This window comes from Streptomyces sp. Ru72, assembly GCF_002920635.1.
GTDB lineage: Bacteria > Actinomycetota > Actinomycetes > Streptomycetales > Streptomycetaceae > Streptomyces.
The window spans coordinates 1-47,616 of the sequence record NZ_PQSR01000061.1; the positions used below are offsets into that span (position 1 = coordinate 1).

Here is a 47,616-nt window from a genome sequence, read left to right on the forward strand (position 1 = left end):
GGCTCGGCGATCGCGCTCACCGTCAGCAAGGGCAGCCCGGTCGACGTGCCCGACGTCAGGGGCGACTCCATCGACGACGCCACGTCACAGCTCCAGGACGCGGGCCTGCGGGTGAGGATCGCCGACACGCAGGTCACCTCGGAGTACGACGCCGGAAAGGTCGCCCGGCAGTCGCCGGACGCGGGCCGGCAGGCCGGTCAGGGCGACACCGTGACGCTGACGCTGTCCAAGGGTCCCGAGATGGTCCAGGTGCCCGACGTGACGGGGCAGAACGTCGACGACGCCAAGCAGGCGCTCGAGGCCGCGGGTTTCCAGGTCGAGGAGGACCGGGGTCTGCTGGGCCTGTTCGGCGACACGGTGAAGAGCCAGTCGGTCAAGGGCGGGGACAAGGCTCCGAAGGGCTCGACGATCACGATCAAGATCCGCTAGCACGCCGAGGACCGGGCGCCCGGGACGACATGACACCCTTGGGGCGTGAGCACAGAGCAGTCCCGTGGCGCCCTCGGAACCTTCGGCCCCTCCCGCAACCCGATCGGCAGTCACGTCCCGGTGGCCGGCGGGCTGAACTCCGTCGGGCTGGCCTACGCCCGCGACATCGGGGCCGAGACGGTACAGGTCTTCGTCGCCAACCCTCGCGGCTGGGCGACGCCCGCCGGCAGTCCGCGTCAGGACGAGGAGTTCCGGGCCGCGTGCGCCGCCGAGTCGATCCCGGTGTACGTCCATGCTCCGTACCTGATCAACTTCGGCTCGCACACCGAGGCGACCGTGGACAGGTCGGTGGAGTCGCTGAGGCACTCGCTGCGCCGGGGCCGGGAGATCGGGGCGCGGGGCGTGGTCGTGCACACCGGCAGCGCGACCGGCGGCCGGGACCGCTCGGTGGCGCTGAAGCAGGTACGGGAGCGCGTGCTGCCGCTGCTGGAGGAGCTGACGCACGACGACCCGTGGCTGCTGCTGGAGTCGACCGCGGGCCAGGGCGCCTCACTGTGCTCCCGCACCTGGGACTTCGGGCCGTACTTCGAGGCCCTGGACGCCCACCCCAAGCTGGGTGTCTGCCTGGACACCTGCCACATCTTCGCGGCCGGGCACGACCTGACCGGGCCGGACGGGGCGCATCGGACACTGGACCTGCTCGTGGACACCGTCGGCGAGGGCCGGCTGAAGCTGATCCACGCCAACGACTCCCAGGAGGCGGTCGGCGCCCACCGGGACCGTCACGCGAACATAGGCGCCGGCCACATCGGCGAGGACCCGTTCCGCGCGCTGATGACGCACCCGGCCACCGAGGGCGTGCCGCTGATCATCGAGACGCCCGGCCGCAAGGAAGGCCATGCGGCCGACGTGGAGCGGCTGCAGAAGCTGCGCGACGGCTGACCTCCAGCCGCCCCGGGCTCAGAGCTCGGGGCCGTCCCCGGGCCCCTCCTGGTAGGAGTAGCGCTGCTCCTTCCACGGGTCACCGATGTTGTGGTACCCGCGCTCCTCCCAGAAGCCGCGCCGGTCGGTGGTCATGTACTCGACGCCGCGGACCCACTTGGGGCCCTTCCAGGCGTACAGGTGCGGCACGATCAGGCGCAGCGGGAAGCCGTGTTCCGCGGTGAGCAGCTCGCCGTCCTTGTGCGTGGCGAAGATCGTGCTGTCGGAGGCGAAGTCGGACAGGCGCAGATTGGAGCTGAACCCGTACTCCGCCCAGACCATCACGTGGGTGACCGTGGGCGCGGGCGGGGCGATCTCCAGGATCGTCCGGGCCGGGATGCCGCCCCATTCGGCGCCGACCATGCTGAACTTCGTCACACAGTGCAGATCGGCCATGACGGTCGCGTACGGCAGTGACGTGAACTGCTCGTGGTTCCAGCAGTGCTTCTCGCCGTCCGCGGTGGCGCCGAAGACCCGGAACTCCCAGCGCTCGGGGCGGAACTTGGGCACGGGACCGTAATGCGTGACCGGCCATCCCCGCTGGAGTCGCTGTCCCGGCGGAAGCTGTGACCGTGCCGTTTCTCCAGATTCGCGCTCCACCGGATGACCCATGACTCCATCCTGACAGACCGCGGAGGGTGCACATGACCAGCCCGGGTTCAATTCGGACAACTCAGACTAAGCGTGAACTTACTGGACGCTCTTCGGTGCCGGTGCCATGATGCGGCGCAGCCCGCTGTCCCCGGCCCGGAAGGATCCCCGTCATGCAGGGCGACCCAGAGGTCATCGAATTCCTCAACGAACAGCTCACCGGCGAGCTGACCGCGATCAACCAGTACTTCCTGCACGCGAAGATGCAGGAGAACCTCGGGTGGTACAAGCTCGCCAGGTACACGCGGCGGGAGTCGTTCGACGAGATGAAGCACGCGGAGGTGCTCACCGACCGCATCCTCTTCCTGGAGGGTCTGCCGAACTACCAGCGACTCTTCCATGTACGGGTGGGGCAGACCGTCAGGGAGATGTTCGAGGCCGACCGGCAGATCGAGGTGGAGGCGATCGACCGGCTCAGGCGCGGGATCAAGGTGATGCGGGAGAAGGGCGACATCACGTCCGCGAACATCTTCGAGTCGATCCTGGCGGACGAGGAGCACCACATCGACTACCTGGACACCCAGCTGGACCTGCTGGAGAAGCTGGGCGACGCGCTGTACATCTCCCAGGTCATCGAACAGCCGGAGAGCTAGGCGGCGCTAGGCGGCTTCCTCCAGGCCGGACAGCACCGGCTCGGCGATCTCGGGGCGAGGGTACGCGCCGCGTCCCAGGAGCGCCTGGATCCTGCGCACACACGACCCGCAGTCCGTGCCCGCCTTGCACGCGGAGGCGATCTGCCGCGGAGTGCAGGCGCCGTTCTCCGCGTGCTGCCTCACCTGCTGCTCGGTGATGCCGAAGCAACTGCAGACATACACGCGGTACACCTCCCGCCGAGATCAATAAGGCAAACCTAACCTTACCTGCCCCACCGGGGGTGCGACAGCAGAGTGGGGCGCGGATCGTGTGATCCGCGCCCCACTCGCGTCGGTCAGCGCCCGCGGGCTACTGGTCCCGGTACATCTCCGCGACGAGGAACGCCAGGTCCAGCGACTGGCTGCGGTTCAGCCGCGGGTCGCACGCCGTCTCGTAGCGCTGGTGCAGGTCGTCGACGAAGATCTCGTCGCCGCCACCCACGCACTCGGTGACGTCGTCGCCGGTCAGCTCCACGTGGATGCCGCCCGGGTGCGTACCGAGCCCCTTGTGGACCTCGAAGAAGCCCTTGACCTCGTCGAGCACGTCGTCGAAGCGGCGGGTCTTGTGGCCGGAGGCCGCCTCGAACGTGTTGCCGTGCATCGGGTCGGTCACCCAGGCCACCACCGCGCCGGACGCCGTGACCTTCTCCACCAGCTCGGGGAGCCGGTCGCGGATCTTGTCCGCGCCCATGCGGACGATGAAGGTCAGCCGGCCCGGCTCACGGTCCGGGTCGAGGCGGTCGATGTAGCGCAGCGCCTCCTCGGCCGTCGTGGTGGGGCCGAGCTTGATGCCGATCGGGTTGCGGATCCTCGAGGCGAACTCGATGTGCGCGCCGTCCAGCTGCCGGGTGCGCTCACCGATCCAGACCATGTGCGCCGAGACGTCGTACAGCTGCCCGGTGCGGGAGTCGGTGCGGGTCAGCGCCGACTCGTAGTCGAGCAGCAGCGCCTCGTGCGAGGAGTAGAACTCGACGGTCTTGAACTCCTCCGGGTCGGCCCCGCAGGCGTGCATGAAGTTCAGCGCGTTGTCGATCTCGCGCGCCAGCTGCTCGTAGCGCTGACCAGACGGCGAGGACTTCACGAAGTCCTGGTTCCAGGCGTGCACCTGGCGCAGGTCGGCGTAGCCGCCGGTGGTGAAGGCGCGCACCAGGTTCAGCGTGGAGGCGGAGGCGTGGTACATCCGCTTCAGTCGCTCGGGGTCCGGGACGCGGGCGGCCTCGGTGAAGTCGAAGCCGTTGACGGAGTCGCCGCGGTAGGTCGGCAGCGTCACCCCGTCACGGGTCTCGGTCGGCTTGGAGCGCGGCTTGGAGTACTGGCCGGCGATACGGCCGACCTTCACCACCGGCACCGAGGCGGCGTACGTGAGTACGGCGCCCATCTGGAGCAGCGTCTTGAGCTTGTTGCGGATGTGATCGGCGGACACCGCGTCGAAGGCCTCGGCGCAGTCGCCGCCCTGGAGGAGGAACGCCTCTCCCTTGGCGACGGCCGCCATCCGGGCGCGCAGCTGGTCACACTCGCCCGCGAAGACGAGCGGCGGATACGACTCGAGGTCCGCGATCACTGCGCGCAGAGCCTCGGGGTCGGGGTACTCGGGCTGCTGCGCCGCGGGCAGGTCTCGCCAGGTGTTGCCAGCGCCAGGGCTGGTCTTAGCGTTCACGGTCACCCCCTAAACATTACGGGGTCGTGTCCGCCGCTTATCGATGCGCTCGACTGATGAGACGGCTCGTCCCGCCCGGGGCGGGGGTTCGTGTAGGGTGCGGGGCATGTTCGCGCACTCGACCCAGAACCAGAACTGGTGGTGGACCGCTCGTCCGGCGGCCCACTGACTGCGCGTACGCACGACTTCGCGAAGGCCGCCCGAGGGGCGGCCTTCGGCGTTTTCGGGACCGGGCCGTTCCCTCTCACCTCACCGAGAAGGACACCGCCCATGAACCTGTCCGACCTGCTGCACGACCCCCGCCCGTTCGCCCTGCTGCGCCGCCGCACCCCGGGGCGCGACCACGACACCGTGGAGGTGCTGATCGGCCCGGTCGGCCGCTGTGAGCGCCTGGCCGACCTGCCCGACGAGGCCCTCGCCCTCGTTCCGTACCGCCAGATCCGCGAGCGCGGCTTCGACGTCCGCGACGACGGCACACCGCTGCTGGCGCTCACGCCCGAGGAGTCGTACGAGATCCCCCTGGACCAGGCGCTGGCGCAACTGCCACGGCACGACGTCCGCGTCGAGGACGGCGGCTTCGACGTCACGGACGAGGAGTACGCCGGGATCGTCGGGCGGGTGCTGGAGGAGGAGATCGGGCGGGGCGAGGGCGCCAACTTCGTGATCCGGCGGACGTACGAGGGGCGCATCCCGGGGTTCGGCCGGGCCGACGCCCTCGCACTCTTCCGGCGGCTGCTGGTCGGGGAGCGGGGTGCGTACTGGACCTTCGTCGTGGACACCGGTGACCGGACTCTGGTGGGGGCCAGCCCCGAGGTGCACGTGCGGATGTCCGGCGGGACGGTCGTCATGAACCCGATCAGCGGCACCTACCGCTATCCGGCGGACGGTCCGACCCCCGAGGACCTGCTCCGCTTCCTCGCCGACGGCAAGGAGATCGAGGAGCTGTCGATGGTCGTCGACGAGGAGCTGAAGATGATGTGCACGGTCGGCGACATGGGCGGGGTCGTCGTCGGGCCGCGCCTGAAGGAGATGGCCCACCTCGCGCACACCGAGTACGAGCTGCGCGGGAAGTCCACGCTGGACGTGCGCGAGGTGCTGAAGGAGACGATGTTCGCGGCGACCGTCACCGGGTCGCCGGTGCAGAACGCCTGCCGGGTGATCGAGCGGCACGAGGCCGGGGGCCGGGGCTACTACGCGGGCGCGCTGGCGCTGCTCGGCCGGGACGCCGGAGGCGCGCAGACCCTCGACTCCCCCATCCTCATCCGCACCGCCGACATCGACGGTGGACGACTGAGGGTGCCCGTCGGGGCCACGCTCGTGCGCGGCTCCGACCCGGCGAACGAGGTCGCGGAGACCCATGCCAAGGCGGCCGGGGTGCTGGCGGCGCTGGGGGTACGGCCCGGGCGGCCGCGCGAGGAGCACGTACGGCCGAACCTGGCGGAGGACCCGCGGGTGCGGGCGGCGCTGGACGGGCGGCGGGAGATGCTCGCCCCGTTCTGGCTGCGCATGCAGGAGCGGGCCTCGGAGCTGACCGGGCACGCGTTCGTCGTGGACGGCGAGGACACGTTCACCGCGATGCTCGCGCACGTCCTGCGCTCGACCGGTCTGGAGGTGACCGTGCGGCGGTACGACGAGCCGGGGCTGCGGGAGGCGGTGCTCGCCCACTCCGGTCCCGTGGTGCTCGGGCCCGGCCCGGGCGACCCCTCGGACCTGGCCGATCCGAAGATGCGGTTCCTGCGGGAGCTGACGGCCCAGGTCGTCAGGGGCCACCGGCACGGGGTGCTGGGCGTCTGCCTGGGCCATGAGCTGATCGCGGCCGAGCTGGGCCTGGAGATCGTCCGCAAGGAGGTTCCGTACCAGGGCGCCCAGACGGAGATCGACCTGTTCGGGCGGCGCGAGACCGTCGGCTTCTACAACAGCTTCGTGGCGCGCTGCGACGACGACGCGGCGGCCGAGCTGGTGGCGCACGGCGTCGAGGTCAGCCGCAGCGCGACCGGGGAGGTCCATGCGCTGCGCGGGCCCGGGTTCGCCGGGGTGCAGTTCCACCCGGAGTCGGTGCTGTCGGTGGGCGGCGCCGGCGTCGTACGGGAGCTGCTGCGCGGGCTGGCTGCCGCGGGCACGGGCCCGTTCGCGGAGCGGCGGCCTGCGCTGTAGCGGGGCGACCCGCTCTGTAGCGGGCGGGGAGGGCGCGGCCGGGGTGGGAACGCCCCGGCCGGGTTCCTCGAGGTGCGGCGTCAGCCGAAGAAGACGCCGACCTCCTGGTAGAGCTTCAGGTCGACCGTCTTCAGCTTGGCGGTGGCCTCGGAGAGGGGGACACGGACGATGTCCGTGCCGCGCAGGGCGACCATCTTCCCGAAGTCGCCGTCGCGGACACAGTCGATGGCGTGCAGGCCGAAGCGGGTGGCGAGCCAGCGGTCGAAGGCGCTGGGCGTGCCGCCGCGCTGGACGTGCCCGAGCACGGTGGTCCGGGCCTCCTTGCCGGTGCGCCTCTCGATCTCCTTCGCCAGCCACTCGCCGACGCCGGAGAGGCGGACGTGCCCGAAGGAGTCCAGCGACCCGTCCTTGAGCACCATGTCGCCGTCCTTCGGCATCGCTCCCTCGGCCACGACCACGATCGGCGCGTACGACGCCTTGAACCGGGACGTCACCCAGGCGCACACCTGGTCGACATCGAAGCGCTGCTCGGGGATGAGGATGGCGTTGGCGCCGCCGGCCAGCCCGGAGTGCAGGGCGATCCAGCCGGCGTGACGGCCCATCACCTCCACCACCAGCACCCGCATGTGGGACTCGGCCGTGGTGTGCAGGCGGTCGATCGCCTCCGTCGCGATGTTGACGGCGGTGTCGAAGCCGAAGGTGTAGTCCGTGGCGGACAGGTCGTTGTCAATGGTCTTGGGCACGCCGACGACGTGGACGCCGTACTCGTCGGACAGGCGGGCCGCGACCCCGAGGGTGTCCTCGCCGCCGATCGCGACGAGCGCGTCGACCTCCTCCTTGGCGAGGTTGTCCTTGATGCGGCGGATGCCGTTCTCCTGCTTGAGGGGATTGGTGCGCGAGGAGCCGAGGATGGTGCCGCCGCGGGGCAGGATGCCGCGCACGGCGGGGATGTCCAGCCGGACGGTGTCGCCTTCGAGGGGGCCCCGCCAGCCGTCCCGGAAGCCGACGAAGTCGTAGCCGTACTCCTGCACGCCCTTGCGCACGATGCCCCGGATGACGGCGTTGAGCCCGGGGCAGTCGCCGCCTCCGGTCAGTACTCCGACCCGCATGGAAATGTCCCTTCGCCGCGGTTGCCTGGTGCAGGTCACGCTAATAGTGACCCAGGTCACTTCGGCATGGGCGGGAAGGTCAATTCCGGTGAATTGTCCGGCAGTTGATCACCATCAATGCACTCGAAAGCGGGACAGCCCTCCGGGAGTTGACCGGTCGGGGTCCGTTCCGGCCTACTCGCCGTCGAGTCCGCGCTCGATCGCGTACCGGACCAGCTCCACCCGGTTGTGCAGCTGGAGCTTGCCCAGGGTGTTCTGGACGTGGTTCTGCACGGTGCGGTGGGAGATCACCAGGCGTTCGGCGATCTGCTTGTAGCTCAGGCCCTTGGCGACCAGACGCAGCACCTCGGTCTCACGGTCGGTCAGCCGCGGTGCCTTCGGCTCGTCGGCGCCTGCGGCGGGGGCCGGTTCGGAGGCGAGGCGGCGGTACTCGCCGAGGACGAGCCCCGCCAGGCCGGGTGTGAACACCGGGTCGCCGACCGCCGTGCGGCGCACCGCGTCGATCAGCTCATGAGTGGACGCGGACTTCAGCAGGTAGCCGGTCGCACCCGACTTCACGGCCTCCAGCACGTCCGCGTGCTCGCCACTGGCCGACAGCACCAGCACGCGCAGCGCCGGGTTGGCGCCGACGAGTTCCTTGCAGACCTGGACGCCGGGCTTGGCCGGCAGGTTGAGGTCCAGGACGAGCACATCCGGAGAGGCGGCCCGGGCCCGGCGCACGGCCTGCTCACCGTCCCCCGCGGTGGCGACGACCTCGAACCCCGACTCGGCGAGGTCACGTGCGACGGCGTCCCGCCACATGGGGTGATCGTCGACCACCATGACCCTGACCGGGCCCTGCCCCCGCTCGTCCGTCGTCGTGCTGCTCTCCGTCACGGCTGCTCCGCCTTCCCCCGTGCGTCCCTGAGGTCCTGCCCGTCCCCCACGGCCTTCGGTAGCTTCAGTTCCACTTCCGTGCCCTGACCCGGGACCGAGATCCACTCGGCCGTACCGCCGATGTCGCGCAGACGGCCGCGGATCGACTGGGCCACTCCGAGGCGTCCCTCCTCCTCGGCCCGGGCGAGGCGTCCCTCCGGGATCCCGGGCCCGTCGTCCCGCACACTCACCACGATCCCCTCCGGCTCGTCCTCGACCAGGATCCAGGCGCGGGCGCCCTCCCCCGCGTGCCGGCGGACATTGTCCAGGGCGGCACCGACAGCGGCGGCCAGCTCCCGTGCCACGGCCGGGGCGAGCGGCACCGGGCAGCCCGGTTCGGACAGCGTCACCCGGGCGCTCGCGTACCGGGCGAGCAGGGTGCGCAGATCGACCGGACCCTCCTCGGCGTCCGGTTCGTCGACCGCTCGGACGACCGCGCCGAGCGCCGCGTCCTCCGACACCCTCGACGGCGGCACCAGGCCCCCGGAGACCAAGGTGCGCAGCGCCACCTCCTGCTCCCCGGCCAGCCGGCCCAGCTCGGCGGCCTCACCGCCGAGCGCTGTGCCGCGCCGCTGCACCATGGCGAGCACCTGGAGCACGCTGTCGTGGATGTCCCGGGCCAGCCGCTCCCGCTCCCGGGTCGCCGCCTCGATCTCCAGCGCACGGGCGAGGGTGCGCTCGGAGGCGCGGGCGACCTCGACGACATAGCCGATCGCGATGGAGGCGACCCAGACGAGGACCACGTTGTGCACGGTGTCCCGGGCCGGGGAGCCGCGCTCGATCAGGTTCGCGACGGCCACCGGTGTGGAGGCGAAGGCCGCCCAGCGCCAGCCGCCCTTGAGCGCGTACGCCAGGACCGACCCGGCGGTCCATATCGACGGCAGGGTCGGGCCGCCGGAGGCGATCCGCTCGTGCGAGTCGGCGACGGGGGTGAGGAGGATGCCGGTCAGGGCGATGCCGAGGTCGACGGCCAGGAACCACCTGGTACAGCTCGCCGCGTTCGCCACCCGCGGGAGCGTGGCCAGGGTCCACACGCACAGCACGATGTAGTACGCGATCGCCGGCCAGGGCCGGGTGAACGTGTCGTAGGCGGTCGCGAAGAACCCGATCGCGTACAGCATCGTCAGGACCCGGTACCCGGCAAGGGCACGCCACAGCGGCTGCTCGACGGACATCCTGATGACACGCTCGCGCTTGGCCATGTCCCCCCTCTTCTTCGGCCCTTCCCCGCCACCCCAGCCGTACGGGCCGTGTCCTAGGAGCCCGCCGGTCCCTTCGCGTCCTTCTGCGCGTCCTTCTGTGCCTGCTTCTCCGCCTTGGCCGCCTCCGCGATCTGCCGTTTGGCGGCGGTCGCGTAGATGTCGACGTACTCCTGGCCGGAGAGCTTCATGATCTCGTACATGACCTCGTCGGTGATCGCGCGCAGCACGAACCGGTCGTGCTCCATGCCCTGGTAGCGGCTGAAGTCCAGCGGCTTGCCGATCCGGATCCCCGGCCGCATCAGCTTCGGGACGACCTTCCCCGGCGGCTGGATCTTCTCCGTGTCGATCATGGCGACCGGGATGACGGGCGCCCCGGTCGCGAGCGCCACGCGCGCGAGGCCGCCGGGCTTGCCCCGGTAGAGACGGCCGTCGGGCGAGCGGGTGCCTTCCGGGTAGATGCCGAACAGTTCGCCGCGCTCGAGCACCTCGATGCCGCTCTTGATGGCGGCCTCGCCCGCGCCGCGCGCTCCCGAGCGGTCGACGGGAAGCTGGCCGACGCCCTTGAAGAAGGCGGCGGTCAGCCGGCCCTTCACACCGGGCGTGGTGAAGTACTCGGCCTTCGCGATGAAGGTCACCTTGCGGTCGAGGACCGCGGGCAGGAAGAACGAGTCCGAGAAGGACAGGTGATTGCTCGCCAGGATCGCGGGGCCCTCGGCGGGAACGTTCTCCAGGCCCTCCACCCACGGCCTGAAGGCGAGCTTCAGCGGCCCCCCGATGGATACCTTCATCGCGCCGTACAACAACCGAGTGCCTCCTGTGTCTGTAGATCAGACCTTAACGCGGCCCGCCGACAAAGGATCCGACGACCCTGGTCGGTGTCAGTGCCGTCGCGTACGGTGAAGTACCTGCATTCGACGTGCCCAGCCCCTTTTCATGAACAGGAGACCGACGTGCCGGTCCTCCCCGGAGCCGAGCCGTACCGCCACGAGGGCGGGGAGATCGGCGTCCTCCTCTGCCACGGCTTCACCGGTTCCCCGCAGTCGCTGCGCCCCTGGGCGGAGCATCTGGCCGAGCGCGGCCTCACCGTCTCGCTGCCGCTGCTGCCCGGGCACGGCACACGCTGGGAGGACATGCAGCTCACCGGCTGGCAGGACTGGTACGGGGAGGTGGACCGCGAGCTGCGCGCCCTGCGCCGAAGCTGCGCACAGGTGTTCGTGGCCGGCCTGTCCATGGGGGGCGCCCTGGCCCTCCGGCTGGCCGCCAAGCACGGGGACGCGGTCAGCGGCGTCATCGTGGTCAATCCGGCGAACAAGGTGCACGGCCTGTCCGCGTACGCCCTGCCGGTCGCCCGCCACCTCGTGCGGACGACCAAGGGGATCGCAAGCGACATCGCCAAGCCGGGCAGCGTGGAGCTGGGGTACGACCGGGTGCCGCTGCACGCGGCGCACTCGTTGCGGAACTTCTTCCGGGTCGTCGACGGCGAGCTTCCGCAGGTCACCCAGCCGCTGCTGCTCCTGCACAGCCCGCAGGACCACGTCGTGCCACCGGCCGACTCGGCCCGGATCCTGAGCCGGGTCTCCTCCACGGACGTGCGCGAGGTCCTGCTGGAACAGAGCTACCACGTGGCGACGTTGGACCACGACGCGGACCGGATCTTCGAGGAGAGCCACGAGTTCATCGGCCGGCTCGCGCCCAGTGTCGGCAAGGAAGGGACGGCCGCAGGTGGCTGAGCACGACTCCGACCGCGAGGACCGCGAGCCGGACGAGAAGGGTGTGCCCTTCGACGAGGAGGCCGCGTGGGCGGCGATCGTCGCGGGGTACGGCGAGGAGCCGCCGGACCCGCCGGGTTCGAAGCCGTTCAAGCCGGTCGAGGACCTGGCGCTGCCCGACTGGGAGCCGAACAGCGTCACGTTCAAGGACGACGAGACGAAGGACGGCCCGGTGAAGCCGCTGGGCAGCTCGGTGTCCTTCGCCCCGGGGGTGGGCCCCCGGGACTATGCGCCGCCGGAGCCGTCCGAGGACGACTTCGACGAGGACGACGAGGGCCACTTCGTGCCGCCGGAGCCGCCGCCGCTGCCGGCGGCGGACACGACGGCGAAGTTCGCGTGGCTCTCGGTGATCGGCGGGCCGGTGCTGCTTCTGCTGGCGGTGGTGCTGGGCTGGGAGATCAGCTGGTGGCTCACCACGCTCGGCGTCGGCGGCTTCCTGGGCGGCTTCGTGACCCTCGTCGTACGCATGAGGACGGACGACGACGGGGACGACGAACCAGGTCGCGGCGCGGTGGTCTGACGCGGTGGTGCGATCCCCTACGAGGCGGGGACCCTGAGGGCGGCGAGCACCGGTAGGTGGTCCGTGGCCGCGGTGAGGTCCCGCTCCGTCACGCCCGGGTGGCCGAGGGGGACCCCGCAGCCGAGGACCTCGATGCCACGGGTGGCGAAGACGGCGTCGATACGGCGTGGGGGGCCGGAGCGGGTCCAGGTGTGCTCGCCGCCCCAGGGCGCGGTGACCCAGGCGTCCTGAAGGTCGGTGGCGAGGCGCTTGAAGGTGGGCCCGTCCGGGGTCTCGTTGAGATCACCGCCCGTGATCGCGTGCTCGACGCCCATCGTGGCGAGGCGCTCGAGGAGCATGCCGCCCTGTTCGTAGCGCTCGTCGTCCTGCAGGCTCAGATGGCAGCCGATGACACCGAGCCGGGCGCCGCCGAGCCGCACGACCGCCGTTGCGAAGCCGCGGCGGTGCAGGCCGGGGGTGAGGGGCAGCAGGACGTCCTCGGTGCGCTCGACGGTGGCCCGCAGCGAGCAGAGCAGGGCCGGTCCGGCGGCGGTGGCGCCGCCCGAGAGGATCACGAGACCGGAGGCCGCCGCGAGCCGGGCGAGCTTCTTGCGCCACCGGAAGAAACGGGGGGCCTCCTGGACCAGCACGAGGTCCGGGGCGCAGGCGCGGATGACGCGCGCGAGAGCGTCCGTGTCGTCGCGCATCGACCGGATGTTGTAGCTGAGCACCCGGAGGACGGCGGATCCGTCGGCTTCGGTTCGGGAGTCGGGGAGCAGCGGGTCGGAGGTCGCCATGCCGATCAAGATACGCCGCGCCCCGCTGCGGCCGGCAGGGGTTGCTCGCCCCCGCCGCCCCTACCGGTCCCGACCCGGGGCTCCGTCCCCGCACCCCCTGCGGGACTGCGTCCGCCGCACCCCGCCTGCCTGCGCTGGGCACACGTCGACGTACGTCGGCCTGTGAGTTCCGCCCGCCCGCGCGATGACACGGGGCTCCGCCCCAGACCCCGGGAGGACCCGCCGCTTCCGGTAACGCCGGCCGGCACCAGGCACGCCGTTCGCCAGAGACTGCCGTCGGCCCACGCACCGACACGGGGCTCCGCCCCCGACCCCGATGAACCCGCCGCCCCGGGTGCCGCATGGTCGACGCACGCCAGAACGCCGACCGGCACCAGGCAGGTCCGCCAGAGACTGCCCTCGGCCCGCACAACCGACACCGGGAACCCGCCGGCTCCCGCCGGAACGGCTGCGCCCGCCGGGCCCCTGTGGGCGCGGCGGGCGCTTCCGTACGTGGAACGGGCGTCACATGATCGGGTCCGGTTCGCGGGCCAGGTCCGCCGCGCCCACCAGGCCGGCCTTGTTGCCCAGCTGGGCCGCGATCACGTCGGCGACCGGGCGCCAGTTGCCGCCCACCAGCCAGCGCTTGTAGGACTTGCGGATCGGCTCCAGGACCAGTTCGCCCTCGTCGGACAGGCCGCCGCCGACGATGAACGCCGAGGGGTCGAAGAGCGAGGCCAGGTCGGCCAGGCCCGCGCCGGCCCAGCGGGCCAGCTCCCGGTAGGAGTCCACCGCCACCGGGTCGCCCTGGCGCGCGGCCATCGAGATGTGCTTGCCCTCGATGCCGTCCGGGGTGCCGTCGCCCAGTGCCAGCAGCACCTCCGCGTTCTCCGGCGTCGCGTTCGCGCGCTGCTTGGCGTAACGGACCAGCGCGCGGCCCGACGCGTACTGCTCCCAGCAGCCCTGCGAGCCGCAGCCGCACAGCAGCCCGTCCGGGACCATCCGGATGTGGCCGAACTCGGCGGCCACGCCGAAGTGCCCGCGGCGCAGCTTGTTGCCGATGATGATGCCGCCGCCGAGGCCGGTGCCCAGCGTGATGCAGATGACGTTGCGGTGGCCCTTGCCCGCGCCGAACTTGTACTCGCCCCACGCGGCCGCGTTCGCGTCGTTCTCGACGACCACCGGGAGGCCCACGCGGGCCTCGACCTTCTCCTTCAGCGGCTCCTGGCGCCAGTCGATGTTCGGCGCGAAGTAGACCGTCGAGCGCTGACGGTTGACGTAACCGGCAGCACCGATCCCCACGCCGACGATCTCGTGTCCGGCGCGGGCGCCCTCGACGGCAGCGGCGATGGCGTCCACGATGGCCTCGGGCGTGCCCGGAGTCGGCACCTTGTGGGTCGAGAGGATGTTGCCTTCCTCGTCGACCACACCGGCCGCGATCTTCGTGCCGCCGATGTCGACGCCGATGGTGAGTCCCATGAATCCCTCAGTTTCGGTCGAGCCCCGCTACGGCCCACCGTACCCGAGGGGCCGTAAGGGTGTCGGACGGCTCCCTCCCCCGAACCCCGGCCTCTCCGGCCTCTGACGGCTCTCCCTGCCGGCCTAGTCGAGGTCGATGTGCTCGCCGGGGCCTTCGTCCCCGTCCTGTGGGCGGGCGTCCATGTCGCCGGACGGGCGGTTGGTCCAGCGCCGCTCCTGGGCCTCGACCGCCGAGCGGTAGGCCGCGAGCAGCTCCGAGCCGGCCGCCGCGAGGTGGTCGAAGACGTCCGGGTTGCGCTCGATGACCGGCTCCACCGCCGCCTTGGCCTGCTGGACGACCTGGCGGACCATCTGCTGGGCCGTACCGGAGGCCGCCGCACCGAGCAGCGGCGCCTGCAGCCCGGACAGCTTGTCCGCGACGGCGTCGACGAGCTTCTTCAGCTCCTCGGCGGCCGAGCCGGGCGGCGGGCCGTACCGGGCGCGGCGGCGGGCCTTCTCCGCGGCGAGGTCCTCGGCGCATGCTGTCGCCCAGGCGTCGGCGTCGGTCACCCGCACTTCCTCGGCCTCCTCCTGAGCGGCGTCGGAGTAGGGGCGCTCTTCGCTCATGGCGGACTCCTGACTGCGGTTCGTACTATCGACGTTACCCGAACGGGGGTACGTGCTTCATCAGATGAGTCCGGGAGCGCGCACCACCCCTACGGGATGCGCGGCCACAGCTCCGGGTCCGGTGCGAAGCGGATGCGCAGCTCGCCCTCGCGCAGCGCCGCCCCCGCCACGGTGCAGCGGCGCAACGCCGACGGAAGGGGAACGATGCGGCGGAACGGCCCCGCGGTCACCACGATCTCGTCGCCGCGCCGGACGAGGTCCAGTTCCTCCCGTATCGCGCCGGGCAGCGGAATGTGCCACACGAGGACTCCGTCCTCGGCGAGCCGGTCCGTCACGGGCCACTCGGCGGGGGAGGGCGCCGGGTTGACGTCCGGGACCGCGAGTGCGTCGAGGTCGTCGGCGCCACGCGGGTCGTGGCCGAGGTGTGGGACGCCGTGCACGGCGTACGCGCCCTGCCACTCCTGAAAGGTCTTGCGCTGCTGGGCGGCGAGCTGCGCGAGCCAGGCGTCGTGGCCGCTGTCGGGCAGGACTCGGTTCGCGACCAGGATCTCGGGGCGCAGGGTGCGCAGGGCGAGGCCGGTGACGGCGGTACGGACCGCGTCGGCGGCGGCCGGGCCCGGCTCGGCGACCAGCCACACGCTGGTGTCGCGGTCGGCGAGGACCGCCTCGACGGCGGCCAGTTCGACGTCCCAGCGGGCGCTCGTCTCGTACAGCCACTCGGCGGGCATCGGCACGCCCGCGAGCCGGCCGAGGACGGGGCGCAGGGCGCGCGCGGCCTGCCGCTCCGGCGGCAGCAGCCGGCGCAGATAGCGGCGGAGCTCCTCGGGCAGGGCGAGGAGCACGAGCGCCTGGGGAACGGGGGGCAGGTCGACGACGAGGAGGTCGTAGGACTCGGAGAGCGCGGCGTCGCGCAGGGCGCGCAGCAGGGCGAGTTCCTCGGCGCCGGGCAGGGGGGTGACCTCCTCCGCGTCCAGCGGGGCGGCGCCGAGGAGGTCGAGCGCGGTGGCCGCGCGCTCCTGGAAGGACACGAGGCCGTCGCGGAAGCGCGCGGCGGCGTCCGGTCGCCAGGCGGTGAGGCCGGGTGCGGCCTCGACGGGGCGGGCGCCGGTCGGGACGCCGAGTACGGCACCGAGGGTGTCGGCGCGGTCGGCGCTGAGCACGAGGGTGCGGCTGCCCCGGCGGGCGGCGTTCAGCGCGGTGGCCGCGGCGACGGTGGTCCGGCCGGAGCCGCCGGGGCCGGTGATCAGGATGGTGCGCATGACGGTGAACGGTAACGGAGAGGTACCGCCGCGACGCGACGGCACCCGGCGCGCGCCGTGGCCGTCACCTGTCCCCCGGCCGCACGGCGCATCTCCCGCGGCTCGAGGGCCGTTACTTCTCCCCCGACTCCACCCGCTTCTTCAGCCCGGCCAGCGCGCGGTCGATGATGACCTTCTCCGCCTTGCGCTTGATCATGCCGAGCATCGGGATCTTGACGTCGACGGTCAGCCGGTAGGTCACCTCGGTGGCGCCCGCACCGGCCGGCTTGAGCAGGTACGAGCCGTCCAGGGAGCGCAGCATCTGCGACTTGACGAGGGTCCAGGAGACCTCGGTGTCGCCCGTCCAGGTGTACGCGAGCGTCTGGTCGTCCTTGATGGCACCCGCGTCCATGACGAGGCGCACCTGCTCGGCGCGGCCCTGCTCGTCGGTGGAGAGGACCTCCGCCTCCTTCACCTCGCCCGTCCAGTCCGGGTAGCGCGCGAAGTCGGCGATCACCCGCATGACGTCGGCCGGGGCCGCCTCGATCGTGATGCTCGAGCTGGTGTGTTCCGCCATCGCCGTGGCTCCTCCAGATGCGGTCCGGTGAGGGAGGGTGGTGCGCCGTGCGCACGTGTGTGCAGCGTGAAGGCTACCGCGCACGCGCGGCGCCGCTACCACCCCACCGGGGCTCGGGCCGGCGGGGCCGTCCCCGAGCCGGGGCGCCGCCCCCGCGGCCCGCTCACCACTCCAGTACCCAGGGCTTCCCGCTCCCTGCGAAGTGCCCCACGTTCACGCACTCCGTCGCCCCGATCCGCATCCGGCGCACCAGCGGCTGGTGGACGTGGCCGAACAGGGAGTACCGCGGCCGGGTACGGCGGATGGCGTCGAGCAGGGCCCGGCTGCCGCGCTCGAAGCGGCGCGCCACCGTGTCGTAGACCAGCTCCGGGACCTCCGGCGGGATGTGGGTGCACAGCACGTCCACCTCCCCCACCGCCTCGATCTTGGCCGCGTACTCCTCGTCGCTGATCTCGTACGGGGTCCGCATGGGGCTACGCAGGCCGCCGCCGACGAAGCCGAAGGTCCAGCCGCCGATCTCCACGCGTTCGCCGTCCAGCACCCGGGTGCCCTCGCCGGCGTACTCGGGCCACAGGGACGGCATGTCGACATTGCCGTAGGTGGCGTACGTCGGGGTGGGGAACGCGGCGAAGAGCTCGGCGTACTGCCGGCGCACCGCCTTCTCGATCGCGGCGGCTCGGTCCATGCCCACCCCCGCCCACAGCTCGGCGCCGAACGCGCGCGCCTCCTCGTAGCGGCGGGCGGTGCGCAGTGCAACCAGCCGGTCGGCGTTCTCCCTGCCGAACAGGTCGGCGAATATCCCGCGCGAGTGGTCGGCGTAGTCGAGGAAGAGGATCAGGTCACCCAGACAGATCAAGGCGTCCGCACCCTCGCCGGCTTGGGCCAGGTCGCGCACGTTGCCGTGCACGTCGCTGACCACGTGGACACGTGTCCTGGTGTTACCGCCCGATGTGGGTGCCATGACGATCAAGCGTAAGGCTGTGGGGCAAACGTGAACAGTAGCGGTGGGACCTGCGGTTACTGGCTGGTAAGTCAAGGGGTGGACTACTGTGCGTCGAGGAACGCCAACACGTGTGACGCACGGAACATCTCGCCGGGACCCCCTGTCGGAGAAGCCATACCGGCGGGTAACGTCCGGGCAGTCCAGTCGTGCTCAGGGTTTCAACCACTGAATCCCGGAGGAATCCTGAGCACCTGACCGAGCCTTGGACCGCACCGTCGCACCACACAGAGTCGTGGCGTCGGCGCCCTGTGAGGAGCAGCAGTCTTGCGCGAGTTCAGCCTTCCGGCTTTGTACGAGGTCCCTGCGGACGGCAACCTGACCGACATCGTCCGCAGAAACGCCGCGCAGCATCCGGACGTCGCCGTCATCGCCCGCAAGGTGGCGGGCGCCTGGCAGGACGTCACCGCCGCCGCCTTCCTCGCCGAGGTGCAGGCCGCGGCGAAGGGGCTGATCGCCTCCGGAGTGCAGCCGGGCGACCGGGTGGGCCTGATGTCGCGGACCCGCTACGAGTGGACGCTGCTGGACTTCGCGATCTGGAGCGCGGGCGGGGTCACCGTGCCGGTGTACGAGACCAGCTCGCCGGAGCAGGTGCAGTGGATCCTCAGCGACTCGGGCGCGACCGCCTGCATCGTGGAGCAGGACGCGCACGCCGCGGCCGTCGAGTCGGTGCGCGAGAAGCTGCCCGCGCTCAAGCACGTCTGGCAGATCGAGGCCGGGGCCGTGGAGGAGCTGGGCCGCGTCGGCCGGGACGTCAGCGACACGGCGGTCGAGGAGCGCAGCTCCCTCGCCAAGGCCGACGATCCGGCGACGATCGTCTACACCAGCGGCACCACCGGGCGCCCCAAGGGCTGTGTGCTGACCCACCGCAACTTCTTCGCCGAGTGCGGGAACGTCGTGGAGCGGCTGCGCCCCTTGTTCCGCACCGGAGAGTGCTCGGTCCTGCTCTTCCTGCCGCTCGCGCACGTCTTCGGGCGTCTGGTGCAGATCGCGCCGATGATGGCGCCGATCAAGCTGGGCTGTGTCCCGGACATCAAGAACCTCACCGACGAACTGGCCGCGTTCCGGCCCACGTTGGTCCTCGGTGTGCCGCGCGTGTTCGAGAAGGTCTACAACTCGGCGCGCGCCAAGGCACAGGCGGACGGCAAGCAGAAGATCTTCGACAAGGCGGCGGACACGGCGATCTCCTACAGCAAGGCGCTGGACTCGCCGTCCGGCCCGTCCCTCGGTCTGAAGATCAAGCACAAGGCGTTCGACAAGCTCGTCTACAGCAAGCTGCGCGCGGTGCTGGGCGGCCGCGGCGAGTACGCCATCTCGGGCGGCGCCCCGCTGGGCGAGCGCCTGGGCCACTTCTTCCGCGGCATCGGCTTCACGGTCCTGGAGGGCTACGGCCTGACCGAGTCCTGTGCGGCGACCGCGTTCAACCCCTGGGACCGGCAGAAGATCGGTACGGTCGGCCAGCCGCTGCCGGGTTCCGTGATCCGTATCGCGGACGACGGCGAGGTGCTGCTGCACGGCGAGCACCTGTTCAAGGGTTACTGGAACAACGAGGCCGCGACCGCGGAGGCGCTGGCCGACGGCTGGTTCCACACCGGTGACATCGGCACCCTCGACGAGGACGGCTACCTCAGGATCACCGGCCGCAAGAAGGAGCTCATCGTCACCGCGGGCGGCAAGAACGTGGCCCCGGCGGTGATCGAGGACCGCATCCGGGCACACGCCCTGGTCGCGGAGTGCATGGTGGTGGGCGACGGGCGGCCGTTCGTGGGCGCGCTGATCACGATCGACGAGGAGTTCCTCGCCCGCTGGACGGCCGAGCACGGCAAGCCGGCCGGCTCCACCGCGGCGTCGCTGTGCGACGACCCGGATCTGCTCGCCGCGATCCAGGACGCGGTCGACGACGGCAACGCCGCGGTGTCGAAGGCGGAATCGGTGCGGAAGTTCCGCATTCTGCCCTCCCAGTTCACCGAGGAGTCGGGCCACCTCACGCCGTCCCTGAAGCTCAAGCGGAACGTGGTGGCGAAGGACTACGCGGAGGAGATCGAGGCCCTCTACCGGAAGTAGTCGGCCCCCTCTCACTGCTCACGTCATGGCGCGGTGTCCTCGGCGAGGACCCGCGCCATGGTGCGTTCCGCGAGCGCGGTGATGGTGAGGAACGGGTTGACGCCCAGGTTGCCGGGCACCAGGGAGCCGTCGGTGACGTACAGCCTCGAGTAGCCCTTCACCCGGCCGTGGTCGTCGGTCGCCCTGCCCAGCACACAGCCGCCGAGCGGGTGGTACGTGAAGTCGTCGGCGAAGACCTTGCTGCCGGCGCCGAAGAGGTCGTACCGCTAGATGGTCGAGTTGGCGGTGTTGATCCGGTCGAAGAGCTTCTTGGCCATGCTCACGGAGACGGCGCTCTGGGCGGCGTTCCAGCCGAGTTCCACGCCGTCGGTCGAGGGGTCGTACGTGAACGAGGCACGCTGAGGGTTCTTGGTGATCGCCAGATAGAGGCTGACCCAGTGCTCAAGTCCCGTCGGCAGTGGGGCGATCTCGGCGAAGACGGGATTGTCGGCGTTGGCCCAGTCGTCGATGCCCAGCATGGGAATGGTGGACTCGTCGGCACCGACCGTGTCCCAGACGTGGTTGGCGCGGCCGAGCATCACGTTGCCGTTGGTGCCCCAGCCGGTGCCGACGCTCGCGTCGAAGCGCGGGCAGGGTGCCCGTCTCCCGTGCGCGCAGAAGGAGTTCCGTGGTGCCGACGCTGCCGGCCGCGAGGAAGAGGTACGTGCACCCGTACTGCTTGGTCTCGACGACCGCGCCGGTCACGTCGATCCGGTCGGCTGTCAGTACGTAGGTGCCGTCGGCGGCTCTCCGGACCTCCCTGACCCGCTCCAGGGTGTTGATGGTCACGTTGCCGGTGCCGAGTGCGGAGGCGAGGTACGTCTTGTCGAGGCTGCGCTTGCCGTGGTTGTTGCCGTAGATGACCTCGCCGGAGAGCGCGGACCTGGTGGCGGTGCCGTCCGCCTCGCGCCGCATGTGGGCGAAGTCGTAGACGTTGGGCACGAAGGTGGTCCTCAGCCCGGCGTTCGCGGCGGCCTTACGGGAGGTGCGGGCGAAGCGGTACCACTCGGTCGACTCGAACCAGGCGGGGTCGATCGTGTTGACGCCGAGCACGGCGCGGGCACGCGGGAAGAACGTGCCGTACATCTCGGTGGCGTCGACGGTGGGGAACTGCTCGCTGAAGTACGAGCGGACGGGTGTGACCGCCATGCCTCCGTTGACGAGGGAGCCGCCGCCGACACCGCGGCCCACGTACACGGACATGGCGTCGAAGTGCACGCGGTCGAGGACGCCGGGGTAGGGGCTGATGTCCCGGTTGACGACGTCCAGCCAGAGGAAGGTGGCGAGCGGGGCCTCGGTGCGAGTGCGGAACCACATGGACCTGCGGTCCGGGGCACGGGTGGAGCAGAACACCGTGCCGTCGGGGCCGGGGGTGTTCCACAGGCGGCCCATCTCCAGGACGAGGGTGCGGATGCCGGCCTGGCCGAGGCGGAGGGCGGCTACGGCGCCGCCGTAGCCGGAGCCGACGACTATCGCGAGGCGGCCGGCCCCTGCACCTGCTGCGGGTGGTCGACCCGGTCGACGACACCTACCGCCGCCAGATGAACCGGCAGCTCACCGTGCAGGAGTCCCGCCACAAACTCGCCCGGGACATCTGCCACGGCAAACGCGGGCAGATCATGCAGGCGTACCGCGAGGGCCAGGAGGACCAGCTCGGCGCGCTCGGCCTGGTCCTCAACGCCGCCGTGCTGTGGACGACCCGTTACCTGGACGCTGCCGTCGAGCACCTGCGGGGCCTGCCTGCGCACGAGAGGGAGCACGCCGTCCTGGATGAGGACGTGGCCCGCATCTCCCCGCTCAAGCACGCCGACCTCAACTGCCTGGGGCGCTATAGCTTCGCCGCCCGCCTGCCGAGGGAGGGACTGCGGCCTCTGCGCGACCCGGCAACTGTCGACCTCGACGGGGACGACGACTCGGTGTAGCAGCGGGACCGAATAGCTCGCTCGCCCTTTCCGGCCGCCACCCCCGGATGCCGGTGGGCGCCGCGGCTCAGGAACGGGAGGAGGGGAGGGCGGTGCCGGCCTGGGCGCGGTTGGCGCGGATCTCGTCGTGGTGGTCGGTGGCCCAGCCGATCAGCTGCATGACGATCTCGTGCAGGCCGCGGCCGAGCGGGGCGAGCGCGTACTCCACGCGCGGCGGCACCTCGGCGTAGGCGGTGCGCGTGATCAGGCCGTCGTCCTGGAGCTGGCGCAGCGTGTGGGTGAGCATGCGCTGGGAGATGCCGGGGATCTGGCGCTGGAGGTCGGTGTAGCGCAGTGGGCCGTCCTGGAGGACGGCGATGATCAGCATGCTCCACTTGTCGCCGACCCGGTCCAGGACCTGCCGGATGAAGGCCATGTGGTCGGCGGGGATGCTCGCGCACGGCCCCGCCGCGGCCGCCATCTCCATACCTGCGCTGTCCTGCATGGCGCCCATTCCTCTCTGTCGCGCACACCGATGTGCCTTTTGTACCGCCTTCCATACTGGCGCATCATGGCGTTACGAACAAAAGAGAGGAATTGGCAGGGCTATGAAGGTAGAGATCTGGGCCGAGGTCACCTGCCCCTGGTGCGGGCTTGGCAGCCACCGTGTGGACCGGGCCGTGGAGCGGTTCGAGCACAGCGACCAGGTGGACGTGGTCCACCGCTCCTTCCCACTGGCTGGCGGCTTTCCCACCGACCGCACGGTCAGCGTCCGCGAGGCCCTGCTGAGCAAGCACGGCATCAGCGGCACGCAGGCCAAGGCTGCGACCCGGCAGATCGAGACGCTCGCCGGCGCCGAGGGCCTGAGCCCCTACCGGGTGCTGGACAACGTCGTCGGCAACACCGAGCTGGCCCACGAGTTCCTGGCCCACGCCTCCGCCGAGGGCAAGAACCGCGAAGCCTGGGACACGATCTTCCGGACCTACTTCGGCAAGGCCGAGCCCGTCTTCGCCCTGGAGGACCTGCTCCACCTCTCCGACGAGCTGGGCCTCGACCGCGACCTGACGCGCCAGGTCCTCACCGACCGCCGCTACCGCACCCAGGTGAAGGACGACGCCCGCCGCGCTCAGGGCTTGGGCGCCACCGGCGCTCCGTTCATCGTCGTCGACGGCCGCTACGGCGTCCCCGGCGCGCAGGACAGCGACACCCTGCTCGACCTGCTGCAAACGGCCTGGGACGAAACCCACCCCATCATCCTCACCCCCGTGGGCGACGCCCCGGGCTGCGGCCCCGACGGCTGCGCCGTCCCCGCCCGTCCCTGACCCCTCACCATTCCCCCGTCTCGTTGAAAGGCACCACCACCATGTCGTACCTCCTGCACATCGACTCCTCCTCGCTCGGCGAAGCCTCCGTCTCCCGCCAGGTCGCCCAGTCCTTCCGCGACCAGTGGCAGGGCCCGGTCGTCCACCGCGACCTCGCCGTCTCGCCGGTGCCCCACCTGAGCGCCGCGGGCATCACGGCCCGCATCACCGACCCGGCCCAGCACACCCCCGAGCAGGCGAAGGCGGCCGCGGTCCAGGACGAGCTGATCGCGGAGTTCCTCGGCGCCGACGCCTACCTGTTCACGGTGCCGATGTACAACCTGTCGATGCCCTCGGTGTTCAAGGCGTGGCTGGACCAGATCATCGTCACGGACCGCACCCTGAGCCACACCGGCACTTCCCCGGTGGCGGGCCGACCGGCCGTGCTGATCTCCGCCCGTGGCGGCGGCTACGGCCCCGGCACCCCCAAGGAGGGCCTCGACTACGTGGTGCCCGCCCTCGAAGCCGTTCTGGGCCGCGACGACCTCCTCGGCCTGGACGTCACCACCGTGATACCCGAGCTGACCATGGCCCCCATCGCCCCGGCCCTCGCCCCGCTCCTTCCCCTGCACGAAGCATCCATGGCCGCCGCCCACGACCAGGCCCGCCGCCTCGCCACGGCCATCGGCGCACCGCGTGCCGCCTGACTCCCTCTAGGTGATCCCCATGACTGACCTGCTTGTCCTTGGCGGCAGCGGCCGCACCGGAATCCACGTACTCCGGGAGGCCGCCGCCCGCAGCCACCGCGTCCGCGCCCTGGTGCGCAACCCCGACGCGGTCCCGGCCCCGGCCGGCATCGAACTCGTCCAGGGCACGCCCGCGAACATCGACCACCTCCGCAAGGCCGCCCAGGGCACCGAGGCCGTGATCAGCGTGCTGAACAACGCCCGCGCCTCGGACAACCCCTGGGCCAAGCCCGTCAGCCCGCCCGCCTTCATGACCACCGCCGCCCGCGACACCCTGACCGTGATGGACGAGCAGGACGTCCATCGGATCGTCCTGGCCTCCACGCAGGGCGCAGGCGACGACTGGGCCCACCTCAACCCGATGATGAAGGCGTTCATCAAGGCGTCCAACCTCAAGGCCGGCTTCGCCGACCACGACGGAGTCGACCAGGCCGTCCGCACCTCGCACGCCGACTGGACCCTGGCCCGCGCCGTCGCCCTCAGCGACAAACCGGCCAGCGGCCAGGTGAAGGCCGCCGAACGCGGCACCGGCAAGCCGGCCATGCGCATCAGCCGCGCCGACTTCGCCGGCTTCCTGATCGACGCCGTGGAGAAGGGCGCCTGGATCCGCCAAGCCCCACTGGTGTGGAACACCCGGGACTGACAGGCGGACCCTTCGGCGGTGTGGACTGCGCATGCAATCCGCACCGCCGATCCATGCGAAGAATTATCGATACAGCCCCGCGCCCCTATCGCGGCGCAACCACCCTCAAAGAAGTTCCCGGAGCCTCTCCGCCAGCAGGTCCCAGCGCCACTTCTCCTCCACCCACCGCCTGCCCCGCTCCCCCATGCTGCGGCGCAACTCCGGGTCTCCCAGGAGGGTGATGACGCGGTCCGCCGTCTCCTCCTCCGAGCCGCCCCGCACCACCCATCCCGTCTCGCCGTCGAGGACCGCGTCCGGGGCGCCCCCCGAGTCGCCGGCCACCACCGGGAGGCCGGTCGCCGAGGCCTCCAGGTAGACGATGCCGAGGCCCTCCACGTCCAGGCCGCCCCTGCGGGTACGGCACGGCATCGCGAAGACGTCGCCCGCCCCGTAGTGCGCGGGCAGCTGGGACCAGGGCACGGCGCCGGTGAAGCGGACCGCGTCGACGACCCCGGTGTCGTGGGCGAGCCTGCGCAGGTCGCTCTCGTAGGGCCCGCCCCCGACGATCAGCAGGACCGTCTCCGGCTCCTTGGCGAGGATGCGCGGCAGCGCCCGGATCAGGGTGTCCTGGCCCTTGCGCGGGACCAGGCGGGAGACGCAGACCACCACCGGGCGGTCCGTGAGCCCCAGGCGGGCACGGACCTCGTCGCCGCCCGAGCCGGGGTGGAAGGTCTTCTCGTCGACGCCCGGCGGCAGCTGCACCATCCGCCCGGCCGCCTCAGGGGTCAGCGCGGTGGCGATGCGGGAGCGGGTGTACTCGCCGAGGTAGGTGATCGTGTCCGTGGACTCACCGATGCGACGCAACAGGGTACGTGCGGCGGGCAGTTGGGCCCAGCCCGCCTCGTGGCCGTGCGTGGTGGCGACCAGCCGCCGGGCACCGGCGCGCCGCAGCGCCGGGGCCATCAGGCCGAGCGGCGCCGCCGCCCCGAACCACACCGAGGTGCAGCCGTGCTCCCGCAGCAGCCCCACGGCCCTCCGGGTCGCGGCCGGCGTCGGAAGCAGCATCGTCGTCCGGTCCCGTACGACGGTGAAGGGCTGCTCGGCGTCGAAGGCCGCCGTCGCCTCGGCGCCCTCCCGGCCCCGCTTCCAGGTGGAGGCGTAGACGACCAGCCGGTCGGGGTCCAGGCGGAGCGCCATGTTGTGCAGGAACGCCTGGATGCCGCCGGGGCGCGGCGGAAAGTCGTTGGTCACGATGAGGGTCTTGTGCATCGTCGTCGACAGTACCGAACCGGTCGTGCGACCGTACTCACAGCGCCGTACGGCCGCGTTTGCCGCCCCCCGCCCGGCTCGACGCGAGATCATGGCCCCTCGGCGACAGCGATACCGGACGCGTGAGGACGGGGACTGAAGGTGTACATGGCGGGCGCACGGCGCATTCCGGTCTGGCTGCTGCTCGCCACCTGGCTGATGACGAGAGTCGTCCTGCTGCTCTTCGTCCTCAAGGTGTGGGTCTTCCCCGGGCCGGACGTCACCAGCGACGTCTCGGTGATCTACCAGGGCTGGTACGAGACCCTGCGCACCGGCAGGTTCCCCCAGGACGACGTCACCTGGCAGTACCCGCCCGCCGCGGCGCTCGCGATCCTGTCCCCCGCGCTGCTGCCCTTCCTCCAGTACGCGCAGGCGTTCTTCGTGCTCGCCTGCGTCGCCGACCTGGCGGGTTTCGGCCTTCTGCTGTACGCGGGCCTCAGGCGCGGCAAGTCCCTGCGCGGCGCCTGGGTGTGGGTGGTCGGGGTTCCGCTGCTCGGCCCGACGGTGTACGCCCGCTACGACCTGATGGTGACGGCCGTGGCGGTCGGCGCGCTGCTGGCCGGGATGCGCCGCCCGCGGCTGATGGGAGCGCTCGCGGCGTTCGGCGCGCTGCTGAAGGTGTGGCCGGCGCTGCTGCTGGTGGGCGCCGGGAGGCGCCGGGCCTGGGTCTCGGCCGCGGCGACGGCGGGCGCTCTCGCCCTGCTGTTCGCCCTGGCGATGCCCGGCGCCTTCTCCTTCCTGACCGCCCAGCGCGACCGCGGCACCGAGGTGGAGTCGCTGGGCTCGCTGGTGTTCCATGTGGCCCGGCACCACGGCTGGGAGGGCCGGGTGATGCTCAACTACGGCTCGGTGGAGTTCCTCGGCCCCTATGTCGACTGGGTCAGCGCGGCTGCCCTCTTCCTGACCGTGATCGCGTTCGGCTGGCTGCTGCTGTGGCGGGTGAGCGTGCGACACCTGCCGCCCCACGCGCTCGCGGACGCGGCCTTCGTGGCGGTGCTGCTCTTCACGCTCACCAGCCGGGTGATCAGCCCGCAGTACATGGTGTGGCTGGTCGGGCTCGCGGCCGTCTGCCTGTGCTTCCCCGGCAGCCGGATGCTCCTGCCGGCCGGGCTGGTCCTGGCCGCCTGCCTCGCCACGGTGCTGGAGTTCCCGGTGTACTTCGCGAACGTCGTGGCGAGCGACCGGCTGGGCGTCACCCTCCTCGCCACGCGCAACGGCCTGCTGCTGCTCGCCGCACTGACCGCGGCCCGGGCGCTGTGGCGCACCACGGTCTCCCACCCGACCGCGACGGTGCCACCTCAGACCGCCCGCACCGAGGAGACGCTGACGCGCTCCTGAGCGACGTCTCCCGCTCGATGCCGGACCGAACAGGCGGCGGCCTCAGCGGAGTCGGGACCTCAGATACGCCCGCCACTGCTGCGTGAACCTCTCCGGGGTCGTGCCCAGCACCCTTGCGAGGGCCGTCTCGACCGACCCCTCACGCCTCCCGTGGTCGCCGACCGCCCGGTAGAAGTCGTTCAGCCTGGCCTCGCCCCAGCGGTCGGCGATCATCCGGCAGGCCATCCAGCCGCTTTCGTAGGCCTGCGCCAGTTTGTCCGCGTCCCCGGAGAAGGCGAAGTCGGAGTCCCGCGGCAGCGCGGAGGGGGCGGTGCCGAACCCGACGGCGTGCTGGAGTTCGGGTGCCACCTGGGCGGGGGTCCGGCCGGTGCGGCGGTAGCCGACCCAGTCGGCGTACCCCTCGGAGAGCCACAGGGGTGTGGCCGCCGTGGTGTGGCGACGGGTGGCGACATGGGTGGTCTCGTGGGTGAGGACGACCTGTTTGCCGAGGTCGCCGAGGACGGCGTAGGCGTCCGGGTTGACGGTGATCCGGTCCGCGGGCGCCGTCCCGCTGCCGCTCACCTCACCGGTGGTGACCGCGGCTATCCCCCGGTACCCGGACGCCGGTGCGCCGAGCAGCGCCGCCATGCCCTCCAGCGACTTCGGTACGAGCACCACGACCCGGCCCGGCCAGCCGGTCCCCCACGCATCGGTGACGGCGGGCACCGCCCGGTCCGCGAGGCGCGCGTACTCCCGCAGCGTCTCCCGTGGTTGCCCTACGCCGAGGACGAGGCTGTGCGCGCCGCGAACCGCCTCGACGGCACCCTGGTCCCACAGTTGCCAAGCGGCCTTGGGCGCGGGCTCGTCGGAGCTGACGTACCAGCGTCCGCCGGTGCGGGTCAGCCGCAGTGACCGGGCGGCGGTGACCGGCGCACGGTCGTACCCCCTGACGCGGTAGCGCAGTTCGGCGTCGGCGGTGGCCCGGTCACCGGTCAGGTGAACCGCGGTGAGCCGGTACGACCAGGCGGCCAGCGGAACGGCGCGCAGGTTGTCGAACCCGGCGGCGCCTGCGGTGCGGGTCTGGGTCGCGAGGAACGCGGAGCGGTCACCGTCCAGGACCGCCGCCGCCCGCCGGTCGAGCACCTGGCGCACGGCGGCCGTCCCGTTCCCGGCGGGGACGGCGCCGCCGCAGCCGACGAGCCCGGCCAGCAGCAGGAGGCAGCACACCACGATCCCCGACGCGCGCCCACGATCAGCCACCGTCCGATCGTACGCGGCGCTCGCCCGCCACTCGCGCGCCGGTTCCGGCCGCTGACCGGTGCCTTCAGGGTCTGGTGACCGAGGCGATCGGCATCATGCCCACCGGGTCGTAGCGCACCGCCGCCCCCGGGTGGGGTGCGTGGATGACCTGGCCGTTGCCGACGTACATCGCCACATGGCTGGCGTCGGAGCGGTAGACCACCAGGTCTCCGGGCTGGGCCTGGGACAGCGGCACCTGGCGGCCGGCGTACCGCTGCTCCTGCGAGGTGCGCGGCAGCCCGACGCCCGCCCGGGCGTACGCCCACTGCATGAGGCCCGAACAGTCGAAGCCGCCCGGTCCGTTGGCGCCCCACACGTACGGGCGGCCGAGCGCCGAGCGGGCGGCGGCGACGGCGGCCGCCGCGCGGGAGTCGGGCGCCGCGGCCGGGGTGAGGCCTGGCAGCTCGCCTCCGGAGCGGGAGGCCCGCTGGTATGCGGTGCGCTCCTCGGCCGGCAGGGAGTTCAGCAGCCGCTGTGCCGCGAGGAGCTTCCGCTCCACGGCCTTCTTGTGCTGCGCGACCGCCTCGCGGCTCTTCTCCAACTGGGCGAGCTCACCGGCCACCACCGCGCGCTCCCTGTCCAGCCGGCGCAGCGCTCCCTGGAGTTCCTTGAGCTGCCCGGCCTGGCGGGCGCCGATCCGGTCCAGCACGGCCGCCTTGTCGAGGTACTCGCCGGGGTTGTCCGACAGCAGCAGCGCGAGGGAGGAGGCGAGTCCGCCGGAGCGGTACTCGGCCCCGGCGAGCGCGCCGAGCGCGTCCCGCATGGTGTTGACGCGGTCCTGCTGCCGGGCGACGCGGTCCTGTGCCCGGCCGACGTCCCGGCGCAGCGCGTCGGCGCGTTCCCCGGCCTTGTTGTAGGCCTCGGTGGCCTGCTCCGCCTCCCGGTACAGCCGGTCCACCGTGGCCCGGGTGTCGCGTGGCGCGGCGTTCGCCGGTACGGCGCCCAGTGTCGCCGCGGCCGCCGCTGCGGCGGACAGTACGGCGGCTGCCCTCTTCAGGGCTCGGTTGGACTCCGCGGCGCTGGCGCCCTGGCGCATGCCGGACGGTGCAAGGCGGCGATGGGACCCCACGACCGGTCGCTCTCCTTCCGCTGACAAACCACCCGCCGGGCGGCGGGGGAAACGCGGCAGACAGTAGCGGGGTGATCACCGCCGGTCCAAAGACCTCGAGAGGCCGACAGAGCGACGCCCCGCCGCTGACGCAGGTCATCGGCGGGGCGTGGAGTCAGCGGCAGTCGCTGCAATTCGCTCGTTCGGGCGGTGTGGTGTCGTGCGGTTCGAGGAACCGGGTAACCGGGCCGGACTCGGAACCGGGAATCAGACCCGGACGCCGAACATGAACGGTCCGCCGATCGTGGACATCGACTCGTAGCGGACGACGGTGCCGGTGCGCGGGGCGTGCAGGACCTGGCCGTTGCCCGCGTAGAGGGCCACGTGGTGGAGGTCGTTGAAGAAGAACACCAGGTCGCCGACCTTGAGGTCGTTGACCGAGTAGATGCGGGTGCCTATGTTCGCCTGCTCCTGCGAGGTGCGCGGGATGGAGACGCCGGCCTGCGCGTACGCCCAGGAGGTCAGGCCCGAGCAGTCGTAGGCGTTGGGGCCCGTGGCGCCGTAGACGTACGGCTTGCCGACCTGGGTCTGGGCGGCGGAGAAGGCGGCACCGGCCCGGCCGGAACCGACGCCGACGGAGACGCTGAGGGCGGTGCGCTCGCTGGCCCGGCTGGCGCGGTTCTGGTCGTCCTGGAGGGCCGCCCGCTGCTGGGCGGTGAGGCTGTTGAGGAGCTTCTGCGCCGCGGCGAGCTTGCCCTGGACCTCCTGCTTCTTCTTGCCCAGTTCGGCGCGGGTGGCGGCGAGGTCCTTGAGCTTGTCGGTGGCTTCCTGGCGCTCCTGGGCCAGCTCGCGCTGCTTCTCCTGGATCTTCTTCAGCGCCTCGACCTGCTGGCTGCTCAACTGGTCCAGCGTGGACGCCTTGTCGAGGTAGTCGTCCGGGTTCGAGGAGAGGAAGAGCTGGAGGGAGGGGTCGATGCTGCCGGTGCGGTACTGGGCGCTGGCCATGGTGCCGATGCCGTCGCGCAGCTTGTTGAGCTCGTCCTGGCCCCGGGCGACCTTGTCCTGGAGGGTGGATATCTCCTTCTGGAGCTGCTCCTGCTTCTCCTTGGCCCCGTTGTACTGCTCGGTGGCCTTCTCCGCGTCCTCGTAGAGCTTGTCGACCTTGGACTTGACCTCGTCCAGACTCGGCTTCGCACTGGGCGCCGCGTTGGCGGCGTTCGCGCTGAACGCGACAGCGGCGGCGGCCGCGGTGGTCAGCACGGTCACACGTGCACGGCTCGGCTGCTTGGGTCGACGGTGGGACGCCACGGAAGCAGGCTCCTTCTTCTGAGTGATCACCCGCTCGGAGGTTCGAAGCCAGACCCTAGTGACCTCATCGTGATGAATTCAAATCCTCACAGCAAAAAATCCTGTCACGCAAGGCATTCTTTGCACATGAGGCACAGGAAGTGAGGCGGCCCTGACGCTACGTTGCGCGACGGTTCCGTCAATTCGGGCATCGAGCCTGTACGTTACGGTTCGTGGCGTAGGTGACCTCAGGCCCGATTTCAGCCGCGCGAGAGACGCTTCAGCAGCACCGCCGAAGCAACCGGGCGCGCTCCCGCCCTCGCGACCCCGTCGGCCACCTCGCGGTCCGTGGAGGCGACGATGACGGGTCGGCCCGGCGGCTCGGCCCGCACCAGCTGGCGGATCAACTCGTCTGCGGTGACGCCCGGTTTGGAGAACAGCACCCGCACCCCGCGCGGCGGCGCGAGCAGCACCGGTGCGGCCAGTTCGGCCCCGTCGAACACACAGGTGACCTCGGCGCCGGTCTGCGCGGCGAGTTGGGAGAGCTGACCGAGGAGCCTCAGGCGCTGCTTCTCCAGCGGCATCTGCGGATAGCCGGTCTTGGTGACGTTGTAGCCGTCGACGACCAGGTGCACCTGGGGCAGTGCCAGCAACTGGTCGAGGATCGCGGGATCGTTCTCCGACAGCGCACGGGCGGCGATGTCCTTCGGAGTCATTCGTCCCGGTTCGACCGCGTCCACGGTCTCCGCCGGCCGCACGGAGACCGGTGGCAGCGCCAGTTCACGGCGCAGCCCCTGGGCCGCGTCGAGCAGGGTGTCGAGCAACAGCCGTACCCGCATGTCCTCGACGCTGCGCCCCTCGCGCGCCGCCCTGCGGGTGGCCTCCAGGGCGGCCTCCGCCTCGCCGAGGCGAGCCTTGAGCCGCCGGGTCTCGCTCTCGGCGGCGGAGAGCTGGGCCTGCCCTTCGGCGCGCACCGCCTCCATCTCGCCCTGGGCCTTGCGCAGGGCGGCCTCGCCGCGCCTGACGTCACTGAGGGCGGCGCGCAGTTTGCGGTGGAGGGAGTCGGCCTCCTTGCGGGCGGCGTCCAGCTCCGCCCGCAGCCGCTCGGTCTCGGCGCGGGTGTGCTCGCGCGCCGCCGCCAGCTCCGCGCGCAGCCGCTCCAGCTCGGCCCGGCTCTCCTCGTCGGCGCGCTCGGCGTCGACGCGCTGCGCCTCCTCGCCGGCGGCGGTCACCAGCTTCACCCAGCCCGCCGGGCGCAGTACATAGGCCGCGGCCGCCACGTCGAGCGGGTCCGCGGCCGGGGGCGGCGAGCCGGAGTCCAGGGCGCCGGCGAGCTCCGGCTGGGCCTCTCTGAGCTTCTCGGCGATGCGCTGCCGGAACAGTGCGTCCGTCTCCACGGCCGCCGCCATGGCGTTGCCGGCGAACTTGGCCCGGCGGGTCGGGGTGAACCGGGCGTACTGCCGCAGCTGTGCGGGCAGTTCGGCGAGGGTCAGCCCGCCGAAGCCGTCGGACACGATCTGCACGACCCGGCGGCGCACGCCGTCGGGCAGCGGACGGTCGAGCACCTCAGCGGTGCCGTCGACCGGCTCCCCGCCTGTGGTCTCAGCCATCCCTCACCCCATACGCCCTGCGGGGCCGCCTCCCTCAGGAGCCGGCGCCCGGCCTGTCCACGAGCTCCACCTGGTCGACCGCGTTGCACCAGCGGCAACGGACCGACTCGATGGTCTCACTGACCACCTCGCGCTCCTCGACCTTCGGCTCCCCGGCCAGATCGAGGTGCACGTACTCGACGACCTTCGACGAGCGGGTCACGTCGAAACGGGTGAGGTTTCCGCAGAGCGTGCAGCGCCAGCGGGTCGTCTCCGTCGGCAGGGGAACCGTCATCGTGAGTGCTCTTCCTTCTTCCAGTCTCCGTGATGCGCCAGTTTCCCTGGAGCGTGTGGCTCGTAACCCTACGGCCTGGCGAGTACCCGCCGCCCGCCCGTTCCACGGCGGCGAGGCACTCTGTGCGGATCGGTCCGGTTACGCCATGCTCTGTACCATGATCAGCACCTGGAGCAGGACGGCCGTGGGAGCGCTGCGCGGACAGCCCGCGCCGGTGACGTACGGGCTGATCGTCCTGTGCTGCGCGCTCTTCGTCGTGGGACCGGCAGCGGGACTGAGTCCGGCCTACGGGACCGGGGACGCGCTGCTCGCCGCGCAGCGGGCCTACTTCGCCCGCTGGGGCGTGGTCCCGGCGGAGCTGTTCAGCGGGGCGCCACGAGCGGTGCTCACGCCCGCGACCGCGCTGTTCGTGCACGGCAGCTGGGTGCATCTGCTGGGCAACATGCTCTTCCTCTACGTCTTCGGGGCCATGGCCGAGGAGCGGATGGGGCATGTGGAGTTCGCCCTGTTCTACCTGGGCTGCGGCTGTCTGGCGCTGCTGGGGTACGCGGCGGCCAACGCCGCGTCGGCGCAGACGCTGGTCGGAGCGTCCGGAGCGATCTCCGCGGTCCTGGGTGCGTTCCTGTTCCTCTTCCCCAAGGCGCGGGTGACCAGTCTCTTCCCGTTCCTGTTCTTCCTCCCGCTGAGGTTCCCGGCCTGGGTGGTGCTGCCGTTCTGGGCGTCCCTGCAGTGGATGGCGGCGGGCCGGGCCGCCGAGGGGCCCGGGGTGGCCTACCTGGCCCACCTGGTGGGGTTCTCGCTGGGGTTCCTCTACGCGTCGGTGCGCTACGTGCGTACGAGTAGGGTGAAACCACCAGCCGAGGCCCCCGAGGGAGAACAGCAGCCGTGATCACCGCGATCGTGCTCATCAAGACCAGCGTGGACCGGATCCCCGAGATCGCGGAGCGGATCGCCTCGCTGGATTCCGTCAGCGAGGTCTTCTCCGTCACGGGGACGTACGACCTGATCGCCATGGTGCGGGTGAGGGAGCACGAGGAGCTGGCGGACGTCATCCCCGGGCGGATCAGCAAGATCCCGGGAGTCGAGGCGACGGACACCCACGTGGCGTTCCGTACGTACTCCCAGCACGACCTGGAGGCGGCGTTCGCGATCGGGCTGGACTCCTGATCCGCCCGATCCGCTGAACGCCGCCTCACCGGCCCTGCGCGATCTCAGACCGCCGGGACGCAGCGGCCGTTCTCCGTGCGGTACTGCCACCGGGCGCCGTCGCTCACCAGTTCCTTCACCGCGTTGACGAAGCGCTCCACATGCTCGTCGGGGGTGCCGGCGCCGAAGCTCACCCGGATCGCGTTGAGGGACCTCTCCCCGGGCGCCGCCTCGGGGGCACCGCACTCGCCCTGGGTCTGGGGGTCGCTGCCGAGCAGGGTGCGCACCAGCGGGTGGGCGCAGAACAGGCCGTCGCGGACGCCGATGCCGTACTCGGCGGAGAGCGCGGCGGCGAAGTGGGAGCTGTTCCAGCCCTCGACGACGAAGGAGATCACGCCGACGCGGGGGGCGTCGTCGCCGAAGAGGGAGAGGACCCTGACCTCGGGGACCTCGGCGAGGCCCTCCCTGACCTTGCGGATCAGGTGCTGCTCGCGGGCGACCAGGGTGTTGAAGCCGGCCTCGGTGAGGGCCTTGCAGGCGGAGGCGATGGCGTAGGCGCCGATCACGTTCGGGGAGCCGGCCTCGTGGCGGGCGGCCGTGTCGTGCCACTCCACGTCCACTCCCCCGTCCGTCCTGCGCGTGACCTTGCGGCTGGCGCCGCCGCCAGCGAGGTACGGCTCGGCCTGGCGCAGCCAGTCGGCGCGGCCGGCCAGGACGCCGGAGCCGAAGGGGGCGTAGAGCTTGTGGCCAGAGAAGGCGACCCAGTCCACGTCGAGGTCCTTGACGGACACCGGGTGGTGCGGGGCGAGCTGGGCCGCGTCCAGCACGATACGGGCGCCGTGCGCGTGGGCCGTCGCCGCCAGCTCCTGTACCGGCCACAGCTCGCCGGTGACGTTGGAGGCGCCGGTGACGCAGACCAGGGCCGGGCCGTGGCCCCCTTCGATGGACACGGTGCGGTCGGCGAGCGCGCGCTCCAGGGTCTCGACGGCCTGCTGCGGGCTGCTCGGGGCGTCGAGGTAGGTGACCCGGGCGTCCCGCCACGGCAGCAGGGAGGCGTGGTGCTCGGTCTCGAAGACGAAGACCTGGCAGTCGGCCGGGAGGGCGGCGGCGAGGAGGTTGAGCGAGTCGGTGGTGGAGCGGGTGAAGACCACCTGGTCGGTGTCGCGGCAGTCGAGGAACTCGGCGACCGTGCGGCGGGCGTTCTCGAACAGGTCGGTGGACAGCTGGGAGAGGTAGCCGGCGCCGCGGTGCACGCTGCCGTAGTAGGGGGCGTACGCGGCGACGTCGTCCCAGACGCGCTGCAGCGCGGGGGCACTGGCCGCGTAGTCGAGCGCGGCGTAGGTGACGTCGCCGCCGGTGACGAGCGGGACGGTGACATCACGCCCCAGAACGGGCAGCGGGGCACAGACGGACTGGTCGGCGGCAAGGGTGGAGACGGACATGGGTGTACTCCCGTGGGCAGGCGAGACTCACCGGTGCCGGAGGCGCGCAGAAGCGCGGCGGTGTCCACGGCACGGAGAAGGTGAAAGGAAAAGGGGGTGCGGAGGCGGGGCTCTGCGGCCCTAACGCATTCGCTTGCTCACGGAAGGCTCCCTCGAACGACCAGGACCCCTGGAAGACACGAGGGGTCCGCGCTTGCCGCAGACCTCGCTGCCTGCGACCTGGTCTTCACCCGGGGCACCCCGCCACGGACGGAGGGTTGCCGGACAGCCGGCCGGGGCCGAATGGCTGTCACTCATGACCTGATGTGGAAATTACGGCAGGTGATCACCTGCTCGCAACTTCTGTCCGTATACCGGGACGGCGGACCCGTCCCGGTGCGTCACCGAAGCAGGTGGTGCTTCGAGCGCCGTCCCCAGCGCATTCCGCCCAGAACGAGGCTGGCCAGGAACACCACTATGCCGATGATCAGGAGGTAGAACAGTCCCTTCGCGACCGCGCCGATGATGCCCAGAGCGACCGCCGCGAGGATCAGGAACAGGAACAACGCCATGATGACCACTTCCTCGGGTTCGGGAGGTCAGCGGCGCGCGAGACGGCGTCCGCGGTCGGCACCGGGCTCGTAGGCCCTGTCGTAGTGATGGAAGATCTCTTCTTCCCGCTCGACCGGCAGCACGTCGTCCACGCCGATGGACGGCGCCTTGCGCACCTGCCCCTTGGAGTGGACCACCTGGACGTATCCGGGTCCCACGGTCGCCTCGTCGATGGGAACGAAGACGAGCCTCTGCCGGGTCGGCATCCCGGTGCGGACGGTGGCCATGGCGGGCGTGTCGGTGGTGGTGTCGACGTACACCGCCTCAAGGGACCCGATCTTGCGGCCCTTGGCGTCGATCACGTCCCGGTTGCGCCACTCGCGGATATCGGCTGAATGGATCATGCCCAGCCTCCTTGCGGCCCGCGGGGAGAGCTGCCTTTGTCTCACTGTACTCCAGCCAGCCTGACCTGGCCTTTTCCGCGGGCGCGCTCGGCGTCAGGCGTTACTGGCGGCCACCCACCGCTCCAGGGCACGCTTGGCCGCGCCCGAGTCGATCGACTCGGCGGCCTTGGCCATGCCGGCGCGGATCTGGTCCGCCAGCGGGCCGTCGCCCGGCTCCAGAGCCACCAGCGCGGCTGCCGAGTTCAGCAGTACGGCGTCCCGTACCGGACCCTTCTCCCCGTCGAGGAGGCGGCGGGCGACCTCGGCGTTGTGGGACGGGTCGCCGCCGCGCAGGGCCTGGACCGGCACCAGTTCGATACCGGCGTCCCGCGGGTCGAAGGTCTCCTCGGTGACCTTGCCGTCGCGGACGATCCAGACGTGGGAGGTGGCGGTCGTCGTCAGCTCGTCGAGGCCGTCGTCGCCGCGGAACACCAGGGAGGAGTTGCCGCGCTCGGCGAGCACGCCCGCGATCATCGGCGCCAGGCGCGGGTCTGCGACGCCGACCGCCTGGGCCTTCACCTTCGCCGGGTTGGTCAGCGGACCTAGGGCGTTGAAGACGGTCCGGATACCCAGCTGACCGCGCGCGGCGGCGACATGGCGCAGCGCGGGGTGGAACTTCACCGCGAAACAGAAGGTGATGCCCGCCTCCTCCGCGACCTGAGCCACCCGCTGGGGCGTGAGGTCGAGGTTGACGCCCAGCTTCTCCAGGACGTCCGACGAGCCCGACGCCGACGAGGCCGCGCGGTTGCCGTGCTTGACGACCTTCGCGCCCGTGCCGGCCACCACCAGCGCCGACATCGTGGAGATGTTCACCGTCTTGGCGCCGTCGCCGCCCGTGCCGACGATGTCGACCGTGCGGCCCGACACCTCGATCACATTGGCGTGCTCGTACATCGCCCGGACCACACCGGTGATCTCCTCGACGGTCTCCCCCTTGGCCCGCAGCGCCACCACGAACCCGGCGATCTGCGCGTCCGTCGCCTCGCCGCGCATGATGCGGTCCATCGCCCAGGCCGTGTCGTCCGCGCTCTGGTCGCGGCCCTCGAGGAGCCCGTTCAGCACCTGGGGCCAGGAACGGCCCGCCGCGGTGTCGCCTCCAGCGGGGTGCACAGCGCTCATAAGCCGCTCCTGGGTCGGTGTCCCGGACTACGGGACGCGAGTCTCGAACGGGTCCACCCTATCCAGCCGGGGGCATGGCGAAGGGCCCCGTCCGAACACCGGACGGGGCCCTTCGCCGTGGCGTGGCGTGCAGCGATCAGTGGTGGCCGTGGCCGCTCGTGATCTCCTTGTATTCCTCGACCGTGGGCTTGGGGATCTGGTTGTTCTCCCCGTAGTACGCGTTGCTGAGCTTGGCACGCAGCTTCGCGGAGCCCTTGATCTTCCGCTCGACGCCGTTCTCGTCGACCGTCGGGCCGATCTGGACCGGCTCGTACTGCTCGTGCGCCGTGAGCGTGTGCAGCTGCTCCTGGCTGAGCGGCTCGTGGACCTCGATGAACTCACCGTGCGGCAGCCGCTTGATGATGCCCGACTCGCGGCCGTGCAGCACCTTGTCGCGGTCCCGGCGCTGCAGGCCGAGGCAGATCCGCTTGGTGACGATGAACACGAGCACCGGCACCACGAAGAAGGCGACGCGGACGAACCAGGTGATCGCGTTGATCGAGAGGTTGAAGTGGGTGGCCCACAGGTCGTTGCCGCCACCGACCAGCAGCACGAAGTACCACGAGATCCAGGCGGCACCGAACGCGGTACGCGTCGGAGCGTTGCGCGGACGGTCCAGGATGTGGTGCTCGCGCTTGTCGCCGGTGACCCAGGACTCGATGAACGGGTAGACCGCGATCGTGACCAGGACCAGCGGGAAGATCACCAGCGGGACGAACACACCCAGGACGAGCGTGTGACCCCAGAAGTTGATCTCCCAGCCCGGCATCGTGCGGATCAGGCCCTCGGAGAAGCCCATGTACCAGTCGGGCTGGGCGCCCGTGGACACCTGGTCCGGACGGTAGGGGCCGATGGCCCAGATCGGGTTGATGGTGGCGATCGCCGCGATGGCCGCGATGACGCCGAAGACCAGGAAGAAGAAGCCTCCGGCCTTGGCCATGTACACCGGCATCAGCGGCATGCCGACGACGTTGTTGTTCGTCTTGCCGGGGCCCGCGAACTGCGTGTGCTTGTGGTAGACGACCAGGATCAGGTGGCCCACCACCAGGCCGAGCATGATGCCCGGGAGCAGCAGGATGTGGATCGAGTAGAACCGGGCCACGAAGTCGCCGCCCGGGAACTCGCCGCCGAAGAGGAAGAACGACAGGTACGTGCCGACGATCGGCACGGACAGGATCGCACCCTCCATGAAGCGGACACCGGTGCCGGAGAGCAGGTCGTCCGGGAGCGAGTAACCGGTGAAGCCGGTGAACATGCCGAGGACGAACAGCAGGAAGCCGAACAGCCAGTTGATCTCGCGCGGCTTGCGGAACGCGCCGGTGAAGAAGACGCGCATCATGTGCACGAACATGCCGGCGAGGAAGATCAGCGCCGCCCAGTGGTGGATCTGCCGGACCAGCAGACCGCCGCGGACGTCGAAGCTGATGTGCAGCGTCGAGTTGAACGCCTCGCTCATCAGCTGACCCTGCAGCGGCACGTAACTGCCGTGGTACACCACCTCGTTCATCGACGGGTGGAAGAACAGGGTCAGGTAGACACCCGTGAGGATGATGATGAGGAAGCTGTAGAGGCAGACCTCACCCAACATGAACGACCAGTGGTCGGGGAAGATCTTCCGCATGTTGGACTTGGCCAGGGTGTAGATGCCCAGGCGTCCGTCGGCCCAGTCGGCGACGCGCTCGCCGGCCGGTGCCCGTCCGCGCGACGCGGACCCGTTGCTGGTTGTAGTGCTCATCCGCGCTCCCAGAAGGCAGGACCGACGGGCTCCTCGAAGTCGCCGAGCGCCTCGAGGTAACCGTCCGCGTTGACGCCGATGCGCAGCTGCGGCAGGGCGTGACCGGCCGGGCCGAAGATGACCCGGGCACCGTCGGAGAGGTCGAAGGTGGACTGGTGGCACGGGCAGAGGACGTGGTGCGTCTGCTGCTCGTACAGGGAGATCGGGCAACCGACGTGGGTGCAGATCTTGGAGAACGCCACGATGCCCTCGTGGGACCAGGACAGTTCCTTCTTGTCCTTGATGTTCTCCGGCTGCAGCCGGACGATCATCAGCGCCGCCTTGGCGATCTCCACCTGGAAGTCCTCGCTGGTCTCCTCCAGGCCCTCGGGCTTGGCGAAGGTGAGCGAACCGACCTGGACGTCCGAGGGACGCAGCGGCTGGTTCGTGTTCATGTTGACGAGGAGCTTGCCCTTGGACCACATCGTGTGGCGCAGCTTCGTCCCGGGCAGGGAGCCGAGGTCGCGCAGCAGGAAGAGGCCGGAGAGCGGGAACATGGCCAGCGCGCCGAGCATCGTGGTGCGGATCAGCTTGCGGCGGCCGATCACGGACTCCTTGGCGCCCTGCCGGAAGTCGGCCATGACCTTGGCCTTGACCTCGGGGGACGCCTCCACCGGGTGACGCTCGTCGGCGATCTCCACGTCGGACATCAGGGTGCGGGCCCAGTGGACCGCGCCCGCGCCGATCGTGAACAGCGCCACGCCGAGCGTCAGACCCAGCGCGAAGTTCATCGCGCTGATGTGCCCGATCGGGAAGACGTAGATCGACTTGTCGTTCGGGATCGCGACGTACGAGGCGATGAAGCCGATGGTGGCCAGCATCGACACGGTGAACAGCAGGGCGACCGTGCGCTCGGAGCGCTTGGCGGCACGCTCGTCGATGTCCTGGATGCGGTGCTCGTGGGGCGGCAGCCCCGGGTCGGCGAACGGGTTCTCCTCGTCCGCGACGGCTACCGCACCGGACTCGGTGTCCTGCTCAGCGGGCAGGTTCTCTTCTGGAATGTCGTGGCTACTCATGACTTCTTGGCCTTTGCGGTCCGAGCGGCGACCCAGACGGCGACGACGATCAGCGCGCCGAGGCCGAAGATCCAGGCGAACAGGCCTTCGGAGACCGGACCGAGGCCGCCCAGCTTGAGACCGCCGGGGTTCACGGTCTCGTCACCGTTGACCGCCTTGAGGTACGCGATGATGTCCTTCTTGTTCTGCTGCGACAGCGTGGTGTCCGGGAAGGACGGCATGTTCTGCGGGCCCGTCAGCATGGCCTCGTAGATGTGCTTGGGGGCGACACCCTCGAGGCTCGGGGCGAACTTGCCGTGCGTCAGCGCACCGCCCTCACCGGTGAAGTTGTGGCACTGCGCGCAGTTGGTACGGAAGAGCTCACCGCCCTTGGCGATGTCGGCGCCTTCCGGGCTGTAGTCGTTCTTGGTCGGGATCGCCGGGCCGGCGCCGAGAGAGGAGATGTACGCCGCGAGCTGGTCGATCTGGGTCTGGTTGTAGATCGGCCTCTTCCGCGGCACCTGGGCGCCCTGCGAGGTGGCGGCGGGCATACGCCCGGTGCCGACCTGGAAGTCGACGGCCGCGGCACCCACGCCCACCAGGCTGGGACCGTCGGAGCTGCCCTGACCGTTGGTGCCGTGGCAGCTGGCGCAGCCCACCTGGTAGAGCTTCTTGCCCTCGTCGATGGCGAGGGACTGGGCGGTCGTATCGGCCTGCGCCTGGGTCGCGGGCGCGAACGCTGCGTACAGCCCCCCGGTGGCCGCCAGCGCGAGGAGTAGGACGACGACAGCCGCCAGCGGATGGCGTCGTCGTGCGGAGAGCTTTTTCACGGATTACCCCGGTGTCAGGATCTTCTGCGTCGATGCTTCTGGAGGTGGATCGGGTCGTCGGGGGCGATCGGCTCCCCCGGTCGGGGGACCCTCCGCCGCGCGGCGGCCGACTACCGGATCATGTAGATCGTGGCGAAGAGGCCGATCCAGACGACGTCGACGAAGTGCCAGTAGTAGGACACGACGATGGCGGCGGTCGCCTGCTCATGGGTGAACCTGCGCGCCGCGTAGGTGCGGCCGAGGACCAGGAGGAAGGCGATGAGACCACCCGTCACGTGCAGGCCGTGGAAGCCGGTGGTCAGGTAGAACACCGAGCCGTACGGGTCCGAGGACAGCGAGAGGCCGTCCTTCTTGACCAGCTCGGTGTACTCGAAGATCTGACCGCCGACGAAGATCGCACCCATGATGAAGGTGACGATGAACCAGCCCCGGAGCTTCTTCACGTCCCCGCGCTCGGCGGCGAACACGCCGAGCTGGCAGGTCAGGGAGGAGAGCACCAGGATCGTGGTGTTCGTCGCCGAGAACGGGAAGTTGAGATGGCTCGCCATCTCCTTCCAGTGAGCCGGCCCGGTCACCGATCGCAGGGTGAAGTACATCGCGAAGAGGGCCGCGAAGAACATCAGCTCGGAACTCAGCCAGATGATGGTTCCGACGCTGGTGAGGTTCGGCCGGTTGACCGACGGGTGCGCGTGCCCGGTTTCTACTGTCGTTGCTGTCGCCACGACCGACATTATGTCGGTCGCTTATCTCGCCCTCACTCCGGGGGGTGCCGTTCGGAGTGTCCGTACCGTCTGTAGTGCCCGGATGGCGCACCGAAGGGGGGTGCGAGCCGGTGTCGGCCCGGTGTTCCAGGGGGTAGCATCCGCACCGATGGTCCGTTCCGTACGACGACGACGTCCCGGAGGGAAGCATGCAGCCGACCGCCACGGTGCTGGTCTACAGCGACGACTCCAACACCCGCGCCCAGGTGCGGCTGGCCTCCGGCCGCAGGCCGGCCCCGGACGTTCCCGAGGTGGAGTTCGTGGAGTGCGCCACGCCGGGGGCCGTGCTCAGGGAGCTGGACAAGGGCGGCATCGACGTGTGCGTGCTGGACGGCGAGGCCGTGCCGATGGGGGGCATGGGCGTGTGCCGGCAGATCAAGGACGAGATCTTCAATTGTCCGCCGGTGCTTGTGCTGATCGCTCGGCCCCAGGATGCCTGGCTTGCGACCTGGAGCCGCGCGGATGCGGCTGTGGCGCTGCCGGTCGAGCCGGTCGAGTTCGCCTCCGCCTTGGCTTCGCTGTTGCGGCGCAGGGCCCTTTCGAGCGCCTGAGAGCCCGGGTTCCCGGCTTGCGGGGCGACGGGGAGTGCCCCTTGCGGGGCGCTCAGACGCTCTCCGGGCTCAGTCGTGCCGTCATCGCCGGGTTCGAGGTGTCAGGGGTCAGGGCGCTGCCCTTCTGCCACTTCTTCCAGTCCACGTTCCAGTCGCCGAAGCCGTTGCCGAACGGTTCCATCAGTTTGCCGCCCGAGTTGACGACCTGGACGATGTCTCCCTGCCGGACCGTGTTGTAGAACCACTGGGCGTACGAGGTGCTCATCCCCGTGCAGCCGTGGCTGACGTTGCGGTACCCCTGGGCGGCGACGGACCAGGGCGCGGCGTGCACGTACTCGCCGCTCCAGGTGACCCGGGCCGCCCAGTAGACGTTCAGGTCGTAGGAGTCGCTGGAGCCCGCCGAGATCCCGATGGTGGTTCCGCGCATCCGTACGACGTAGCTCTTGTTCAGGATCACCTTGACGCCGTTGCGGGTCTCGTAGCCGGGCTTGCCGGTGGTGATGGGGATCTGCTTGATCACCTGGCCGTTCTTGTAGACGGTCATCCGGTGTGACGCCGAGTCGGTGAGGGCGATGACGCTGTCCCCCGTGGTCAGTTTCACGGGCTTGGTGTCGCCGCCCCAGAGACGTTCGGCGATCTTCACCCCGGCGAGGTTGCTGTAGGCCGTGATGGTGGCGTGGACGGGCCAGTATTCCTCGGGGCGGTAGTGCAGCGTCTTGTCGTCCACCCAGTACCAGGAGCCCTTCACGGCGGGCACCGAGTCCACCCTGAGGGCACGCTCGACGATGGCCCGCTGCGCCCTGTCCTTGACGGGCTCGCTGAGGGTGGCCGTGACGGGCTGGCCGACGCCGTAGGTCCCGGAGTCCGGGCCGAAGGTGACGTTCAGGACCTTCTTGGTCTTCGGGGTGCCGGTGTCGAACTCGAGGGTCTTTCGGCCCGGATTGCCGTCCTCGTCCTCCGTGCTGACCTGCACCGTGTAGTGGGTGCCCGCGGCCAGCGGCGAGGTGCTGTGCCAGCGGCTGCCGTCGGCGGAGAGTTCACCGGCGACATAGCGTCCTCGGGAGTCGGTGGCGGTGACGTCCGTGATGCGCGCGTCCGACCCCGAGGCAGTGATCTCCAGTGGTTTGTCCGGGTCGACCTGCTTGCCGTCGCCGACCGGGGCGTTGAAGGCGATGTCGTCCGCCGCGTCGTACGGCTTCGCCGCCGGGTCCCCGTCCCCGCCGCAGGCGACGAGACCCGCACCGAGGGCGATCACCAGCAGGGTGCAGCCGACGACCGTGCCGTTCCTCAAGAACGCTGTGTGGCTCATGCCCTCACGCTAGGAACGTCCGTCAAGCATGGCGCGCCGGGCAATCCGTGTGGGGGACGTAAGACGCGGCAAAAGAGGGAGCCCGGACACTCCAGGCGGTGTGTCCGGGCTCCCGTCGCGCTCGGCGCGTGCTACTGGGTGCGGTTCTCGCCGCGGTAGTACTCGAAGACCCAGCCCCACAGGCCCACCAGGATCAGCGGGGCCGCGAAGTACAGCAGCCACCAGCCGATCGCGATCGCCAGGAAGGCGAACGCTCCACCGATGCCGAGGGCGAGCGGCTGCCAGCTGTGCGGGCTGAAGAAGCCGATCTCACCGGCGTCGTCGGCGACGTCGGCCTCCTTGTTGTCCTGCGCTCCCGCGTCGACCCGCCGGGCCGTGAAGGCCAGGTAGTAGCCGATCATCACGCTCAGGCCGAAGGCCAGGAAGAGCGCGGTGGTGCCGGCCGGCTCCTTCGACCACAGGCCGTAGATGATGGCCATGACGAGGATGAAGACGGACAGCCACAGGAACATCTTGCCCTGGATCTTCACTTGCCGGCCTCCTTGCCACCAGCGACGCCCTTGGTGCCGGCACCCGCGTACTCGAGCTGCTCGAGCGCGGCGATCTCCGGGTGGTGCAGGTCGAAGGCGGGCGATTCGGAGCGGATCCGCGGCAGCGTGAGGAAGTTGTGCCGCGGCGGCGGGCAGGAGGTCGCCCACTCCAGCGAACGGCCGTAGCCCCACGGGTCGTCGACGCCGACCGGCTTGCCGTACTTGGCCGTCTTCCACACGTTGTAGAGGAACGGCAGGATCGACAGACCGAGCAGGAAGGAGGAGATCGTCGAGATCGTGTTCAGGGCGGTGAAGCCGTCGGCAGCGAGGTAGTCCGCGTAACGACGCGGCATGCCCTCGGCGCCCAGCCAGTGCTGCACCAGGAACGTGCCGTGGAAGCCGATGAACAGCGTCCAGAACGTGATCTTGCCGAGGCGCTCGTCGAGCATCTTTCCGGTGAACTTCGGCCACCAGAAGTGGAAGCCGGAGAACATCGCGAAGACGACGGTGCCGAAGACCACGTAGTGGAAGTGCGCCACCACGAAGTACGAGTCCGAGATGTGGAAGTCCATCGGCGGCGAGGCCAGGATGACACCGGTCAGACCACCGAACGTGAAGGTGATCAGGAAGCCGGTCGCCCAGAGCATCGGCGTCTCGAAGGACAGCGAGCCCTTCCACATCGTTCCGATCCAGTTGAAGAACTTCACGCCGGTCGGGACGGCGATGAGGAACGTCATGAAGGAGAAGAACGGAAGCAGCACGCCACCGGTGACGTACATGTGGTGCGCCCACACCGTCACGGAGAGACCGGCGATGGCGATCGTGGCGCCGATGAGGCCCATGTAGCCGAACATCGGCTTACGGCTGAAGACCGGGATGACCTCGGAGATGATGCCGAAGAACGGCAGCGCGATGATGTACACCTCTGGATGGCCGAAGAACCAGAAGAGGTGTTGCCACAGCAGTGCGCCGCCGTTGGCCGCGTCGAAGACGTGGGCGCCGAACTTGCGGTCCGCCTCCAGGGCGAACAGCGCGGCCGCCAGGACCGGGAAGGCCAGCAGCACGAGCACACCGGTCAGCAGCACGTTCCACACGAAGATCGGCATGCGGAACATCGTCATGCCGGGGGCGCGCATGCAGATGATCGTGGTGATGAAGTTGACCGAGCCGAGGATCGTGCCGAAGCCGGAGAAGGCCAGACCCATGATCCACATGTCGGCGCCGATGCCCGGCGAGCGGACCGCGTCCGACAGCGGGCTGTAGGCGAACCAGCCGAAGTCGGCCGCGCCGTCCGGGGTGAGGAAGCCGCCGACCGCGATGAGCGAGCCGAACAGGTAGAGCCAGTAGGCGAACATGTTCAGCCGCGGGAACGCCACGTCGGGCGCGCCGATCTGCAGCGGCATGATCCAGTTCGCGAAGCCGGCGAACAGCGGCGTCGCGAACATCAGCAGCATGATCGTGCCGTGCATCGTGAACGCCTGGTTGAACTGCTCGTTCGACATGATCTGCAGGCCCGGACGGGCCAGCTCGGCGCGCATGAGCAGCGCCATCACGCCGCCGATCAGGAAGAACGCGAAGGACGTCGTCAGATACAGCGTGCCGATCGTCTTGTGGTCGGTGGTCGTCAGCCACTTGACGACGACGTTACCGGGTCGCCTGCGCCGTACCGGCAGCTCGTTCTCGTACGACTCAGCTGCCGCGGCACCCTGGGGTTCGTTGAGGATGCTCACAGGTTGTTCGTCTCCCGGTTCTTCTCGTGGCTCGTCTGCGCGATGCCGGCGGGAATGTAACCGGTCTGCCCCTTCTTCGCGAGGTCCTTGAGGTGCTGCTCGTACGCTGCGGGCGAGACGACCTTCACGTTGAACAGCATCCGGGAGTGGTCGACGCCGCAGAGCTCGGCGCACTTGCCGCGGAAGGTGCCCTCCTGGTTGGGGGTCACCTCGAAGGCGTTGGTGTGGCCCGGGATGACGTCCTGCTTCATCAGGAACGGCAGCACCCAGAAGGAGTGGATGACGTCACGCGAGGTGAGGATGAAGCGGACGGTCTTGCCCTTGGGGAGCCACAGGGTGGGACCGGGGTTGCCCGTCTGCGGGTTCCGCGTGGCGGGCGTGCCGAAGTCGTAGACACCGCCGGCGTTCGCCGGGAAGTCGTTCTTGAACCGGTCCGGGATCGCGACCAGGTTCTTGTCGGTCTTCGCGTCGCCCGTCACCCCGTCCACGGGGGTGATGTAGTTGAAGCCCCAGCTCCACTGGTAGCCGATGACGTTGACGGTGACGTCGGGCTTCTTGGAGAGGCTGAGGAGCTTCGACTCGTCGCGGGCGGTGAAGTAGAAGAGCACCGAGACGATGATGAGCGGGACGACCGTGTACAACGCCTCGATCGGCATGTTGTACCGGGTCTGCTGGGGAACCTCGACCTTGGTGCGGCTGCGACGGTGGAACATCGCGCTCCACAGGATCAAGCCCCACACCAGCACGCCGACGGCGAGCGCGGCCGCCCAGGACCCCTGCCACAGGGAGAGGATCCTCGGAGCCTCTTCCGTGGTCGGGGTGGGCATACCAAGGCGGGGGAAGTCCTTGTATGTGCAACCGGTAGCGGTCGCCAGGACCAGGCCCGCGGTCAGTGCCTGCAGCAGCTTCCGCCGCATCGGGCGCCGCGGCGAGCGGTCGGAGCCGTTGGGACTCACGTAGCGCCTTCCCGAGAGTCTCGCCCGCGCGGTTGGCTGCGGCCTTCTCGCTGGTCGGTCGCCGCCCTGCGTCGGGCAGGGGTTTGGATGTTTATGCGGACCAAACCCTACTCGACGCCATCCGGCGGTTCGCGGGGAGGGTGCCGTACGCGCCGCGGGGCGCCCCGAAGGGGTGGAGTGGGGCATATGGGGCGCCTATTGGCTGGGGAGTGCGGCTTGTGCGGCGGGTGCGGATGTTTTCGGGTTGATCGCGTAGTTCCTGCGCCCCTTGAGGTCCGCTGCACTTGCCCGGCGTCTTAGCGTTGCCTTGTGGGCTACTTCGACGCTGCTTCCGCCGCTCCCCTCCATCCCGTCGCTCGCCAGGCGCTCCAGGCCTCGCTCGATGAGGGGTGGGCCGACCCCGCGCGGCTGTACCGCGAGGGACGGCGGGCGCGGCTGCTGCTGGACGCGGCGCGGGAGGCGGCCGCCGATGCGGTGGGCTGCCGTCCGGACGAGCTGGTGTTCACCTCCTCCGGGACGCGGGCGGTGCACACGGGGATCGAGGGGGTGCTGGCGGGCCGCCGCCGGGTCGGACGCCACCTGATCGTGTCAGCGGTCGAACACTCCTCGGTGCTTCATTCGGCGGAGGTGTTCGAGGCGTCGGGCGGGACGGTGACACAGGTGCCGGTCTCGCGAGCGGGCGCGGTCACGCCCGAGCAGTACGCGCACGCGTTGCGTCCGGACACCGCGCTGGCCTGTCTGCAGTCGGCCAACCACGAGGTCGGCACGGTGCAGCCGGTGGCCGGCGTGGCCGAGGCGTGCCGGGCGGCCGGGGTACCGCTGCTGGTGGACGCCGCGCAGTCGCTGGGCTGGGGCCCGGTGGAGGGCGACTGGTCTGTCCTGACGGCAAGTGCGCACAAATGGGGCGGACCTTCGGGTGTCGGGCTTCTCGCGGTGCGCAAGGGAGTGCGGTTCGCGCCTCAAGGGCCCT

General features: G+C 70.5%; 48 protein-coding genes, 2 pseudogenes and 1 riboswitch. Of the genes and pseudogenes, 17 read left to right on the forward strand and 33 right to left on the reverse strand.

All coding sequences use genetic code 11. The annotated features are described in order from the left end of the window. Together C3488_RS25025 and C3488_RS25030 are read left to right on the forward strand one after the other, a co-directional pair. Positions 1-429, forward strand: a 429-nt coding sequence (locus tag C3488_RS25025; RefSeq protein WP_146067919.1) for a PASTA domain-containing protein, incomplete at its 5' end; no start/stop codon positions are given. Between the two features lie 45 nt (positions 430-474). Further along, complete coding sequence (locus C3488_RS25030) at positions 475-1,371, forward strand: deoxyribonuclease IV (RefSeq protein ID WP_103843025.1); 897 nt, start codon at positions 475-477, stop codon at positions 1,369-1,371. A gap of 18 nt (positions 1,372-1,389) precedes the next feature. On the opposite strand, the gene C3488_RS25035 is transcribed toward C3488_RS25030, so the two are convergent. Continuing rightward, complete coding sequence (locus C3488_RS25035; RefSeq protein ID WP_103843027.1) at positions 1,390-2,022, reverse strand: sulfite oxidase-like oxidoreductase; 633 nt, start codon at positions 2,020-2,022, stop codon at positions 1,390-1,392. Positions 2,023-2,174: 152 nt separating this feature from the next. On the opposite strand from C3488_RS25035, the gene bfr reads away from it, so the two are divergent. Further along, on the forward strand, positions 2,175-2,654 hold the full coding sequence (gene bfr / locus C3488_RS25040; protein WP_103843029.1) for a bacterioferritin: 480 nt from the start codon (positions 2,175-2,177) through the stop codon (positions 2,652-2,654). A gap of 6 nt (positions 2,655-2,660) precedes the next feature. Here bfr and C3488_RS25045 read toward each other — a convergent pair whose 3' ends face one another. Beyond that, positions 2,661-2,885 carry a bacterioferritin-associated ferredoxin gene (locus tag C3488_RS25045; RefSeq protein ID WP_103843031.1) on the reverse strand — a complete coding sequence of 75 codons (225 nt, stop codon included), beginning with the start codon at positions 2,883-2,885 and terminating at the stop codon, positions 2,661-2,663. A 118-nt stretch (positions 2,886-3,003) separates the two neighbouring features. Next, complete coding sequence (locus C3488_RS25050; RefSeq protein ID WP_103843033.1) at positions 3,004-4,356, reverse strand: class II 3-deoxy-7-phosphoheptulonate synthase; 1,353 nt, start codon at positions 4,354-4,356, stop codon at positions 3,004-3,006. 100 nt (positions 4,357-4,456) lie between these two features. Here C3488_RS25050 and C3488_RS42705 point away from each other — a divergent pair, with 100 nt between their 5' ends. After that, positions 4,457-4,519 (forward strand): trp operon leader peptide, encoded by a 63-nt coding sequence (locus tag C3488_RS42705; protein ID WP_351226422.1) that lies wholly within the window; start codon positions 4,457-4,459, stop codon positions 4,517-4,519. Between the two features lie 101 nt (positions 4,520-4,620). After that, a complete protein-coding gene (locus C3488_RS25055) occupies positions 4,621-6,504 on the forward strand; it encodes an anthranilate synthase family protein (RefSeq protein ID WP_103843035.1) in 1,884 nt (627 codons plus the stop codon). A gap of 80 nt (positions 6,505-6,584) precedes the next feature. Here the strand turns inward: C3488_RS25055 and C3488_RS25060 are convergent, their stop codons facing one another. The 4 genes from C3488_RS25060 to C3488_RS25075 all read right to left on the reverse strand — a co-directional run bounded on the left by C3488_RS25060 (position 6,585) and on the right by C3488_RS25075 (position 10,518). After that, positions 6,585-7,613, reverse strand: a complete 1,029-nt coding sequence (locus C3488_RS25060; RefSeq protein WP_103843037.1) for a 6-phosphofructokinase — start codon at positions 7,611-7,613, stop codon at positions 6,585-6,587. A gap of 174 nt (positions 7,614-7,787) precedes the next feature. Further along, positions 7,788-8,435 carry a response regulator transcription factor gene (locus C3488_RS25065; RefSeq protein ID WP_103843108.1) on the reverse strand — a complete coding sequence of 216 codons (648 nt, stop codon included), beginning with the start codon at positions 8,433-8,435 and terminating at the stop codon, positions 7,788-7,790. 50 nt (positions 8,436-8,485) lie between these two features. Further along, a complete protein-coding gene (gene macS / locus C3488_RS25070; RefSeq protein ID WP_103843039.1) occupies positions 8,486-9,730 on the reverse strand; it encodes a MacS family sensor histidine kinase in 1,245 nt (414 codons plus the stop codon). Between the two features lie 53 nt (positions 9,731-9,783). After that, positions 9,784-10,518 carry a 1-acyl-sn-glycerol-3-phosphate acyltransferase gene (locus tag C3488_RS25075; RefSeq protein WP_258053634.1) on the reverse strand — a complete coding sequence of 245 codons (735 nt, stop codon included), beginning with the start codon at positions 10,516-10,518 and terminating at the stop codon, positions 9,784-9,786. Between the two features lie 162 nt (positions 10,519-10,680). Between C3488_RS25075 and C3488_RS25080 the strand changes: the two genes are divergently transcribed. After that, positions 10,681-11,460 carry a carboxylesterase gene (locus tag C3488_RS25080; RefSeq protein WP_103843043.1) on the forward strand — a complete coding sequence of 260 codons (780 nt, stop codon included), beginning with the start codon at positions 10,681-10,683 and terminating at the stop codon, positions 11,458-11,460. Next, on the forward strand, positions 11,453-12,019 hold the full coding sequence (locus C3488_RS25085) for a hypothetical protein (RefSeq protein WP_103843045.1): 567 nt from the start codon (positions 11,453-11,455) through the stop codon (positions 12,017-12,019). Before C3488_RS25080 ends, C3488_RS25085 begins: the two co-directional genes overlap by 8 nt. A 17-nt stretch (positions 12,020-12,036) precedes the next feature. Here the strand turns inward: C3488_RS25085 and C3488_RS25090 are convergent, their stop codons facing one another. The 6 genes from C3488_RS25090 to C3488_RS25115 form a co-directional block, all read right to left on the reverse strand. Further along, positions 12,037-12,795, reverse strand: a complete 759-nt coding sequence (locus C3488_RS25090) for an endonuclease/exonuclease/phosphatase family protein (RefSeq protein ID WP_103843047.1) — start codon at positions 12,793-12,795, stop codon at positions 12,037-12,039. Positions 12,796-13,299: 504 nt separating this feature from the next. Then, positions 13,300-14,253, reverse strand: a complete 954-nt coding sequence (locus C3488_RS25095) for an ROK family glucokinase (protein ID WP_103843049.1) — start codon at positions 14,251-14,253, stop codon at positions 13,300-13,302. 123 nt (positions 14,254-14,376) lie between these two features. Further along, on the reverse strand, positions 14,377-14,859 hold the full coding sequence (locus C3488_RS25100) for a DUF5304 domain-containing protein (protein WP_103843051.1): 483 nt from the start codon (positions 14,857-14,859) through the stop codon (positions 14,377-14,379). Between the two features lie 89 nt (positions 14,860-14,948). Further along, positions 14,949-16,118 carry an ArsA family ATPase gene (locus tag C3488_RS25105; RefSeq protein ID WP_103843053.1) on the reverse strand — a complete coding sequence of 390 codons (1,170 nt, stop codon included), beginning with the start codon at positions 16,116-16,118 and terminating at the stop codon, positions 14,949-14,951. A gap of 112 nt (positions 16,119-16,230) precedes the next feature. Next, a complete protein-coding gene (locus tag C3488_RS25110; protein WP_103843055.1) occupies positions 16,231-16,674 on the reverse strand; it encodes an SRPBCC family protein in 444 nt (147 codons plus the stop codon). 163 nt (positions 16,675-16,837) lie between these two features. Next, positions 16,838-17,635 carry a metallophosphoesterase gene (locus C3488_RS25115; RefSeq protein ID WP_103843057.1) on the reverse strand — a complete coding sequence of 266 codons (798 nt, stop codon included), beginning with the start codon at positions 17,633-17,635 and terminating at the stop codon, positions 16,838-16,840. 306 nt (positions 17,636-17,941) lie between these two features. On the opposite strand from C3488_RS25115, the gene C3488_RS25120 reads away from it, so the two are divergent. Then, a complete protein-coding gene (locus C3488_RS25120; protein ID WP_103843059.1) occupies positions 17,942-19,738 on the forward strand; it encodes a long-chain fatty acid--CoA ligase in 1,797 nt (598 codons plus the stop codon). Positions 19,739-19,761: 23 nt separating this feature from the next. Here the strand turns inward: C3488_RS25120 and C3488_RS25125 are convergent. Then, positions 19,762-21,250 (reverse strand): annotated as a pseudogene (locus C3488_RS25125) (GMC oxidoreductase). A gap of 2 nt (positions 21,251-21,252) precedes the next feature. Between C3488_RS25125 and C3488_RS25130 the strand changes: the two are divergent. Further along, a pseudogene (locus C3488_RS25130) lies at positions 21,253-21,699 on the forward strand (Tn3 family transposase); the annotation flags it as partial. Between the two features lie 67 nt (positions 21,700-21,766). Here the strand turns inward: C3488_RS25130 and C3488_RS25135 are convergent. Beyond that, entirely contained in the window at positions 21,767-22,183 is a 417-nt protein-coding gene (locus tag C3488_RS25135) for a helix-turn-helix domain-containing protein (protein ID WP_103843061.1), read from the reverse strand. A 103-nt stretch (positions 22,184-22,286) separates the two neighbouring features. Here C3488_RS25135 and C3488_RS25140 point away from each other — a divergent pair, with 103 nt between their 5' ends. Genes C3488_RS25140 through C3488_RS25150 form a run of 3 tightly spaced genes read left to right on the forward strand, consistent with a single transcriptional unit; the run spans position 22,287 to position 24,368 of the window. Continuing rightward, entirely contained in the window at positions 22,287-23,000 is a 714-nt protein-coding gene (locus C3488_RS25140) for a DsbA family protein (protein WP_103843063.1), read from the forward strand. Between the two features lie 41 nt (positions 23,001-23,041). After that, on the forward strand, positions 23,042-23,686 hold the full coding sequence (locus tag C3488_RS25145; protein ID WP_103843065.1) for an FMN-dependent NADH-azoreductase: 645 nt from the start codon (positions 23,042-23,044) through the stop codon (positions 23,684-23,686). Between the two features lie 19 nt (positions 23,687-23,705). Next, the gene (locus C3488_RS25150; protein ID WP_103843067.1) at positions 23,706-24,368 is read left to right on the forward strand and encodes an NAD(P)-dependent oxidoreductase; all 663 of its coding nucleotides are present in this window, start codon (positions 23,706-23,708) and stop codon (positions 24,366-24,368) included. A gap of 105 nt (positions 24,369-24,473) precedes the next feature. On the opposite strand, the gene C3488_RS25155 is transcribed toward C3488_RS25150, so the two are convergent. Further along, entirely contained in the window at positions 24,474-25,616 is a 1,143-nt protein-coding gene (locus C3488_RS25155; protein WP_103843069.1) for a glycosyltransferase family 4 protein, read from the reverse strand. A gap of 147 nt (positions 25,617-25,763) precedes the next feature. On the opposite strand from C3488_RS25155, the gene C3488_RS25160 reads away from it, so the two are divergent. Continuing rightward, positions 25,764-26,993, forward strand: coding sequence for a glycosyltransferase family 87 protein (locus tag C3488_RS25160; protein WP_103843110.1), 1,230 nt, complete (start codon positions 25,764-25,766; stop codon positions 26,991-26,993). A gap of 42 nt (positions 26,994-27,035) precedes the next feature. Here the strand turns inward: C3488_RS25160 and C3488_RS25165 are convergent, their stop codons facing one another. From C3488_RS25165 to C3488_RS25185, 5 genes are all read right to left on the reverse strand, one after another. Next, positions 27,036-28,232: a hypothetical protein gene (locus C3488_RS25165; RefSeq protein WP_103843071.1), complete on the reverse strand. Its 1,197-nt coding sequence runs from the start codon at positions 28,230-28,232 to the stop codon at positions 27,036-27,038. Positions 28,233-28,296: 64 nt separating this feature from the next. Next, the gene (locus tag C3488_RS25170; protein ID WP_103843073.1) at positions 28,297-29,340 is read right to left on the reverse strand and encodes an NlpC/P60 family protein; all 1,044 of its coding nucleotides are present in this window, start codon (positions 29,338-29,340) and stop codon (positions 28,297-28,299) included. A gap of 246 nt (positions 29,341-29,586) precedes the next feature. Continuing rightward, positions 29,587-30,627, reverse strand: a complete 1,041-nt coding sequence (locus C3488_RS25175) for a C40 family peptidase (protein WP_103843075.1) — start codon at positions 30,625-30,627, stop codon at positions 29,587-29,589. Positions 30,628-30,866: 239 nt separating this feature from the next. Beyond that, positions 30,867-32,216 carry an NYN domain-containing protein gene (locus tag C3488_RS25180; RefSeq protein ID WP_103843077.1) on the reverse strand — a complete coding sequence of 450 codons (1,350 nt, stop codon included), beginning with the start codon at positions 32,214-32,216 and terminating at the stop codon, positions 30,867-30,869. Positions 32,217-32,250: 34 nt separating this feature from the next. Further along, positions 32,251-32,490, reverse strand: a complete 240-nt coding sequence (locus C3488_RS25185) for a hypothetical protein (protein ID WP_103843079.1) — start codon at positions 32,488-32,490, stop codon at positions 32,251-32,253. 157 nt (positions 32,491-32,647) lie between these two features. Between C3488_RS25185 and C3488_RS25190 the strand changes: the two genes are divergently transcribed. Further along, positions 32,648-33,379 carry a rhomboid family intramembrane serine protease gene (locus C3488_RS25190; protein WP_103843112.1) on the forward strand — a complete coding sequence of 244 codons (732 nt, stop codon included), beginning with the start codon at positions 32,648-32,650 and terminating at the stop codon, positions 33,377-33,379. Then, a complete protein-coding gene (locus C3488_RS25195; RefSeq protein ID WP_103843080.1) occupies positions 33,376-33,657 on the forward strand; it encodes an Lrp/AsnC family transcriptional regulator in 282 nt (93 codons plus the stop codon). The genes C3488_RS25190 and C3488_RS25195 overlap by 4 nt, the downstream gene beginning before the upstream one ends. Before the next feature lie 44 nt (positions 33,658-33,701). Here C3488_RS25195 and C3488_RS25200 read toward each other — a convergent pair whose 3' ends face one another. From C3488_RS25200 to C3488_RS25235, 8 genes are all read right to left on the reverse strand, one after another. Then, positions 33,702-35,078 (reverse strand): aminotransferase class V-fold PLP-dependent enzyme, encoded by a 1,377-nt coding sequence (locus C3488_RS25200; RefSeq protein WP_103843082.1) that lies wholly within the window; start codon positions 35,076-35,078, stop codon positions 33,702-33,704. Positions 35,079-35,262: 184 nt separating this feature from the next. Then, positions 35,263-35,379, reverse strand: a riboswitch (SAM riboswitch). Between the two features lie 79 nt (positions 35,380-35,458). Next, on the reverse strand, positions 35,459-35,629 hold the full coding sequence (locus C3488_RS25205) for a hypothetical protein (protein WP_181139186.1): 171 nt from the start codon (positions 35,627-35,629) through the stop codon (positions 35,459-35,461). A gap of 27 nt (positions 35,630-35,656) precedes the next feature. Next, positions 35,657-36,013 (reverse strand): PRC-barrel domain-containing protein, encoded by a 357-nt coding sequence (locus C3488_RS25210; protein ID WP_103843086.1) that lies wholly within the window; start codon positions 36,011-36,013, stop codon positions 35,657-35,659. 93 nt (positions 36,014-36,106) lie between these two features. After that, a complete protein-coding gene (gene trpD, locus C3488_RS25215) occupies positions 36,107-37,171 on the reverse strand; it encodes an anthranilate phosphoribosyltransferase (RefSeq protein WP_103843088.1) in 1,065 nt (354 codons plus the stop codon). A gap of 136 nt (positions 37,172-37,307) precedes the next feature. Continuing rightward, on the reverse strand, positions 37,308-38,945 hold the full coding sequence (locus C3488_RS25220) for a cytochrome bc complex cytochrome b subunit (RefSeq protein WP_103843090.1): 1,638 nt from the start codon (positions 38,943-38,945) through the stop codon (positions 37,308-37,310). Further along, complete coding sequence (locus C3488_RS25225) at positions 38,942-40,000, reverse strand: ubiquinol-cytochrome c reductase iron-sulfur subunit (protein ID WP_103843092.1); 1,059 nt, start codon at positions 39,998-40,000, stop codon at positions 38,942-38,944. The genes C3488_RS25220 and C3488_RS25225 overlap by 4 nt, the downstream gene beginning before the upstream one ends. After that, positions 39,997-40,809 carry a c-type cytochrome gene (locus C3488_RS25230; RefSeq protein WP_103843094.1) on the reverse strand — a complete coding sequence of 271 codons (813 nt, stop codon included), beginning with the start codon at positions 40,807-40,809 and terminating at the stop codon, positions 39,997-39,999. Before C3488_RS25230 ends, C3488_RS25225 begins: the two co-directional genes overlap by 4 nt. 110 nt (positions 40,810-40,919) lie before the next feature. Beyond that, a complete protein-coding gene (locus C3488_RS25235) occupies positions 40,920-41,540 on the reverse strand; it encodes a heme-copper oxidase subunit III (RefSeq protein ID WP_103843096.1) in 621 nt (206 codons plus the stop codon). 179 nt (positions 41,541-41,719) lie between these two features. Here C3488_RS25235 and C3488_RS25240 point away from each other — a divergent pair, with 179 nt between their 5' ends. Next, complete coding sequence (locus C3488_RS25240) at positions 41,720-42,121, forward strand: response regulator transcription factor (protein ID WP_103843098.1); 402 nt, start codon at positions 41,720-41,722, stop codon at positions 42,119-42,121. Positions 42,122-42,173: 52 nt separating this feature from the next. On the opposite strand, the gene C3488_RS25245 is transcribed toward C3488_RS25240, so the two are convergent. The 4 genes from C3488_RS25245 to coxB form a co-directional block, all read right to left on the reverse strand. Continuing rightward, positions 42,174-43,430 carry an Ig-like domain-containing protein gene (locus C3488_RS25245; RefSeq protein ID WP_103843100.1) on the reverse strand — a complete coding sequence of 419 codons (1,257 nt, stop codon included), beginning with the start codon at positions 43,428-43,430 and terminating at the stop codon, positions 42,174-42,176. Between the two features lie 131 nt (positions 43,431-43,561). After that, positions 43,562-43,960 (reverse strand): cytochrome c oxidase subunit 4, encoded by a 399-nt coding sequence (locus tag C3488_RS25250; protein ID WP_103843102.1) that lies wholly within the window; start codon positions 43,958-43,960, stop codon positions 43,562-43,564. Next, entirely contained in the window at positions 43,957-45,690 is a 1,734-nt protein-coding gene (ctaD, locus tag C3488_RS25255) for a cytochrome c oxidase subunit I (protein WP_103843104.1), read from the reverse strand. Before ctaD ends, C3488_RS25250 begins: the two co-directional genes overlap by 4 nt. Then, positions 45,687-46,646, reverse strand: coding sequence for a cytochrome c oxidase subunit II (coxB, locus tag C3488_RS25260; protein WP_103843106.1), 960 nt, complete (start codon positions 46,644-46,646; stop codon positions 45,687-45,689). Before coxB ends, ctaD begins: the two co-directional genes overlap by 4 nt. 309 nt (positions 46,647-46,955) lie before the next feature. On the opposite strand from coxB, the gene C3488_RS25265 reads away from it, so the two are divergent. Further along, a partial coding sequence (locus C3488_RS25265) for a cysteine desulfurase family protein (RefSeq protein WP_146067920.1) occupies positions 46,956-47,616 on the forward strand: 661 nt, incomplete at its 3' end.

Bases quoted from the DNA above. Each gene is read 5' to 3' on its own strand.
- C3488_RS25245 (WP_103843100.1), bottom strand. From the start codon at position 43,430: ATGAGCCACACAGCGTTCTTGAGGAACGGCACGGTCGTCGGCTGCACC.
- C3488_RS25035 (WP_103843027.1), bottom strand. From the start codon at position 2,022: ATGGGTCATCCGGTGGAGCGCGAATCTGGAGAAACGGCACGGTCACAG.
- C3488_RS25185 (WP_103843079.1), bottom strand. From the start codon at position 32,490: ATGACGGTTCCCCTGCCGACGGAGACGACCCGCTGGCGCTGCACGCTC.
- C3488_RS25150 (WP_103843067.1), top strand. From the start codon at position 23,706: ATGACTGACCTGCTTGTCCTTGGCGGCAGCGGCCGCACCGGAATCCAC.
- C3488_RS25055 (WP_103843035.1), top strand. From the start codon at position 4,621: ATGAACCTGTCCGACCTGCTGCACGACCCCCGCCCGTTCGCCCTGCTG.
- C3488_RS25110 (WP_103843055.1), bottom strand. From the start codon at position 16,674: ATGGCGGAACACACCAGCTCGAGCATCACGATCGAGGCGGCCCCGGCC.
- C3488_RS25225 (WP_103843092.1), bottom strand. From the start codon at position 40,000: ATGAGTAGCCACGACATTCCAGAAGAGAACCTGCCCGCTGAGCAGGAC.
- C3488_RS25235 (WP_103843096.1), bottom strand. From the start codon at position 41,540: ATGTCGGTCGTGGCGACAGCAACGACAGTAGAAACCGGGCACGCGCAC.
- C3488_RS25140 (WP_103843063.1), top strand. From the start codon at position 22,287: ATGAAGGTAGAGATCTGGGCCGAGGTCACCTGCCCCTGGTGCGGGCTT.
- C3488_RS25180 (WP_103843077.1), bottom strand. From the start codon at position 32,216: ATGGCTGAGACCACAGGCGGGGAGCCGGTCGACGGCACCGCTGAGGTG.
- C3488_RS25095 (WP_103843049.1), bottom strand. From the start codon at position 14,253: ATGGGACTCACCATCGGCGTCGACATCGGCGGCACGAAGATCGCGGCC.
- C3488_RS25205 (WP_181139186.1), bottom strand. From the start codon at position 35,629: ATGGCGTTGTTCCTGTTCCTGATCCTCGCGGCGGTCGCTCTGGGCATC.
- C3488_RS25200 (WP_103843082.1), bottom strand. From the start codon at position 35,078: ATGTCCGTCTCCACCCTTGCCGCCGACCAGTCCGTCTGTGCCCCGCTG.
- C3488_RS25220 (WP_103843090.1), bottom strand. From the start codon at position 38,945: ATGAGCACTACAACCAGCAACGGGTCCGCGTCGCGCGGACGGGCACCG.
- C3488_RS25105 (WP_103843053.1), bottom strand. From the start codon at position 16,118: ATGCGCACCATCCTGATCACCGGCCCCGGCGGCTCCGGCCGGACCACC.
- bfr (WP_103843029.1), top strand. From the start codon at position 2,175: ATGCAGGGCGACCCAGAGGTCATCGAATTCCTCAACGAACAGCTCACC.
- C3488_RS25160 (WP_103843110.1), top strand. From the start codon at position 25,764: ATGGCGGGCGCACGGCGCATTCCGGTCTGGCTGCTGCTCGCCACCTGG.
- C3488_RS25210 (WP_103843086.1), bottom strand. From the start codon at position 36,013: ATGATCCATTCAGCCGATATCCGCGAGTGGCGCAACCGGGACGTGATC.
- C3488_RS25065 (WP_103843108.1), bottom strand. From the start codon at position 8,435: ATGGTGGTCGACGATCACCCCATGTGGCGGGACGCCGTCGCACGTGAC.
- C3488_RS25060 (WP_103843037.1), bottom strand. From the start codon at position 7,613: ATGCGGGTCGGAGTACTGACCGGAGGCGGCGACTGCCCCGGGCTCAAC.
- macS (WP_103843039.1), bottom strand. From the start codon at position 9,730: ATGGCCAAGCGCGAGCGTGTCATCAGGATGTCCGTCGAGCAGCCGCTG.
- C3488_RS25190 (WP_103843112.1), top strand. From the start codon at position 32,648: ATGATCAGCACCTGGAGCAGGACGGCCGTGGGAGCGCTGCGCGGACAG.
- C3488_RS25135 (WP_103843061.1), bottom strand. From the start codon at position 22,183: ATGCAGGACAGCGCAGGTATGGAGATGGCGGCCGCGGCGGGGCCGTGC.
- C3488_RS25100 (WP_103843051.1), bottom strand. From the start codon at position 14,859: ATGAGCGAAGAGCGCCCCTACTCCGACGCCGCTCAGGAGGAGGCCGAG.
- C3488_RS25240 (WP_103843098.1), top strand. From the start codon at position 41,720: ATGCAGCCGACCGCCACGGTGCTGGTCTACAGCGACGACTCCAACACC.
- C3488_RS25115 (WP_103843057.1), bottom strand. From the start codon at position 17,635: ATGGCACCCACATCGGGCGGTAACACCAGGACACGTGTCCACGTGGTC.
- C3488_RS25075 (WP_258053634.1), bottom strand. From the start codon at position 10,518: ATGAAGGTATCCATCGGGGGGCCGCTGAAGCTCGCCTTCAGGCCGTGG.
- C3488_RS25090 (WP_103843047.1), bottom strand. From the start codon at position 12,795: ATGGCGACCTCCGACCCGCTGCTCCCCGACTCCCGAACCGAAGCCGAC.
- C3488_RS25145 (WP_103843065.1), top strand. From the start codon at position 23,042: ATGTCGTACCTCCTGCACATCGACTCCTCCTCGCTCGGCGAAGCCTCC.
- C3488_RS25155 (WP_103843069.1), bottom strand. From the start codon at position 25,616: ATGCACAAGACCCTCATCGTGACCAACGACTTTCCGCCGCGCCCCGGC.
- trpD (WP_103843088.1), bottom strand. From the start codon at position 37,171: ATGAGCGCTGTGCACCCCGCTGGAGGCGACACCGCGGCGGGCCGTTCC.